The organism is Enterobacter cloacae complex sp. IR5401 (genome assembly GCF_049238425.1).
In the GTDB taxonomy this organism is placed as follows: Bacteria; Pseudomonadota; Gammaproteobacteria; order Enterobacterales; family Enterobacteriaceae; genus Enterobacter; species Enterobacter hormaechei_C.
The window spans coordinates 284,018-339,697 of the sequence record NZ_JBMKHN010000004.1; the positions used below are offsets into that span (position 1 = coordinate 284,018).

Consider the following 55,680-nt stretch of genomic DNA (forward strand, 5'->3'; position numbering starts at 1 on the left):
TAACGCGGCTTTATAGGCCGAAACGGACTGCGGTCCAAAGAACACATCCGCCCTGCCGGACTGAATATAAAGATTGCCTGAGGCGTCGTCGGTCAGGTAAACCGGCAACGCAGGCTTGCGCCCGGCCTTTTTATTCTCTTCGTTCCAGCCCAGCAGAATACGCTCCTGATTGGTGCCAGACCCGACAATCACCTTTTTCCCGGCCAGATCTTTCGCACTGGTGATCGACTGTACGTTGCTGGTGGATTTCACCGAGAAGGCCAGGGAATCGACGCGATAGGTCGCAAAATCGAACTTCTCCTTACGTTGCTCGGTGACGGCGATATTCACCAACGCCACGTCATAGCGCCCGGAAGTGATCCCCAGCGGCCAGTCTTCCCACGCCGTTGGCACCAGCTTCAGCTTCAGCCCCAGACTGCCCGCCAGCAACCGGGCGATATCCGGGTCGCTGCCAATACGGGTGCGGTTATCACTGGCCAGCAGCGCAAGCGGCGGAGAATTCAGGGCTGAAATCGCCACCGTGAGGGTACCCGGCTCAACAAATTTATAGTTCGCCGGGATTTTCGCCACTGCCTGTTGATCAACCGTCACCGGCAGCGGCTGTTCGTTGGCCTTTAAATCAATGCTGGCGTGGCTCGCCGTCGTGAAGACCAGCCCCGCCAGGAGTCCATATTTCATCTGCGCTCCTTACAGCACTTTTGAGAGGAACTGGCGCGTTCGCGGATGAGACGGTCGGTTTAAAACGTCATCGCTGCTGCCCTGCTCCACAATTTTACCGTCGACCATAAATACCACCTGGTCCGCCACTTCCCGGGCAAAGCCGATCTCATGGGTGACCACCACCAGCGTAGTGCCGGAACGGGCGAGTTTTTTAATCACGTCCAGCACTTCGCCAACCAGTTCCGGATCCAGCGCCGAGGTTGGTTCATCAAACAGCATCACGCGCGGGCGCAGCGCCAGCGCGCGGGCAATGGCGATACGCTGCTGCTGGCCGCCGGAGAGGTGACGCGACCAGGCATCGGCTTTATCGCGCAGTCCTACCACATCCAGCAGGCTGTAGGCGTTTTCAACAGCCTCTTTTTTACTGAACTTTTTATGCGCGATGGGTGCTTCAATCAGGTTTTCCAGCACCGTGAGATGCGGAAAAAGATTGAAGTTCTGAAACACGTACCCAACGTTGACGCGCTGTTTGAGGATCTCTCTCTCTTTTAGTTCGTAGAGTTTGTCACCCTGACGGCGATAGCCGATGTAATCCCCGTCAATCTGAATAAAGCCTTCGTCTACGCGCTCCAGATGGTTAATGGCGCGCAGCAGCGTCGATTTTCCCGATCCAGAGGGGCCGAGGATCACCGTCACGGACCCCGGCGGGATCTCAAGCGTGACGTTATCGAGCGCTTTATGTCGGCCAAAAAACTTACTGACGCCGGTAATGGAAATGTGTCCTTCAGGAGAGGCTTGCATGAACAGGCTCCTGTGCTGGCGAAGTGGTGACCGAACGCGAGCGACTCGCCGCCCGGTTCTGGTTTACGGCGGAGCGGCGCTCGCTGCGGGCGAGTCCACGCTCAATAACATGCTGGATGGCAGACAGTACGGTGGTGATCACCAGATACCAGACGGCCCCCACCATCAACAGCGGGATCACCTCCTGGGTGCGGTTGTAGATCATCTGGATCGTGTAGAACAGTTCCGGCATCGCCAGCACGTACACCATCGCCGTCCCTTTTGCGAGGCTGATAATTTCGTTAAACCCGGACGGCAGGATGGTTCGCAGCGCCTGCGGGAGAATTATGCGCACGGTGCGACGCCACGCCGGCAGACCTAGCGCAGCGGCCGCCTCATACTGACCGTGGTCGACCCCAAGGAAGCCCCCGCGAATGATCTCCGCAGTATAGGCGCTCTGCACCAGCGTCAGCCCCACGATGGCGGTAGAAAACTGCCCGAGAACGTTGATGGTTTCAAAGCTGCCCCAGGTAATGCCGGTAAAAGGCACGCCGAGAGAGAGCGTGTCGTAGAGATAGGAGAAGTTATAGAGGATAATCAGCACCACGATCAGCGGCAGCGATCGGAACAGCCAGATGTAACCCCACGCCAGGCTGCTCAACAGCCATGATGACGAGAGCCGCGCCAGCGCCAGCATGCCGCCAATCACCACGCTCAGTACGGTGCTTATCAACGTCAGCAGCAGCGTCTGGCCGACGCCTTCGAGGATCACCGGGTCGAAGAACCAGCGGGCAAATACCGCCCACTCCCAGCGCGGATTAAAGGCCACGGACTGGATCACGACCGCCAGCACAAACAGCGCCACCACGGCGCCAGCAGCGCGCAGCGGATAACGTGCCGGGACCACTTTTATGGTTTCAACGTTGCTCATCGTCGCTCCTTATGCGGTTTTGCTGAGCGCTTCGCGGATCAGCGTCTTGGTGAAACGCAGCCGACCGTCGAACGGCGGCTGGCTGTACTCTTCCGGGTCGCGGTTGAGATCGAACTGCGGCTGATACCCCTGGCTGAGATAGAGCCGCACCGCCTCCGGCTGACGAAACCCCGTGGTCAGGTAGATGTGGCTGTAGCCCGCCAGCACCGCCCGGCGCTCCAGCTCCTGTACCACGCGAGCGGCCAGCCCCTGCTGGCGCAGCGTTTTATTCGTCCAGATACGTTTGATCTCTGCGGTATGTTCGTCGAAGGGCTTATACGCCCCGGTGGCGATGATCTCGCCATCGCGCTCCAGAACGATAAACAGCCCCTGCGGCGCCAGGTACCACTCTGTCAGCTCGACTTCCGCATCCTTTGAAAAGTAGTCGCCGTAACGAGCAGCGTATTCACCAAAAAGCCCCTCGATAATGGGCTGAAGATCGGCATCTTCCGGCGAAACGTCACGAAATTGTTCGCGCATAGCGCCTCCTTAATCGCCCAGACCCGCCGGGTTAACTTCGGAACTGGGGATACGCTCCACGCCTTCCCCCCAGCGGTTCAGCACCTTGTCGTAATCTCCGTTCTTGATCGCGCCATTCAGCGCGGTTTGAACCGGTTCGACCAGGCCGCTGCCTTTTTTCAGCGTCACCGCGATATGCGCCGCCTTCGGCCAGCCGCCGTCGACGCTGCCGACCAGTTTGGTTTTACCGTTAAGCGCCGCTTTCCAGGCGCCGATCACGTTCGGACCAAAGTAGGCGTCCGCGCGTCCGGACTGAAGCGCCAGCGTTTGGGCCGCGTCGTCTTTGGTGTAGATCGGCGTAAAGGGTTTAAGCCCTTTTTTGAGATTCTCTTCGTTCCATGCCAGCAGGATGGCCTCCTGGTTGGTGCCGGAACCCACGATGATGCGCAGCCCGGCGATATCCTCGGCCTTCACAAGCGAGTTGATCGGACTGGTGGATTTCACGTAGAAGCCAAGTGAATCCTTGCGGTAGGTGGCGAAGTCGAACTTCTCTTTGCGCGCTTTAGTGACGGTGATGTTGCTGATAGCCGCGTCGTATTTCCCGGAGGCAACCCCCAACGGCCAGTCCTCCCAGGAGGTGGGCACCACGTTCAGCTCCAGTCCGAGGCTGTCCGCTACCAGACGCGCGATGTCGACCTCACTTCCCAGCAGAGTTTTGTTGTCGTCGGAAAAGACCGTCAGCGGCGGTTGATTCAGTCCCGCCACCGCCACGGTAAATTTCCCCGGCACGGCAAAACGATAGTCTTTCGGCAGTTGCGCGATCGCATCGCTGTTTTTGGCGGTATTGATCGGCGTTTTATTGGCCTCAATGCTCACGCCGGTGCCGTTAATATTGACGTTCTCTGCCCAGACGGCAGGGGTAAAGGCCAGCGCAAGCGCCAGAATAAGCGATGATTTCTGCATAGCGTTTTTCTCTTTTATTGTTGTGTGAACTGATTTTTGGGCTCGTCTAAGCCCAGACTTTCGCGCAGCGTGGTGCCGGAATAGTCGGTGCGGAACAGGCCGCGCGCCTGTAAAACGGGCACCACCTGGTCGACAAAGCGCGGGAAGGTGTCCGGCGTGCCGCCCTGAATGATGAAGCCATCCGCCGCCTTCTCTTCGAACCAGGCCTGTAAACCATCGGCCACCTGCTCCGGTGTGCCGGAAAAACGCGGGCGCGGCGATGCGGCTTCCAGCGCGACCTGACGCAGAGTTAAGTTGCGCTCACGGGCGTTACGCTTGATTTCATCGGTGGTGCTGCGAAAGCTGTTTTTGCCCAAATCGCCAATATCCGGGAACGGCGCGTCGAGGGGATACTGGCTGAAGTCGTGATGCTCGAAATATCGTCCGAGGTAATTCAGCGCATCATTAATGGAGACCAGTGCCGCCGTAGTTTGATACTGGTTTTCTACGTCATCGGCGTCGTTTCCAACAATCACGCTGACGCCCTGGAATATATGTAAATCCTCTGCGCGACGGCCGTGACTTTCCAGCTGCTGTTTAACATCGCGGTAAAAAGCCTGGGCTTCTTCCCGCGTGTCATGGTGGGTAAAGATGGCGTCAGCGTGTTTTGCCGCCAGCTTTTTACCGTCGTCGGACGCACCAGCCTGAAAGACAATCGGACGTCCCTGCGGCGTGCGGCCAATATTCAGCGGGCCGGAAACCTGGAAGAAATCACCGTGGTGATCAAGAGTATGCAGTTTCGACGCATCAAAGAACTGTCCGCTCTCTTTATTGCGGATAAAGGCATCCCCTTCCCAGGAATCCCACAGCCCCTTCACCACGTCGAGATACTCATCGGCAATGCGGTAGCGCAGCGCATGCTCCGGGTGTTTTTCACGTGAGAAGTTCTTCGCTGACCCTTCCAGCGGTGACGTCACCACGTTCCAGCCCGCGCGTCCGTTGCTCAGGTGATCGAGGCTGGCGAACTGGCGTGCAACGGTGAAAGGCTCGCTGTACGAGGTGGATAACGTGCCGACCAGCCCCAGGCGCGAGGTGATACTCGCCAGCGCGGACAACACCGTCAGCGGCTCAAAGCGGTTTAAAAAATGCGGAATGGATTTCTCGTTAATATAAAGGCCGTCGGCCACAAATATAAAGTCGAGCTTGCCCTCTTCTGCTTTTAAAGCCGTTTCTTTAACGAAATCAAAATTAATGCTGGCATCCGCGACCGCCGCGGGATGGCGCCAGGCAGACATATTACCGGATGCACCATGCAAAATGGTCCCCAGCCGCAATTGACGATGTGCAGTCATATTCACCTCAAATTAATTAAACGTGTTGCAGGGCTTTTTCCGCGAGCTGAGCAAAATAGCGGGCAGCGGGTTCGATTAATGCTTCGTCCGGGTTAAATGCCGGGTGATGTAACCCAAACGGACTGTTGCTGCCAATGCTGACAAACGCGCCGGGTATGTTTTGCAGATAGACCGCGAAATCCTCCCCGCCCATGTGCAGTTCCGCATGCCGGGTTTCATATCCCGCTTCGCGCGCGACCGAGGTGGCAAACCCGGCCCAGTGCTCATCGTTCACCAGCGCGGTGGGCCCGGCGTACCAGGTGATGTTGATCTGCGCGCTAAAGGCGCTGGCAAATCCAGCGGCGATTTCACCGACGCGCGCTTTCACGTTCTGCTGCACTTCCGTGCGGTGCGTGCGCAGCGTGCCCTCCAGCTCAACGCTTTCCGGCAGCACATTCCAGGTATTCCCCCCGGCGATGCGCGTCACGCTCAGAACAACCGAATCCAGCGTGTTGACGTTACGGCTGGCTACGCTTTGCAGCGCTGTTACCAGCTGGCTTGCCAGCACGATGGCGTCGTTGCCTTCATGGGGACGTGCGGCATGCGCGCCTTTGCCGGTCACGTGAATAACGAAGCGATCAACGTTGGCATAGAACGGGCCGCCGCGCGTGGCAAACTCGCCGACCGGCAGTGACGGCTCGTTATGCATCCCGAAAATCGCGCGTACGTCGCGTAACGCCCCGGCACGCACCATGCTTTTCGCTCCGCCGAAATTTTCTTCCGCAGGCTGGAACAGGATCCGCACGCGACCGTTGAGCGAGGCTTCCCGCTCTTTCAGCTTTAGCGCGGCGCCGAGGATCACGCTGGTGTGAATGTCGTGTCCGCAGGCATGCATCACCCCGGCACGCCGGGAGCTAAACGGCACCCCGCTGCGCTCGTCGATGGGTAACGCGTCGATATCGGCGCGCAGCGCAACCAGTGCGTTGCCCGTGCCGATCTCCGCAACCAGCCCGGTCTGGAGATCGTAAGGCAGCGGTGCAATCCCGGCTGCCGTCAGCCACTCGCGCAGGCGGGCCGTTGTTTCGACCTCCTGACCGGAGAGTTCAGGGTTCTGGTGCAGCTCACGGCGCCAGGCAATCAGTTGTTCGCTAAAGCTCATACGGTAACCTCCCTGTTAAGACGCGCCTCGGCCAGCAGTCGCAGGGACTGCACGCGCGTTGCGCCATCAGCGACCGGCGTGTCGATGATAAATTCGTCAATCCCCCACTGCTGATGCAGCGCGTTGAGCTGTTCAAGCACCGACGCCGCCGTTCCGGCCAGCAGAGACTGCGCCCGACGCGCAATGCGCACCGGTTCACTCCCCGCCTGCCGCGCAAAGGCGTAGGCCTGTTCTTCGCTGGCGACGGTGACGCGCTGTCCGTTTGCCAGCTCCACACCCCACACTTCAACCTTCTGCGCCAGCGCATCGGCCTCAGCCTGGGTTGGGGCAACAATGGCCTGCACGGCCACAATCACCTCCCGGACGCTGTGTTGACGCCAGGCTGTGACGACCTCGCGCAGCAGCTCAGGATCACCATTCAGATGGGCGGCAAAGACAAAATGCCAGTCGAGGGAGGCCGCCAGCAGCGCGCTTTCGGTACTGGCGCCCAGCAGGAATCCCCGGGCAGGCGCCGGTGGCAGCGGCGTGGCGCGAACGTCCTCCTCCGCTGACTGATTTTCAGGGCGGATCCAGCGATCAAGCTGCGTCAGTTGGTCCGCAAAGCTGCCTTTCTCCTGCGGATTTAGGCCGTACTGCAAGGCGCGGGTAGAGAGCGGCAGACCGCCGGGCGCTTTGCCAACGCCCAGATCAACCCGGCCCGGCGCAATGGCGGCCAGTACGTTAAAATTTTCGGCGACTTTGTAGGGGCTGTAATGTTGCAGCATGACGCCGCCTGAACCCACGCGAATACGCTTTGTTTGCCCGAGGATCCAGGCAATCAGCAGCTCCGGCGAGGGGCTGGCAAGCTGCGGGGTATTGTGGTGTTCGGCAATCCAGAAGCGGTGATAACCCAGCGTTTCTGCCTGCTGCGCCAGTGCTAAGGTTCGCGCCAGCGCATCGGCGGCTGTTTCGTGTTCTGCGACGGGGCTTTTATCCAGAATGCTGATTCGCCATGACATGTTGCGTTCTCGTTTGACTTAACATGTCGTCATTATTAAAGGCGGATTTCACCTCTGAGAAACAATTAATTTACATTTGGATTGCCGGAAAACGGCAATAGAGAGTCTGTCATCGGCGTGATTTAAGCGAGGCAATGAGTCTTTCGGCATCCTGCCGTCGGGTAATGCGGAGAAAGCGAATGTGTTTGTACTGCGGGTTTTGCATATCCGCTTGATAGCGTTTGCGGTTGCTGCGCCAGGTTTTGATCGTCCAGATGATAATAGAGTCCTTGGTAAGGAACGACCGACGAAAGCTTTCGCGGTTCCCCGTGCCGGGCCAGAGCTCCTGTTTGTGCCAGGCGCGTCTGGAGGCCCGCGTCACCGCTTGCCAGAGCGTGCGGATAAACCCACGATCTATCCACACCACCAGATCGACGTCGCGCCACTTAACGTCGCGTGTGCGGTTGTAATTCCCGTCCAGGACCCAGTCAGGCGAGGCGGCGAGCGCTTTTTCCAGGGTTGCAAGAAACTCATCGTCCGGTGTTCCCTGCCAGTTCGCTCGCCAGTAAAGCCTGTCCATCTCAATGTAAGGGATAGCCAGCGCCTCCGCGATTCGCCTGCCAAACGTGCTTTTCCCACTTCCGCTGGTACCTATGATATTGATTTTCACCGTTCCGCCTGCAAATGCTGAAGAAAACGGATCGAATCATAACGTTAATAATTTGTTTACGAAACGCCAGACTACTCGTTCGGATACTGCTCGTCGGTGACCTTCTCCAGCCATGCCACCGGGCTCCCGTCGACCGCTTCTGCGATGGCGATATGGGTCATCGCCGTCTGCGCGCTTGCGCCGTGCCAGTGCTTCACGCCGGGTGGGATCCAGGCGATATCCCCCTGATTCAGCGGTTCCGCCTCTTTCCCCCACTCCTGTAACCAGCCGCGCCCCTGCGTCACGATCAGCGTTTGTCCAAGAGGATGCGTATGCCAGGCGGTACGTGCGCCGGGTTCAAAGGTGACGGTCGCGCCACCGACTTTTGCCGGTTCAGTCGCCTGGAAAGGCGCGTCAATGCGCACGCTGCCGGTAAACCAGGCCTCTGGACCCTGAACGGAAGGTAACGAACCGCTACGGATAATTTTCATGATTTACTCCTCGTTTGCTGTTGCGTTAACAGTAGCGTAAAGCCATGGGGAGCATTAGAGTGCATAATCAGAAAGGAACCATGAGTTCAATTCATAAATCGAGTAAGCCGCCATGTTAAAAGACCGGTACGTATTGCGCCGGACATGCGCATGGCGGTTGTCGGGTCAGCAGAGTATTTGCAACGTTTCGGCATACCGAAAACGCCGGAGCAGCTCGATCAGCACCGCTGCATTAATATGCGCCTGCCCACACGCGGCGGATTATATGCCTGGGAATTTGAACGGGACGGACGTGAGCTGCGCGTGCGGGTTGACGGCCAGCTGATCCTCAACAGCCTGCCGCAGCGCATCGATGCCGCCGAAAACGGTCTGGGGCTGGCGTATGTTCCGCAAGATGCGGTTCAGGACGCCCTTGCTAAGGGCCGGTTAGTGGGTGTGCTTGAAGCCTGGTGTCCGGCTTTTACGGGATACCATCTGTATTATCCGAGCCGCCGCCAGCACACTACCGCCTTTGCATTACTCATTGCAGCCCTGCGGCATACATAGTCTCTACCTATAAGTAACTATTAAGTAAACCTGATGATTAAATCAGCATTCGCAGACCTTTTTGCCTAAAAAAACGCCACGATTCAGCGCGTTGTGATCCCCGTCTGCTCTGACCACACGATTTCCTTCGACGTGCATCACTTTCGGCACGGTTATATTTTGCGTCGCTTATCAATTGCGGGTAGGATGCCTCGCCATGTTTTGCCTTATCCATACACAGAATGACTGGAAAGGCAGCATGTGTCTGCGCAGAAGCAATCGTTTGTTTCGGCATCTGCCAGGCAGGACTATCACGTTAATGGTTCAGACAGGCAAACAGGTAACTCAATGAAAACAAGCAATAAAAGCGCAGCCGATCATCATGCTGCGAAACGTCGCTGGTTGAACTCTCATGAAGAGGGCTATCACAAGGCGATGGGCAACCGTCAGGTGCAGATGATCGCCATCGGCGGCGCTATCGGTACAGGTCTGTTTTTAGGTGCAGGCGCACGTCTGCAAATGGCTGGCCCCGCTCTCGCCCTGGTCTATCTGGTGTGCGGGATCTTCTCTTTCTTCATCCTTCGTGCGCTCGGCGAACTGGTACTCCACCGCCCTTCCAGCGGCAGCTTTGTCTCTTACGCCCGCGAGTTTCTTGGTGAAAAAGCCGCGTATGTCGCGGGCTGGATGTACTTCGTTAACTGGGCAATGACCGGTATTGTCGATATCACCGCCGTTGCGCTGTATATGCACTACTGGGGCGCGTTTGGCGATGTGCCGCAGTGGGTGTTCGCCCTCGGAGCGCTGGCAATTGTCGGGACCATGAACATGATCGGCGTGAAATGGTTCGCCGAAATGGAGTTCTGGTTCGCGCTGGTTAAGGTGCTGGCCATTGTGATCTTCCTGGTGGTCGGGACCGTATTCCTCGGCACCGGTAAACCGCTGGACGGTAACGCAACCGGCTTCCACCTGATTACCGATAACGGTGGTTTCTTCCCGCACGGCCTGCTGCCAGCGCTGGTTCTGGTGCAGGGGGTGGTGTTCGCCTTTGCCTCCATCGAACTGGTCGGTACGGCGGCAGGTGAATGCAAAGATCCGCAGACGATGGTGCCAAAAGCCATCAACAGCGTGATCTGGCGTATCGGCCTGTTCTATGTGGGCTCCGTGGTGCTACTGGTTCTGCTGCTGCCGTGGAACGCATACCAGGCGGGCCAAAGCCCGTTTGTAACCTTCTTCTCTAAGCTGGGCGTGCCGTACGTGGGCAGCATCATGAACATCGTGGTACTGACCGCCGCGCTCTCCAGCCTGAACTCCGGACTCTATTCGACGGGCCGTATCCTGCGCTCCATGTCGATGGGGGGCTCTGCGCCGAAGTTTATGTCGAAGATGAGCAAGCAGCAGGTGCCTTACGCGGGTATTCTGGCCACTCTGGTGGTGTATATCTTTGGCGTGTTCCTGAACTATCTGGTGCCGTCTCAGGTGTTTGAGATTGTGCTGAACGTCGCTGCACTGGGCATTATTGCCTCCTGGGCCTTTATTGTGGTGTGTCAGATGCGTCTGCGCAAAGCGATCAAAGAAGGAAAAGCGGCTGACGTCAGCTTCAAGCTGCCGGGCGCACCGGTGACCTCCTGGCTTACCCTGCTGTTCCTGCTGAGCGTGCTGGTGCTGATGGCCTTCGACTACCCGAACGGTACCTACACCATCGCCACAATCCCGCTGCTGGCGGTGCTGTTGATTGCTGGCTGGTTTGGCGTTCGTAAACGCGTGAATGAAATCCACAGTACCGCACCGGTTCATCCTGGAGATGACAAACAGGACGGTCCACTGGTGGAAGAGACGTCGCGTTAATAAAAAAGCCGGGTGGCGGCTTCGCCTTACCCGGCCTGCATTTCATGGTTTTTTTATGCCCGGTAAGCGCACCACCACCGGGCAAATCCCACATCAGAGCGCGATACGAATCACATCGTCAGGCTGGGTCGCTTCCTGCTGACGGGTTGATTTCTGTTTCACCGTTACGTACAGCGTTTTACCGTCCGCGGACAGCGCCAGGCTGTTCGGGTAAACCGGGGTATCGTAGGTCTTGGTCACTTTGTAAGTTTTGGCGTCGATCACGCTCACCTTGCCCGCCTCGCGGTGCGTCACATAGGCTTCGTTACGCGCCGGGTTAAACAGTACGGCCAGCGATTCTGGCGCGGCGATTTTCTGCATCACGCTGCCATCTTTCAGATTCACCACCAGCACTTCTGGCTGTTTTGAATCCGTCACGAACGCACGGTGGCCGGCAGTGTCCAGGCTCAGGTTCAGGTAGAAGTGCTCTTTTCCGTCATCCTGCACTTTTTTACGGCTGAGGATTTTGTTGGTTGCCGTATCAATGGTCACCAGCTCGCCGTCCGCATTGGTGGTATACAGGCGTTTTGCCTTCGCATCCAGCGCCAGTCCGGTGCTGAACGTGCCGGTGTTCGTGATAGTGTCCTTCAGCTTCAGCGTTGCGCCATCAACAACCCAGATCACACTCTCCTTGCCGATGCCGGTAATGTACACCGTATTGGTCGTGTCATCGGCCACCAGCTGGCGCGGCTGAAGCGGCTTCACCGTGTCGCTACGCTTGCGATCGTCCAGCACCAGGCGCCCTTTCACCTCGCTCGTTTTGGCGTCAATCGCCGTCACGGCGCTGTTGACGGTGTTACCGAACCACAGCGTCTGGGTGGCGTTATCGATCGTGGCGCCAAACGGCTTGAGATCGTTATGAATCACCTGCGTCACTTCCAGCGTGACCGGATCCAGACGATAAACCACGCCGCCCTTATCGGTTTTGCGGCTTTGTGACGTCGCAACCCACAGCGCGTTTTCCTGCTGGCTGACGGCCATTTCATACGCGCCCTTGCCGACCGCTTTGCGCAACATCTCTTCAGCGGCATGAACCTGGAACGTACCGGCAAACAGTAAAGAGCCCAACAACAGAGACCCACGCAGGCGCGGCGAGCACAGATGACGTAAAGACATAACAATTCCTTTTTAAATGAGGAGATTTACCGCTGACATCACTTCCGGTGGGCAAAGTCATCGCTTTGCCGTTATTTTAATGAGAATAGTAATCATTAATCAATTGAATGTGGAGTATTTCTTTCCTTCAAAGCCTTACATTCACGAAATGTGCGGTTATAGTTTTCATAACATTTACAAAGGATTTAACATATATACACAGGTTCCAGTTGATTTGGTTCGAATTTTTCTTAACCGGTTTACTCCATGAAAATTATTACTGCCCGCAAGGCATCACTACCCCTGCTGTTCGCTCCCGTCATTTTTGGCCCGCTGAGTGCGATGGCCGCGGATGAACAGACCCTGATCGTCAGCGCCACGCCGCAAACTGTCTCCGAACTGGACACCCCGGCCGCAGTCAGCGTGGTGAGCGGCGAGGATATGCGACATGCCACACCGCGCATCAACCTTTCTGAATCCCTTGGGAGCGTGCCTGGCCTGCAAATCCAGAACCGCCAGAACTATGCTCAGGATCTGCAACTTTCCGTTCGCGGATTCGGCGCGCGTTCAACCTTCGGCGTACGCGGGATCCGCATGTACGTGGACGGCATTCCGGCAACCATGCCCGACGGCCAGGGGCAGACGTCAAACATAGACCTCAACAGCATTGAGAGCGTCGACGTGCTGCGCGGCCCCTTCTCTGCCCTGTACGGCAATGCCTCCGGCGGCGTAATCAACATCAACACCCAGACCGGACAACAGCCAGCCACAATTGAAGCCAGCAGCTATTACGGCAGTTACGGCACCTGGCGTTACGGCATGAAGGCCACCGGTGCGGTGGGCGACGGGACTCAGGCGGGGGATGTGGACTATGCGGTATCCACAACCCGCTTCACCACCCATGGCTATCGCGACCACAGCGGCGCACGGAAAAACCTCGCCAATGCGAAACTGGGCGTACGCATTGATGATGTCAGCAAGCTAACGCTGATTTTTAACAGCGTGGACATGAAAGCCAACGATCCGGGCGGACTGAGTTATCAGGAGTGGCAGAACAACCCACGCCAGTCACCCCGTGGCGATCAGTACAACACGCGTAAAACCATTAAGCAGACCCAGGCCGGGATCCGCTACGACCGTCAGTTGAGCGAACAGGACGACCTCAGCGTGATGATGTACGCCGGTGAGCGTGAAATGACCCAGTACCAGTCCATTCCGGATACCGCGCAGACTGAAAATCCTGCGCATTCGGGTGGCGTAATTGATATGCAGCGCCACTATCAGGGTATTGATACCCGCTGGACCCACCGCGGTGAGCTGCTGGTGCCGGTAACGTTTACCACCGGCCTGAACTACGAAAATATGAGTGAAAATCGCCGCGGGTATGAAAACTTCGTGATGAACAACGGCGTGCCGGATTTTGGCGTGAAGGGTAACAAACGCCGTGACGAACGTAACCTGATGTGGAACCTTGATCCCTACCTGCAAACCCAATGGCAGCTCACGCAAAAGCTGTCCGTTGAGGCGGGCGTGCGTTACAGCTCCGTCTGGTTTGACTCCAACGATCATTACATTACCCCTCAAAACGGCGATGACAGCGGTGACGCCAGCTACCATAAATGGCTCCCGGCTGGTGCGGTGAAATACGCCGTGACCGACGCCTGGAACCTGTATGCCGCGGCGGGACGGGGATTTGAGACCCCTACCATCAACGAACTCTCATACCGTTCTGATGGCAAAGGCGGCCTCAATATCAACCTGCAACCGTCAACCAACAACACCTATGAGATTGGCAGCAAAACCCGCATCGGCAATGGCATCCTGACGGCGGCGCTGTTCCGCACGGATACCGACAACGAGATCGTAGTGGACGAAAACAAAGATGGTCGCACTACCTACAAAAATGCGGGGAAAACGCGCCGTCAGGGTGTGGAAATTGCGCTCGACCAGCAGTTTGCCGAAAACTGGAAGCTGAAAATGGCTTGGACCTATCTCGATGCGACCTACCGTACCAACGTCTGCGATAAAGCAGATTGTAGCGGCAACCGAATGCCGGGGATTGCCCGTAATATGGGGTATGCGTCGTTTGGCTGGGAGCCTGAGGAAGGCTGGTACGCGGGGGCAGATGCCCGCTACATGAGCGACGTGATGGCAAACGACACCAATACCGCCAAAGCGCCCTCTTATACCGTGGTCGGTCTGAATACCGGGTATAAACTCAATTACGGCAAATGGGGAATGGACATCTTTGGTCGCGTCGATAACCTGTTCGATAAAGAGTACGTCGGTTCAGAGATTGTAAACGCCGGCTACAATCGCTATTACGAACCCGCCCCTGGCCGTAACTATGGCGTGGGCCTGTCGGTCTCTTATCGCTTTGAGTAAAACATTTTCCGGCAGCGCACGTTGCCGGTAAAAAAATAACATCATTCCCGGTAGCCTTAAGCGCCGGGAATATACTCAGGGAACTTTAAAACGAATAAAAAAATAAGTGCGCCTGTGCGATCCTTAACTGTAGTATTGCCGTTGCAGGAGGATATTGGCTTCATCAATGGCTCGGTCGATCGCTTCCCGACTGGCCGTCACGTCCCTTTGCTCAAGCGCAGAAAGCAGATCGGCATAATGGTAAGTTGTGGCAGGGATATCTTTCATCTCTTCGTGCAGGTAGTTGATACACGGACCAATCCGTACCCATAGCTGCTCAATCAGCGAGTTCAGGGTCGGCATTTCGGCATACTGATAGAGCGTAAACCGGAACACGCGGTTGGCATGGATCGCCTTCTGCACGTCGCCCTGATGCATGGCGGTGCTGAAGTTATCTGACAGCGCGCGTAATGCATCCAGTTTGGTCTCGGTCATATTCTGACACGCCGCCGCAACGGCCATTGGCTCAAGCTGTTTTCGGATGGCGTTAATTTCGTTATAACGCTCCAGCGTAACCTCTGGCACCAAAAACGCCTGAGCAGGCGTGGCCTGTAATGCGCCTGCCGACACCAGGCGCAGCAGGGCTTCGCGCACTGGTGTGATGCTGGTGCCTAATTTATCGGCAATCTCTTTCGTGATGAGACGAGCCCCAGGTTTTAATGAGCCCGTAATTAATGCTCCCTTTAAACTGTTCTCAACTTGCATCGTCAGACTGATTCTTTGTGCTTTTTCCAGATTTTCCAAATCAAGCATGTTTAATTCCCGTAGCCAAAACAAAATGCCATTTTCAGCGACTGTTTAAAAAAACATCGCCGGTTTGATATATCCTGTATCGTCATGCCTGGTATGAAGGGCGCGCGTTAAAATAAAAATTGTTCAATTACTATTACGTTTACCACTTCTGGCTCAGCTGGGCCGATGGCGCGCAATGCTTATGGATTAATTAAAGACAATATATCGTATCTTCACAAATAATTATGGCGGACTTTGCCCGCCATAACTGATGCTCTGTTTAGTCTGCCGCCACGCGGATCACGACCTTGCCGAAGTTTTTCCCTTCCAGCAGCCCAATCAGCGCCTCTGGCGCCGCGTCCAGCCCTTCGGTGACCTGCTCGCGATAGTGAATTTTGCCTTCCTGCACCCAGCGTCCCATTTCCTGCTGGAACTCGTCGATACGATGACCATAGTCCTGAGCGATGATAAAGCCCTGCATGCGGATGCGTTTTTTGAGGATGGTCCCCATCAGCAGCGGCAAGCGATCCGGCCCCTCCGGCAGGTTGGTCGCGTTGTAGCCGCTGACCAGTCCGCAAACCGGTACGCGCGCGGAGGTATTCAGGAGCGGCAGCACGGCGTCAAAGACTTTACCGCCGACGTTTTCATAATACACGTCAATGCCCTGCGGGCAGGCTTTCGCCAGCTGTTCAGAAAAATCTTCCGCATGGTGATCCAGACAGGCGTCGAAACCGAGCACGTCGACCGCATGACGGCATTTCTCCTCCCCGCCAGCCACGCCGATGACCCGGCACCCTTTGATTTTTCCGATCTGTCCCACCGTTGCGCCAACCGGCCCCGTGGCCGCCGCCACGACGAGGTTTTCCCCTGCCTGAGGCTGGCCGATATCGAGCAGCCCCATATACGCGGTGAAGCCCGGCATCCCGAGCACGCCGAGTGCCCATGAAGGATGCGACGGTTTTTCACCCAGCTTCACCAGCCCCTGCCCGTCGGACAGTTCATACTCCTGCCAGCCGCTGTAACCCAGCACCCATTCACCCTCTTTATAATCCGGATGGCGGGAGGTCTCGACGCGGCTTACCGTGCCGCCCACCATCACCGCGCCAATCTCTACAGGAGGTGAATAGGATGGCGCATCGCTCATACGGCCCCGCATGTACGGATCAAGCGAGAGCCATACGGTGCGTAATAACACCTGTCCCTCTGCGGGCGTGGGGATCGGCTGCTCTTCCAGGCGGAAATTTTCGGCAACCGGCGCGCCGTGTGGACGGGAAGCCAGTACCCAGCGACGGTTTTGCGTAGTTGATTGATTCATTCTTCGCTCCTTACTGCTGAAAATGTCATTCAAGTCTGGCACGTTATCCTGCGGATCGCCTTTGCATTATGAGCCGGACTGATTAAGCCGCACGACCAGATAGAGGCACGATTCATCCGTTTCGTTGATAAACCGGCAGTCGTTCGGCGGCCCGAGTTCCAGACAATCTCCGGCCTTCATTTCATGGCGGGTATCCCCCTCCAGAAAGACCAGTTCACCTGCCTGCAACCAAATCAGCTGTCGCGCCAGCGCGTAAGAGGAAGCGGGCATCGGCACATCGCTGCCTGCGGGTAGCTCCACCTGGACGAGGTCGATAGGCATATCGGTGCGCGGCGACACATGGCGACGCAAATAGTGGGTTTGCGGATCGCGCCAGACGGGCTGGTTCGCCAGACGTAACAGTTTGCCCTCCTGCATTTCCGCGCGCGCAATGAGCGTAGACATGCTAATACCGAAGGCACCGGATAACCGCGCAAGCAGCGTCGCCGTTGGGCTACTGTCACCCCGTTCAATCTTATGGATCATGGCGCGTGAGATACCTGCCCGTTCGCCTAGTTCGCTTAATGACCAGCCACGCGACTCGCGTTCAAGGCGTATGCGGGCGCTAATGCGTTGATTCATATTGTCTGTCATTGTATTCATGACGTCATACTATAGTGTACGGATGGTTTTTCGGGGGAGTTTTGTGACAAAAAAACAGGGATTTTGTCGTAGCGATGGAATACATGAACTGTGTAATATTGTGAGATAATCATACTACTATAGTGAACAACACAGCCAGAGGTTAACCATGATTGTTCGTCATGCCTGCAAAGAAGATTGTGCCGCTATCGGTGAAATTTATAACCATGCGGTGCTGCACACCGCCGCAATATGGAACGATACAACTGTCGATACCGATAACCGTATTGCATGGTTTGAGGCGCGCACGCTGTTGGGTTATCCGGTGCTGGTCAGTGAAGAAGAAGGTGTAGTGACGGGATACGCCTCATTTGGCGACTGGCGAGCGTTCGACGGTTTTCGCCATACGGTGGAGCACTCGGTTTACGTTCATCCCGATCATCAGGGCAAAGGCATTGGTCGACTGCTAATGACGGAATTAATTAAGGAAGCCCGCCAGATAGGTAAACATGTGATGGTTGCCGGTATTGAGGCGCAGAACCAGGCGTCGATTCATCTGCATGAAACCCTGGGCTTTATTACCACCGGAAATATGCCGCAGGTAGGAACCAAATTCGGTCGCTGGCTGGATTTAACCTTTATGCAACTCCAGCTCGATGAGCGCAGCGATCCGGATGCTCTGCCATGAATCAATCGTTGACGTTAGCATTTCTGGTGGCCGCCGGGATTGGGCTGGTGGTACAAAACACCCTTATGGTGCGCATTACGCAATCCTCTTCCACCATTCTTATCGCCATGCTGCTGAACTCGCTGGTGGGGATTGTGTTGTTTGTCAGCATGTTGCTGGTGAAAAATGGCCTGGCGGGGTTTAACGAACTGGCGTCAACGGTGCGCTGGTGGACGTTGATCCCCGGCCTGCTGGGGTCTTTTTTTGTCTTTGCCAGTATTAGCGGATATCAGAATGTGGGCGCGGCAACGACCATTGCCGTACTGGTGGCAAGCCAGCTGATTGGCGGTCTGGTGATGGACATCCTCAAGAGCAACGGCGTTCCCCTGCGCGCGCTGGTTGGCCCGGTCTGCGGCGCAGTGATGCTGGTGGTTGGCGCCTGGCTGGTGGCACGGCGCCAGTTTTAACCCTTACAGGATAGTCCCACCCTGCGTGAGGTGGGCATGGCGTGCCTCCGCCTCTTCTTTATGTTGCTTGCCATGATGCGCAATCGCGGTACGCAGGCGCTGCTGCTGGATATAACGATCTTCACGGCTGAGCTCTGCATCATCGCTTAATTCGATCAGCAGTTCGTTCATGTGGGTAATCACGCTCTCTTCGATGGTGGCATCGACGCGGGCGATAACTTTGTTTAAATGTGACATTGTCACTCCTTATCACATGCCGGGTGCTAACTGTAGGCCGGGTAAGGCATAGCCGCTACCCGGCAAGAATACGATCAGTTCAGCTTCGCTTTCGAGAAGTCACTGCCCATCAGACTCACGCTGTACCCGGTCACGTTGCTGCGGGTCGCGTAGAACGTTTTGCCGTTAGCTAACGCAATCCACGGTGCCTGCTGATAGAAAATCTCCTGTGCCTGTCCATACAGCTTCGCACGTTCGTCCGGGTTGCTGGTCAGTTTGGCCTTTTGCACCAGCTCATCATACCCCTTATCACACCAGCGCGCGGCGTTAGATCCGGTTTTGATGCTGTTACAACCCAGCAGCACATCGGCGAAGTTGTCCGGATCGCCGTTATCAGACATCCAGCCGAACAGCGCGGAATCATGCTCGCCTTTACGCATGCCGGAAAGGTACTCACCCCACTCGTAAGAGACGATTTTCGCCTTCACACCCACTTTCGCCCAGTCAGCCTGGATCATCTCCGCAATGCGTCGCGAGTTCGGGTTGTACGGACGCTGAACCGGCATGGACCAGAGGGTCACTTCCGCGCCCTTTTCCAGACCCGCCTGCTTCAGCAGCGCTTTCGCTTTTTCCGGATCGTAGCCGTAATCCTTCAGGTCTTTATTAAAGCCGAGCATGTTCGGCGGGATCGGCGATTTAGCGACCGTACCAGACCCCATAAAGACCGCGTTCACAATGGCCTTTTTGTCCGTCGCGTAATTCAGAGCCTGGCGCACCAGCACGTTATCAAACGGTTTTTTCTCCGTGTTGAACGCCAGGTACCCCACGTTCAGCGCATCCACCGAGTGCAGGGTCAGGTCTTTGTTTTTCTTGATCGCTTCAAACTGCACCGGCGACGGCGCAGGAATGATCTGACACTCGTTCGTTTGCAGCTTCGCCAGACGCGTCTCAACGTTTGGCGTGATGGAGAAGATCAGGTGTTTGGTCGGCACCTCACCGTCCCAGTAGTTCGGATTGGCGACGTAGCGGATCAGCGAATCCACCTTGTACTGCTGAAGCACATACGGGCCGGTGCCGATTGGCCAGGTGTCCACATTTTCAGGTGTCCCCTTTTTCAGCATCGCGTCCGCGTACTCGGCAGAGAGGATCGAGGCGAAGTCCATTCCCCAGTCGGCCAGGAACGCCGCGTTGGGTTCGCTCAGCGTGAACTGGACGTGATAATCGTCGATCTTTTTCACATCCTGAATGAGCTTGTCGAGGCCCACGTCATTAAAGTATTCGTAATTACCCTGGGAAACATTGTGATAGGGATGCTTAGGGTCTTTCTGACGCATAACGGAGAAAATAACGTCATCAGCGTTAAAATCACGGGTAGGTTTGAAGTATTTATTGCTGTTGAATTTTACCCCTTTACGCAGGGTAAACGTGTATGTTTTGCCGTCTGGCGAAATGGTCCACGACTCGGCCAGAGAAGGCACCGGCGTGTTTTTTACCGGGTCGAAGTTAATCAGACGGTTATACAGCGTTTGCGAGCTGGCGACAAACGAAGGTCCAGAGCTGGCGATCTGCGGGTTAAACGACTCCGGCGACGCCTCGGAGCAGTAGATAATGGTGTCTTTATTTGCCGCCCATGCGGCGCTTGCCGGTAGCAGCGCGCTCAGCGCGAGGGCGAGCACGGTTTTCCCTGTAGACATGGTTATTACCCTTTCGGTTTTATTATAGTGAACAGTAATAACAGCACAGACGTATTGGCCTGACAAATAACGAATCACTATCAGGTTATTCTAAAGCCGTACATTTCGCTGGTTTTAGCATCACCCCGCAGAAACCGATTTGCCTTAAGGTTCATTATTCGTCAAGCACAACCATCACGATCAATGCCGCAAGAAATCGTCCCTTTTATCGTCTCCTCCGCCGTTTGCTTGCTTAGCTGTTTCGTTAAAGTAATGGCGTGAAGAAGTCTACAGGACCAAATCGTGGCAAAAACACTTTTACGCAGCGGTAATCTGGATGATTTTCAGGCCGTTGGTGGCGGCGGACAGGCCGTTTTTGAATCAGCGCTGCAAATCCGCGAAGCGCTTCGGTTGCGCAAACAACAGGCTATCGTCGATTGTCTGGCCATCCCCCAGGTCTACGACGGCGGCGATCGCGTTGACTGGTACTCCCCGGTTGAGGGAACCGTCTCCAGCTGGAAGGCGGCGGATGAAGATGATCGTCATCGCGCCCTACGCTATCTGGAAAACACGCTCGCCAGCGTGGAGTCGCTGAGTAAAAAATGCCTTCAGTCACCGAAAACGGCGCAGCAACTGTTTGGCTCTCTGCTCTCAAAAGCCTTTCAGTTTCCCGGTGAAAACTTTGTTTTCCTGGTGGATGGCAAACCGGTGATCTGCTTCTGGGGTTTCGTCAATCTTAACGAGAACGCGCGCGACGACGTGCTGGACTGCCTGCGCGGATCGTTGGTCTCTGAACCTGAGCCAGTGGTGATTAACGAGCCTGAACCTGAACAGGAGCAAGAACCGGCCCCGGTAGTGACCTTTGAGCAGGCCGACGCGCCGCTTATCACGCCTGTGGCTTCCGTCCGTATCACCGAAGATGAACTGTATACGCCAGAGCCGGTGCGCATGAACGCCGCGCCGCCAGAGCCCGCACCGGCGGCCATGCAGAAAAAACGTCGCTCCCCCCTGTGGTTGCTGCCGGTTGCCGCCGTCATTATTGCGGCCATTGCCACCCCGCTGCTTTGGCCAAAACAGGCCCCGACCGCAGCGCCTGTTGCCACACCAGCGCCAGTGCCTGTCGCCATTGCTCCGGCCCCCGTAAAGACGGTCGAGCCGCTTGAGCTGAAACTCCCGCTGCACCAGGCCGAAGTGGTAGAGCCGAAGGTGAAAACGCCTGCACCGGCAGCCGAACCAGTGGTCATTACCGCGATACCGAAAGATGCGATGGTGATGGAGGCAAACCAGGTCAAAGCGGGGTTAACGCGCTTCCTGAATGGCACCTGGCGCGCGTTTCTCGATGTGCAGGATCCGCTCACCGGCAAACCGCCGTCGCTGCGCTACCAGATTCAGAACAATAAAGGTTTCGCCCGGGTTGTGCATGGCGACAACATTGTCTGCCGGGTAGACGTCTTTTCCGGATTACACAGCAACGGCGAGCTGTTGATCAAAACGCGCGGAAACGCTCGTTGCACCGACGGTTCACGCTATCCGATGCCGGAAGTGACCTGTAAGGCAGGTGCCAGCGACGTGGCGGAATGCACCGCACGTTACGATGCCAACACCATCGTTCCTCTGACGTTCAAGAAAGCAGGTGTCTGATCCTATGCTGGTTAATCTTTGCGACTATAAACAGAGCGTGACGCTGATTGCTAACAGCGGCGTGCAGTTTCTCGATTTTGGCCTGACTCCGCAGGACACCGCCAGCAACGGGCGTTTCGTGCGTAAAACGGCAAATGGCCCGCTGTTGCGCCTGGATTTTGATCTGGTTAACGGCCGGTACACGCTGCCTGCCACCGATGGCGGGCAGCCGGAAGTGGTCAAGCCTGAAAGCACCATTCCACTGCATAACTCCCTGAACGTGCTGGACGGCGTCTGGCTGCCGCTCCCTTTCCTGCGCTTTAACCCGCCGCGGACGTTTGTTGATGGTCCGGATAACTGGGCGCGCGTCCAGGTACGAAAGCTTTCCATTCCCGACGCGGCTGGCAATACGCACCGGGTCACCGTCGCGCTCGACAGCCAGATTGCAGAGCATGCAACGTCTGCCCTGTCGCCGGTTGAAAACGATATCCTTAACGGCACGCGTTTCGCGCTCGCCTGGCGCGACAGTGAGGTTGAGAGTTTCCTTGACCAGACCTGGATTGACGGCTGGCTGCGCGAAGCCTTTACGCAGTTTGCCGACGGGGTTGAAAAACGCTCCGAGCGGGAGCTGCATCAGGCCATGCGCAGCTTTGAATATCAGGCACACTGGCTCAACCTGCTCTCCATGCTCGGGGAACAACTCACCGTGCCGGAAGTGAAGTTTGTCACCCATACCCTGAGCACCCCTGCTATTCCTGTCGATCTGATCCTTGACGTAGGCAACACCCACACCTGCGGCGTGATTATTGAAGATCATGGTGATGCCAACGACGGCCTGCGCCAGACGGCTGAACTTCAGGTACGATCTCTGAGTGAGCCACAGTTCCTGAATGAGCCGCTGTTTACCAGCCGTCTTGAATTTTCCGAAGCGCGTTTTGGCAAGCAGCACTTCTCGGTGGAAAGCGGCCGGGAGGATGCATTCGTCTGGCCGTCCATTGTCCGCGTGGGTGATGAAGCGCGTAAGCTGGCAATGCAGCGTCTCGGCACGGAAGGCAACAGTGGAATTTCCAGCCCGCGTCGCTATCTGTGGGACGAGACGCCGGTGGTGCAGGACTGGCGCTTTAGCCAGATGAACAGCAAAACCCAGCGCGAACCGCTGGCAACTGCGTTTCCGCTGATGAACCTGATGAACGACGACGGGGAACCACTCTTTACGCTGCCGCAGGATGAGCGTCTGCCGGTGTTCTCTCCGCAGTACAGCCGCAGCACCCTGATGACGCACATGCTCTGCGAGCTGCTGGCTCAGGCGCTTGGCCAGATTAACAGCGTGGCCACCCGCTTGCGGCTCGGCTTCCCGGCCTCTCCCCGCCAGCTGCGGACGCTGATCCTCACCCTGCCTTCGGCAATGCCGAAACAGGAGCGCGAGATTTTCCGTCGCCGCATGTTCGAAGCCATCGCCATCGTCTGGAAAGCGATGGGCTGGCACCCGCAGGATGAAGATTTTGCCAGCCGCAAGCAGCAGGAAAAAAGCGTGGTGCCGGTCCCTGAGATCCAGATGGAGTGGGACGAGGCCAGCTGCGGCCAGCTGGTGTGGCTGTATAACGAAGCCATTTCCCATTTCGGTGGTCAGACCGAGGCCTTTTTCGCCTCCCTCGCCCGACCGGATCGCGCGCCTGAGCCTGGCGTCCAGCCGGGGCGTGCGCTGCGCGTGGCCTCGATTGATATCGGCGGCGGCACGACGGATATGGCTATCACGCACTATCAGTTAGATGATGGTTCCGGAAATAACGTCAAAATCACCCCGCAGCTGCTGTTCCGCGAAGGGTTCAAGGTCGCTGGCGATGATACGCTGCTGGACGTGATCCAGCGCTACGTTCTGCCCGCGCTGCAAACCCAGCTTCAGAAATCCGGCATAGCCGATGCCTCCCAACTGATGGCATCCCTGTTCGGTGATTCCGGGCGGATCGATACCCAGGCGGTCCTGCGCCAGCAGACGGCGCTTCAGCTTTTTATGCCGATAGGTCACGCGATCCTGGCGGCGTGGGAATCGAGCGATGTTGACGATCCGCTGGCCGGGCTGCATGCCACCTTTGGCGACCTGCTTACGCAAAAACCGACGCGCAACGTGATGAATTATCTCCAGCAGGCGATTGACCATGCGTTGCCTGCCGGCTCAGAACACTTCGATCTGTTCAGCGTACCGCTGCACGTCAGCTTTCGGGAGATGCGGGACGCCATGCTGGCGGGTCAGTTCACGCTTGCCGCCCCGCTTCATGCGGTATGTGAGGCGATCTCTCACTACAGCTGCGATATCCTGCTGATCACGGGACGGCCGGGCTGTCTGCCGGGCGTTCAGGCCCTGATTCGCCACCTGCAACCGGTGCCCGTCAACCGCATCGTCTGGCTGGATAAATATCAGGTTCATGAATGGTATCCGTTCAGCCAGCAGGGACGGATCGGCAACCCGAAATCCACCGCTGCGGTGGGAGCGATGCTCTGTAGCCTGGCGCTGGATCTTCGTCTGCCGCGCTTTAACTTTAAAGCAGCGGATATCGGCGCGTACTCTACGGTGCGCTATCTGGGCGTGCTGGATAACACGATCAATACCCTGCGGGACGAGAACGTCTGGTATCACGATATCGACCTCGATAAACCCGGCGCGAAACTGGACGCCCGTCTGCACTTCCCGCTGCGCGGCAACGTTACGCTCGGCTTCCGGCAGCTGGCCAATGCCCGCTGGCCCGCGACGCCGCTCTATACCCTGAGCATCAACTCTGCCGAGCTGGCGAAAGCCATTGCGGGCGACGGCGTACTGAACGTGCGCCTGAAGCTGCGTGGCGGCACTAAACAGGAAGGTCCGGAATCTTTCGAGCTGAGTGATGCCTGGCTACAGGACGGCACGCCAGTGCCGCCGGATGCCCTGACCTTTAAACTTAATACTCTGGCCGATCGCCGACACAGCGGCAGCCACTACTGGATCGACAGCGGGAGCGTATACCTCAAATGACTGCGACGACTGCCACCACTCAGGCCTTAATCGGGTGGATCAACGAGACGCGACAGCACGCCCCGATGCTGGATAACGAAGCCGACGCCCTGCTTGCCCGCCTTAACGCACTAAGCGCGCGTGAAGAGGCGCTCGATCGCGCCCTTGTCAGCCAGGGCAGTATCGGCCTATATGGCCATTCGCAGGCCGCGAAAGCGCACCTGCTGGCTGCCCTGTGCGGCAGCGGGGACGAACGGCTGAACGTAACGCCGGGTCAACGCACGTTTGATTACTTCTCGCATATTAACCCCGGGCATGCACCGACCAACATGGCCGTGCGTTTCAGCAGAGCGTCCCGCGAGGTCGCAGACGACGCGTTTCCCCTGCGCCTGCGCCTGGTAACGGAGGCCGAGCTGGTGCAGCTGTTTATCGCGCGCACCACGCTGGATCCGCAGATCCGCGCGGTGGATAAATCGGTGATTGAAGCCCGGCTTGAGAAGTGGCGGGCGCTGCGTCAACCGCAGAGCGTGCCGGGAATGACGGCGCGGGAAGTCGCGACCATTGCCCGGTTCTGGCAAAGCGTAGTACCCGGCGCTAAGCAGCATATTGATGATGCCCTGTGGCACCAGTTTGCTCTGCTGGTTCCGTCGCTTGATCTCAGCACCCGCGCCAGCGTCTGGTCTCTGCTGTGGGGTGAGCAGCAGGAGTTAACCCAGCAGTGGCTTAAATTCGCCCAGGTGCTGCATCAAACCAGCCATGCCAGCGCGCTTGCGGCGCCGTTGAGTCTGCTGGTGGACAGCTTTGGTCTACCCTGCGAAGGCTTTCTTACTCACGGGGCGTTTACCGTGCCGGAAGCACAGGAAACACTGCTTCATCCGATAAAAAACGGCGAGCTGCTTAACGCCATTAGCCTGCCCGTTGATGTACTGGCATCTCTGACCCGCGAAGTGGTGCTGCCCGTTGAGAACTGCGTGCTGGATACCGTTGACGTCATTGATATTCCGGCCATTCCTGAGGAAAACACGCCGCTGATGATGCAGGCAAAATGCCTGTGGTTGCTGGAGCATTATCGACAGCACATTCAGCCGGATGTCCTGGTTATCTGCAATGCAACGGCGCACCACCAGCAGACCGCGAAAACGGCAAGGCTCCTGCAAAACTGGGTCAAAGAGACGCAGCCGGTTGAAGAATCCGCGTTGCCGGGGCTGGTCTGGGCCATTACCCCTCATGATGCGCGGTTTACCACAAAGCAGAATCTGGACGAAGCGGTGCAGCAATTGCTGGGCCAGCCGGGTCTGCGCTGGGGCACGCTTCAGGCGCTCGATAGCCACAGCATGCAGCGAGTGATTGAGTGGCTGTCGCAGGCTACCCTGCCGGCACAGCGCCAGAAGCGTCTCCGCGCGCTGAAAAAGCTGTTACAAGAGTCGCTGTCGACGCTGATGCGGCCATATGTCGCGCCTCTCACTCAGGAGCCAGGCGCAGGGCGGGCAATGGCCGAAAAAATGGTCCGAACGCTACAAGGCAGTGCCGCTCGTCATGGTGAACTGCTTGAGGGGCTTCTGCCGCCGTTAAACGCGTTTGAGACGCTGCTGACCGTCCACCAGCCTCGTGAGGAACAGGTCAACGGCCTGTTTAACGATGTTATCGATCTGTTTGCGGAAGAGACGCAGGAAAATCCAGGCGCGTTGCAGACCAAAGACAAAGCGCGGCTGGCCCATAACGTGTGGGTTAACCATCTTCGTCAGTGGAGTCGCAACGACGCGGCGGCTGCCCGTCTGGGCCTGGACGCAGAGGTATTACAGCAGATTGCGGATGTGCTGATCGTTACCAGCTATCGGCTGGATCTGCCGCTGCAACTGCAACGCATTGCAGAAAAAGATAAAAGCAGCGCCGCGCAGCTGCATGCCGCGACAGGCAATTTCATTAGCTGGCTTGGCTATGAACTGACACCCGTCTCTGAACGGCCTGCAAGCCGGATCCGCAAAGGTGAGCCAATTTTTGTGACGCCCGTTGTGAGCAGCGCCTCACCCCGTCTTACCCGACTTGGCGAGCAGCCTGTCCATGCGGCGACAGCCTATGTTTATGACTGGTTGGTTGCGCTCTACACCCGCGCGATTGAGAACGTGGATTATCAGTGTCCGTATGACGTTCAGCCTGCGGCACGGAAAGCCTTGTCTGCCTTGCTGTCTTAATCATTCCAGCCCGCAACAATGCGGGCTGCCCATTCATGAGCCGTTTATGAAGCCAGACAAAGCCTGAGCCAACGCTGACGGGTTTTCCCAGGACATTGAATGGCCCGCATCAGGGATAATTTTTACAGCAACGCCGTTTTGTTGCAGACGATTAAAATCGTCATCAGGCAGGGATCGCTCACCAAAAACTAACATTACCGGGCAGCGCAATGACAAGAACAGGTGTTCCCAGTCAGGTTTAACGCCCTCGACCAGGCTTGTTGCGCCGCGCCAGACGGCCCAGGGGGCATTACTTTGAAGGCTTCCAGCCCACGGCGACGTTTCCGCCCGCAGCATGTCATCATAGCCCTGAGCCAGAAAATGTTGTTCCGTTTGGGCCGCAATTGCCCGGCTGAACATCCCGCCACCCGCATGAAAATTGGGTTCAGACACTATCAGGCCCTTAACGCGCGACGTTAACAGCGTTGCCGTTTCGATCGCGATACTCCCCCCCATGCTATGACCATAGAGCCATAGACTATCCAGGCCGAGATGGTTTAACAGTTCAACCACCACCTGCGCCTGTTCGCTCGTGCGATAACGGTAGTTGTCAGGTTTGTCACTGTAACCGCTACCGGGAAGATCGATCAGAATGGCTCTGCGCCCCCCGAAACGGGTATCACAGACAATACGAGGATATTCATACGACGATGCACAGCCCAACCCGTGGATAAACACAACCGGGTCACCGAAACCGGGAAGATCCTGCCAGCGCACAGTGCAGCCTGCTTGCTGCGAATAGAAACTGTTCATAAGCACTCCATGTATGACAAACTGTATATTTATACAGCCTCAATGTATGGAATGCTATGTCTGGATGCCGATTCTGGAAGCGTGCTTCAGAAAAGAGAGATCAACAGGGCAACAGGAAAGCTCATCGGCCAGGTGGAACCCACCAGGAATGCGCTCAACAGGCGAATACGTTTACGATCTTTAGACAGGAACCAGGTGATTAATGCGCAGATGGAGGCCATGATTGCGTAGAACACCAACATCTTTTGATACAACGTCATTCTGTTTACCTGAGCCGAAAAATAACCGCACGCAATATGCGTCATATGTTGACACAGATCAAGTTTTTTCGTTACATCATAACCACTTAAATACTATGGATAATAACAACTGAGTACCTTGTGTAACAACGCCGGGTAAAGCAAAACGGTTATTATTGATAACATGCAAATTAAATGCACTTTTTGATAAATCCATCCCCGCAGAAAGCAGTTTAATAACAGCAGGCTTTTAAGGGAGGAAACATGCTACGCATTCCGCAGAGTTGCATTCACACCCGTTCCACGCCTTTCTGGAACAAAGAAACGGCCCCAGCTGGCATTTTTAAACGTCACCTTGATACGGGCACGCGTCCGGGCGTTTACCCTCGCCTTTCGGTGATGCGTGGCGCAGTGCGTTATCTGGGCTATGCTGATGAATTTACACCTGAGCCTGACAGCGAGCTCGTCATTGAAGCGGGTCGTTTCGGCGTTTTCCCGCCAGAGAGATGGCACCACATTGAGGTGATGACCGACGACACCCTGTTCAATATTGAATTCTTTGTTGAACCTGAGGTGCTTAAGTCCCTTTAAGCACCCGCCAACATGAAGGAAACTATGATGTTACGTATTCCTGAAAACTTTGTTCATACCCGCTCGACGCCGTTCTGGAATAAAGAGACCGCCCCAAAAGCGCTTTTTACCCATCACAACACCAAAGCCGGCGTGTACGGTCGGTTGTCCGTCATGCAGGGTGCGGTGCGTTACTTTGGCTTTGCCGATGGCGACGCCACCGAGCCCGATCTGGAAGTGGTCATTGAGGCCGGTTCTTTTGGCATCTCCCCACCGCAAAAATGGCACCGCATTGAGCTTCTGACCGACGACACCTATTTTAATATCGACTTTTTCGCGGATCCTGCCGTCACGCTCAGCGGTGCGGGCATCGGTAAAGTGGTCAACACGCATAAGGAGTAAATAATGGGTAAGGCTACCTATACTGTGACCGTCACCAACAACAGCAACGGCGTGTCAGTGGATTATGAAACAGAAGCGCCAATGGAGCTGTTGATCCCGGACGTCGCGGCAGATGTCGTGAAGGATCTGGTGAACACCGTTCGCGCCTACGATACGGAAAATGAACACGAGGTATGTGGCTGGTAAGCTGAATCGCCCGGCACTGCGCCGGGCATGAGGGTTTAGTGTTTAAACATGACATGTCGGACTACCGTGTAATCCTCAAGTCCGTAGACCGACATATCTTTTCCGTAACCGGATAACTTCATCCCGCCGTGCGGCATTTCGCTCACCAGCATAAAATGGGTATTGACCCAGGTGCAGCCATACTGCAACCGTGCGCTGAGGCGATGGGCGCGTCCGACGTCTTTTGTCCAGACGGACGAGGCCAGGCCGTATTGCGAATCGTTAGCCCAGTTCAGCACCTGCGCTTCATCCTCAAATTCTGTCACGCTGACCACCGGGCCAAACACTTCTCGCTGGACGATCGCATCTTCCTGCTTCGCCCCGGCCAGCAGCGTTGGCTGGAAGTAATATCCTGCCCCCTCTTTTTTACTGCCACCGGTGACGACGCGGATATGTCCAAGGGTTTTGGCTTCGTCCACGGCAGCACAAACGCGGGAAAGATGCGCTGCGGAGCTGAGCGGGCCCAGCTCGGTTGAAGCATCGTCCGGCGCGCCCATTTTCAGGCTGGCAACGGCTGCGCCCAGCTTTTCGACCAGCGCGGGGTAAATCCCCTTCTGGGCATAGATACGACAGGCTGCTGTACAATCCTGACCAGCATTGTAGAAACCAAACGTACGCACGCCTTCAACCACGGCATCCAAATCTGCATCGTCAAAGACAATGACCGGCGCTTTTCCGCCCAATTCCATATGGGTACGTTTAACTGAAGATGCGGTATGCCCGATAATATGTTCTCCGGTAGCAATAGAGCCGGTGAGAGAAACCATACGGACTTTTTCGTGGCCGGTCAGCGGATCTCCTACGGTTTTTCCGCGACCAAACAGCACGTTCAGCACGCCTGGAGGGAAGATATCTTTCGCCAGTTCCGCCAGCTTCAGCGCCGTCAACGGGGTGATTTCAGACGGCTTGATGACGACACAGTTTCCCGCCGCCAGCGCGGGCGCCAGCTTCCACGCCGCCATCATCAGAGGATAGTTCCAGGGCGCAATAGAGGCGACAACGCCAACCGGGTCGCGGCGGATCATCGAAGTATGTCCTTCGAGGTATTCTCCGGCAGCCAGCCCGTTCAGGCAGCGGGCGGCCCCGGCAAAGAAGCGAAACACATCGACCACGGCCGGGATCTCGTCCCCCTGGACACAGTGCAGCGGTTTCCCGCAGTTAAGGGATTCCAGATTTGCGAACGCGTCAGCGTTCGCTTCTATCACATCAGCCAGTTTCAACAGACATTCGGCGCGCGTTTTCGGCGTCGTTTGTCCCCACTCTGTAAACGCGCGATCGGCAGCCTGGACGGCAGCGTCCACCTGTGCTTCCGACGCTTCAGCAATCTCCAGCAGCACATCACCCGTGGCAGGATTATAAACCGCCTGCTTCTCACCTTCGCCGGCCACCAGTTCACCATTAATCAGCAATTGATTTTGCATAGCATCGTCCTGTTGAAATCGACATTGTTTTCGCTGTCAGCACACGTTCTGGCGGACATGTACGTGACAACGTCACGTACATGTCCGCACTCCTTTACTAAAGGTAGACCGCGCGTCATATCGCTTCAGGAATTTTCATCAAGGTGTGACTGGGTGCAGCATCATTTCGCGGATTAGCCCCGCCAGCTGGACGACCGCCTGCTCTTCCCGCTCGCCCCATCCCCATGAGGTATTGAAACGGAAAAACGGTGTCCAGATATTGGAGGTGGAAAACATCTTGCCGGGCGCAATGCTGATTTGATGGGTTAACGCCTTCTCACTCAACCGCCCCGCATCCAGCTGTTCAGGCAGTTCCAGCCATAAAAAGTAGCCGCTGTCGTTATGATGGATTTTGACGCCGGCAGGCATATGGCGCAAAAGCGATTGCCAGGCCTGCTGTTTGCGTTCAGCAAGCGTGCGTCGCAGGCGGCGAAGGTGGGCGTCGTAACGTTTGGTCGCCAGGTAATCCACCAGCGCCAGCTGCATGGGAGAACTGGTGGATAACGTACTCATCAGCTGCAACTGCTGAATACGGCGCGCATGTTTTCCCGCCGCCACCCAGCCAATACGAAAACCAGCCACCAGACACTTGGAGAATGAGGAGCAGTGCAACGTCATATCCTGCTTATCCCAGGCCTTTGCCGGAAGCGGCTTTTCGCGGCCAAAGTAGAGTTCGCTGTAAACATCGTCTTCAATCAGCGTGACGTTATGCCGGGTGAGTAAGGCCACCAGCTGAGCTTTCTTCTCTGCACTCAGCGTGAAGCCGAGCGGGTTCTGACTGTTGGTCATCAGCCAGCAGGCTTTCACCGGATAATCTTTTAACGCCTGCTCAAGGGCACTGAGATCGATGCCCTCACGCACGTCAGTGGCAACCGACAGCGCTTTCAGTTTCAGACGTTCAAGCGCCTGGAGTGCGCCATAAAAACAGGGATTTTCAACGATAACCCAGTCCCCTGGTTCAGTCACAGCCTGCAAACTGAGGTTGAGCGCCTCAAGCGCGCCCGCGGTGATCACAATTTCATCCGGGGAGATATTCATTCCCTGCTGAGCGTAGCGACGGGCAATGGCATGACGTAAGTCGACGTTACCCGGCGGCAGGTTTTCGATCACGCTCATGGCGGTAGCCGTTTTGCTGACGTTAGCCAGCGATCGGTTGAGTTGCTGAAGCGGGAAAAGGCGCGGATCGGGAAACGCCGAGGCAAAAGGGACAACGGAGGGGTCGCGGCTGGCCTGTAGCACGTCGAAGATATAGGTGTTAATGTCGACCACTTCATCGCGCATCACCTGCGCGGGCGGTGCAGGCTGGTGTGGGGTCGGGCGGGCGGCAACGTAATAGCCTGACTGCGGTCTGGCAACAATGCGCCCCTGACTTTCCAGCATCTGATACGCGTGGCCCACGGTCATAAAACTCATGCCGCTGCTTGCCACCTGCTCTCGCAGAGAAGGTAACTTATCGCCCGGCAACCATACGCCAAGCTCAATCTGCGAGATAATTTGTTGCGCCAGACGCTGGTATTTTTTCATCAGATTCTCCTTATTGCTGACAGTGTATATCAGCAGGAGAAAAAGAGAAGATTTTGCTAACTGTTATGGGAAACGCGGCAGATTACTTGCGGTACTCAGTAATGTGATTCTGAGCCGAACGCGCTGCGGCCAGGTGGTCGAGCGTGATCATTGCCGATTTGCAGAAAATGCATTTCGCGCCGAACGGATTTTTGTCAGACACATCAAAAGCTGAGGTGCGGTACTGCGAGCCATGACAGCATGGGCAGCGGAAATGGATATAAGAAGTCATAGGATTCTCCTGTAAACGTAAAAACGTAAATTACTCATGAGCCGATCAGGCAAAAAATGGTTCGATACAAAACTAATCGGAATGTAGATAAAGACCCAAGAGAGGCTGCGGAGAGGCACAACGTGATGAGAACTGCTTTATAAAACTACGTCAGATATTTATTTGGATTCAAAACCAGAAATCCATTAACGCATGTTGCTGGCGACAAAGCAAGCTGTTTAATGCGTAATAATCATAAAAAGAAATTTTTTATTCTTACTTGTTAGCTATATCAGCCAGATAAAGTTCACCTTTTCACACAACTGTTATAGGTAAATTATCAATTTCTGCTTCTGATATCTCATTCCCCCCCTCTTTATCATAACAGTACACCGTTTAACATTGAGGCAATGCATGTTTGGTCCAGATGCGTTTCATCTTGCGCGAATACAGTTCGCCTTTACCGTATCCTTTCATATTATTTTTCCGGCGATAACCATTGGCCTGGCGAGCTATCTCGCCGTGCTGGAAGGGCTGTGGCTGAGAACAAAAAATCCCGTCTGGCGATCGCTGTACCATTTCTGGTCAAAGATCTTCGCCGTCAACTTTGGGATGGGCGTGGTCTCCGGCCTGGTGATGGCTTATCAGTTTGGCACCAACTGGAGCGGGTTTTCGCAGTTCGCGGGCAGTATTACCGGCCCCCTGCTGACCTATGAAGTGCTTACCGCGTTCTTCCTTGAGGCGGGGTTCCTCGGGGTGATGTTGTTTGGCTGGAATAAGGTCGGGCCGGGGCTGCACTTCTTTTCGACCTGCATGGTCGCACTGGGGACCCTCATGTCTACGTTCTGGATCCTCTCGTCAAACAGCTGGATGCAGACACCGCAAGGGTATGAAATCATCAACGGTCAGGTCGTTCCGGTGGACTGGTTTGCCGTGGTGTTTAACCCCTCCTTCCCTTACCGCCTGCTGCACATGTCGATAGCGGCATTTCTCAGCAGCGCACTGTTTGTTGGTGCCTCCGCGGCCTGGCATTTGCTGCGCGGAAACAATACCCCCGCTATTCGCACTATGTTCTCCATGGCGTTGTGGATGACGTTAATCGTGGCCCCAGTCCAGGCGCTGGTGGGGGATATGCACGGGCTTAATACCTTAAAACACCAGCCAGCGAAAATAGCCGCCATCGAAGGTCACTGGGAGAATCCGCCGGGTGAGCCTACTCCACTGCTGCTGTTTGGCTGGCCGGATATGGAGCAGGAACGGACCCGTTTTGGCCTGGAAATTCCCGCTCTCGGCAGCCTGATCCTGACCCACAGTCTCGATAAACAGGTTCCGGCATTGAAGGAGTTCCCAAAAGAAGATCGCCCGAACGCCACCATTGTCTTCTGGTCTTTCCGCATCATGGCCGGCCTGGGGATGTTGATGCTGCTCCTGGGCGTGACGGCAATCTGGCTGCGTTACAAACAGCGCCTTTATACATCACGTTCCTTCCTGTGGTTTGCCCTGCTGATGGGACCGTCCGGGCTGATCGCGATCCTCGCCGGATGGGTAACAACGGAGGTCGGCCGCCAGCCGTGGGTCGTCTATGGACTACAGCGTACGAAGGATGCGGTTTCCGCGCATGGCGATCTGCACATGAGCATCAGTTTGCTGGCCTTCTTCGTGGTTTATACCGCGGTATTCGGCGTGGGTTACAGCTATATGGTGCGTCTGATTAAAAAAGGGCCGCAGCCCCATGAATCCTTCGCGACTGAATCCGATGGCCGCCCTGCTCGTCCGCTTTCTGCCGTCACCACTGAATTTAAGGAGTAACCGTAATGGGTATCGATCTTTCCATTATCTGGTTCGTGATTATCGTTTTCGCCACGTTGATGTATATCGTGATGGACGGTTTTGATCTGGGGATAGGCATCCTGTTTCCGGCAACGCCGAATGCGGACGACCGCGACGTGATGGTCAACAGCGTGGCTCCCGTCTGGGATGGCAACGAAACCTGGCTGGTGCTTGGCGGTGCGGCCCTGTTTGGCGCCTTTCCTCTCGCCTATGCGGTTATCATCGACGCGCTAACCATTCCACTGACAATAATGCTGATCGGGCTTATATTTCGTGGGGTCGCCTTCGAATTTCGCTTCAAGGCCACTCCGGCGCACCGCCCGTTCTGGGATAAGGCCTTTATTGGCGGGTCAATTGTGGCGACCTTCAGCCAGGGCATCACCGTCGGTGCGGTCATCCAGGGGTTCAGCGTCACCGGTCGAGCTTACAGCGGTGGTCCGTTTGACTGGTTTACCGCGTTCAATTTTTTCTGCGGAGCGGGTCTTGTGGTGGCTTACGCGCTGTTAGGATCAACGTGGCTGGTAATGAAAAGCGAAAATGCCCTGCAAAAGCGGATGCGTCAGCTATCGAAAGTGCTTCTGCCCCTGCTTCTGGTATTCATTGCGATAATCAGTATCTGGACCCCTCTCGCCCAACCAGCCATTGCTGCGCGCTGGTTTACTCTGCCGAATCTGTTTTATCTGCTGCCTGTTCCTGCGCTGGTTGCGATCCTGAGTCTGTGCCAGTGGCGCTGCCTGCACGATCCTGCGAGCCATACCCTGCCGTTTATCATGACGTTAGGCCTGGTTTTTCTTGGCTTTAGCGGGCTTGGGATCAGCATCTGGCCGCATATCATCCCGCCGGACATTACCCTCTGGCAGGCCGCTGCGCCAGCCCAAAGCCAGGGCTTTATGTTAGTGGGTGCACTGTTGATCATTCCCGTGATTCTGGTCTACACCTTCTGGAGTTATTACGTTTTTCGAGGAAAAGTACAGCATGGGGAGGGTTATCACTGATGCAACAACCTGTATGGAAACGTTTGATGTGGCTTGCCATCATCTGGGGCGGCAGCGTCCTGGCGCTGGCCTGCGTAAGTATGCTCTTTAAAATGCTGATGGCCGCAGCTGGATTTAAATCGCACTAACTCGCTGACCGGGCGCGCCGCCGCCCGGTCCCTTCCCGCACTTTCAGATAAACCCCATTAACACCCAGGAGGGTATGGTTACACTGAAAAAATATTTACAGCATTGATAGTTTGAGAAGAAAAATGAAAAAGCTCGCGGCAGTAAGTTTAATCAGCCTTGTACTGGCTGGATGCGTTAATCCTGGTAAAGCCTCCGTTCAGACCGATCAGTTAGAGAATCACCGTTTCGTTCTTGAAAATGTGGATGGCAAAGCAGTCAAAGGCGGGAAAACGCAGCCTGAAATTCGCTTCAGTGCGCAACCCAATATCAGCCTGATTAACAACATTGTCGTCTCCGGCACAATGTGCAACGGCTTCAACGGCCAGGGTAAACTGTCCGAAGGAGAGTTGACGGTCAAAACGCTAGCAATGACGCGGAAACTCTGCACCGAGCCGCAGCTAAATGAACTGGATCAGACCATCGCCGATATGCTACGCACAGGCGCACAGGTAGACCTGACCGAAGACCAGTTAACGCTGGCGACAGCCAATAAGACATTGATGTTTAAGCGAGTTGAATAACTCAGTAGCTTCCGCACGAACCAACGGCAAGCGACTGCTCACTACAGCGTTTGCCATTTGGCAACGCGCACATGCCGATGGCTGAGCCGTCGAGCTGACGGGCAACGGAGAGTGAACCGCCGATCATTGCGCAGTTGGCCTGACCTGAACTGGACATAGCCGCTCGCATACCCGGCGTAACGTGTGCCGCTGTCGCCTGCTGTACTGGTTCATTGCTGCATGCCGACAACAGTAACGCGGCACATCCGACCCAAAATGCTGTACGCATACCTTCCTCCCCATAATTAACGCGAAACCTATGCATAATAGGCATCACGCGCCGCATCGTCGAGAGCGGATGTGCGTATTTATGCGCCCTGGTAACAATTTCTCGCAATTTTTTAACGCGAATAGCCTTCGAGTCATTGATACAGCGCATACCAAGGACACAAAAGCGAAAATCGTAAAACCTGAGCTTTGCTAAAATACACAGATAATATTCAGGGTCTGTCGTCGTTTTACAGACCCCTCTTTTTGCGCAATGTAAGGGTGTTGTCCTATGCAAACTATTGACGGCAATGGTGCAGTCGCGTCTGTTGCGTTTCGTACCAGCGAAGTGATCGCCATCTACCCCATCACTCCCAGCTCCACGATGGCTGAACAGGCTGACGCCTGGGCTGGTAATGGGATAAAAAACGTCTGGGGCGATGTCCCGCGGGTTGTTGAGATGCAGTCCGAAGCCGGGGCCATTGCCACCGTGCATGGTGCGTTGCAGACCGGTGCCCTGTCGACCTCGTTTACGTCGTCTCAGGGGCTGCTGTTGATGATCCCCACGCTTTACAAGCTGGCAGGGCAATTAACGCCGTTTGTGTTGCACGTTGCCGCACGCACCGTAGCCACTCACGCTCTCTCTATTTTTGGCGACCACTCAGACGTGATGGCCGTGCGTCAGACCGGCTGCGCTATGCTCTGCGCCAGCAGCGTACAGGAAGCACAGGACTTCGCGCTGATATCGCATATCGCTACGCTGAAAAGCCGAGTGCCATTTATTCATTTCTTCGATGGTTTTCGCACGTCCCACGAGATCAACAAAATCGTTCCACTGCCGGACGACACCATTCTCAATCTGCTGCCGCAGGCTGACATCGATGCGCATCGCGCTCGCGCCCTCAATCCGGAACATCCGGTGATCCGGGGTACCTCTGCGAACCCGGATACCTATTTCCAGTCCCGCGAGGCGACAAACCCGTGGTACAACGCGGTGTATGAGCACGTTGAACAGGCGATGGACGATTTTGCCGCTGCGACGGGCCGCGAATATAAGCCGTTTGAATATTACGGTCATCCGCAGGCCGAGCGCGTGATCGTCCTGATGGGCTCTGCCATCGGCACCTGCGAAGAGGTGGTCGATGAGCTGCTGACGCGTGGTGAAAAAGTTGGCGTGCTCAAAGTTCGCCTCTACCGTCCCTTCTCAGCGAAACACCTGCTCGCAGCCCTGCCGGACAGCGCGCGTGCCGTGGCAGTACTGGACCGCACCAAAGAACCTGGCGCACAGGCTGAGCCACTTTATCTGGATGTGATGACCGCACTGGCTGAGGCGTTTAACCGCGGTGAGCGCGAAACGCTGCCGCGCGTCATTGGCGGGCGTTATGGATTGTCTTCAAAAGAGTTCGGGCCGGAGTGCGTCCTTGCGGTATTTGCTGAACTGCGCGAGGCAAAACCGAAGCCGCGCTTTACGGTCGGCATTTATGATGACGTGACTAACCTTTCTCTCCCTTTGCCGGAAAACACCCTGCCCTCGAATGCGAAACTGGAAGCGCTGTTCTACGGTCTGGGCAGCGACGGCAGCGTCTCGGCGACCAAGAACAACATCAAAATTATCGGCAACTCTACGCCGTGGTATGCGCAAGGATATTTCGTCTACGACTCCAAAAAAGCGGGCGGACTTACCGTCTCCCACCTGCGCGTCAGCGAACACCCGATCCGCTCGGCATACCTGATTTCTCAGGCGGATTTTGTTGGCTGTCACCAGCTCCAGTTCATTGATAAATATCAGATGGCCGAGCGCCTGAAGCCCGGCGGTATTTTCCTGATCAACACCCCTTACAGCGCCGACGAGGTCTGGGCACGCCTGCCCCAGGAAGTGCAGGCAGTGCTTAACCAGAAACAGGCGCGCCTGTATGTCATTAACGCCGCGAAGATCGCCCGCGAATGCGGCCTGGCGGCGCGCATCAATACGGTTATGCAGATGGCGTTCTTCCACCTGACCAATATTCTGCCGGGCGACAGCGCGCTGATGGAACTCCAGGGGGCGATCGCCAAAAGCTACAGCAGCAAAGGTCAGGAACTGGTTGAGCGCAACTGGCAGGCGCTGGCGCTGGCCCGCGAATCGCTGTTCGAGGTGCCGTTGCAGCCGGTCAATGCCAGCAGTCCGAACCGGCCGCCAGTGGTGTCTGACGCCGCCCCGGATTTCGTCAAAACCGTCACGGCGGCGATGCTTGCCGGACTGGGAGATACCCTTCCCGTCTCTGCGCTTCCGCCTGACGGCACCTGGCCGATTGGCACGACCCGCTGGGAAAAACGCAACATTGCCGAAGCGATCCCTATCTGGAAAGAAGAGCTGTGCACCCAGTGCAACCACTGCGTGGCGGCCTGCCCGCACTCGGCCATTCGCGCCAAAGTGGTGTCACCAGAAGCGTTAGATGGCGCACCGGAAAGTTTGCACTCGCTGGATGTAAAATCCCGCGATATGCGTGGTCAGAAATATGTACTTCAGGTGGCGCCGGAAGACTGTACCGGCTGTAACCTGTGCGTCGAGGTGTGCCCGGCGAAAGATCGTCAGGACCCGTCAATCAAAGCCATCAATATGATGTCGCGTCTTGAACATGTTGAAGAAGAGAAAGTGAATTATGATTTCTTCCTCGACCTGCCCGAAATCGATCGCAACAAGCTGGAACGCATTGACATTCGTACCTCGCAGCTCATCACCCCGCTCTTCGAGTACTCCGGGGCGTGCTCCGGCTGCGGCGAAACACCGTATATCAAACTGCTTACCCAGCTTTACGGCGACCGGATGCTGATTGCCAACGCGACGGGCTGCTCGTCGATCTACGGAGGTAACCTGCCGTCCACGCCGTACACTACCGACGCAAACGGTCGCGGCCCGGCGTGGGCAAACTCGCTTTTCGAGGACAACGCAGAATTTGGTCTGGGATTCCGTCTGACGGTCGATCAGCACCGCGCCCGCGTAATGCGTCTGCTGGCACAGTTTGCCGATAAGATCCCGGCAGAACTGAATGATGCCCTGCATGCGGAGGCCACACCTGACGTTCGTCGTGCGCAGGTTGCTGAACTGCGCCACGCGCTTCAGGGTGTTGAAGGGGCTGAACAACTCCTGACTGATGCTGACGCGTTGGTTGAAAAATCTATCTGGCTGATCGGCGGCGACGGGTGGGCCTACGATATTGGTTTCGGTGGTCTTGATCATGTCCTGAGCCTGACCGAAAACGTCAATATTCTGGTGCTCGATACTCAGTGTTATTCCAACACCGGCGGACAGGCCTCGAAAGCAACGCCATTGGGGGCGGTCACGAAATTTGGTGAGCACGGCAAGCGCAAGGCGCGTAAAGATTTGGGCGTCAGCATGATGATGTATGGGCACGTCTACGTCGCGCAAATTTCGCTTGGGGCGCAGCTCAACCAGACGGTGAAAGCCATTCAGGAGGCGGAAGCGTATCCAGGCCCGTCGCTGATCATCGCCTACAGTCCGTGTGAGGAGCATGGCTACGATCTGGCACTCAGCCACGACCAGATGCGTCAGCTCACCGCAACCGGCTTCTGGCCACTGTACCGCTTTGACCCGCGCCGTGCCGATGAAGGGAAATTGCCGTTGGCGCTGGATTCGCGTCCGCCGTCAGACGCCCTTGCCGAAACCTTACTTCAGGAGCAGCGTTTCCGCAGGCTGAACGCCCAGCAGCCTGAAGTAGCAGAGCAGCTATGGAAGGATGCGGCAGCGGATCTTCAGAAGCGTTATGACTTTCTGGCGCAACTGGCAGGAAAAGCCGAAAAATCGACCAGTGAATAACCTGTATGCCCGGCTTGTCCGGGCATTTTTTTGCTATAAAAAAGCCCGATGCACGTGCACCGGGCGAATCCAGAAGATCGGTGAAAATTGCCTCAATGTTCTGAACAATATTCACGTGAATTATGGATGAAATAATCTTAAAGGCATATAACGGCGTGGAGATTACCTTGTTTTCCGCGTAATTAATAATTTTTATTTTGTATTGATTATAATAATTCATTCATGACGTTTATCATTATTTCAACCGCATCATTTAGTTTAGATTTTACTTAACCCGTAACAATTATATTTTATTCATCCGCCGCCAGAGTGATTTAGCATGGGACACCTTTCCAGCCCGGAAAGTTCACTAAGCAATAAAAAAATAACTGCAAAGGAATAATCAAAATGCAAAGAAAAGTACTGGCACTGATGATCCCCGCTTTGTTAATGGCTGGAGCCGCTCACGCAGCTGAAATTTATAATAAAGACGGCAATAAACTGGATCTGTATGGCAAAGTAGATGGTCTGCATTATTTCTCTGACGACGCGTCTAAAGATGGCGATCAAACCTATATGCGTCTGGGTTTTAAAGGTGAAACCCAAATCAACGACATGATGACCGGCTTCGCCCAATGGGAATACAACATTCAGGCAAACAACACCGAAGGTTCTGACAATCAGTCCTGGACGCGTCTGGCCTTCGCGGGCGTGAAGGTGGGCGATTACGGCTCCTTCGATTACGGCCGCAACTATGGCGTCCTGTACGACGTTGAAGGCTGGACCGATATGCTGCCAGAATTTGGTGGCGACTCTTATACTTATGCCGATAACTTTATGACCGGTCGTGCAAACGGCGTGGCGACCTACCGTAACACCGACTTCTTTGGTCTGGTGCAGGGTCTGAACTTCGCGGTGCAGTATCAGGGTAATAATGAAGGCAGCAACTGTGACGAGTATGGCTGCTCTCAGGAAAGCACTAATAACCGTTCAGATAACAACATTCGTAATCAAAACGGTGATGGCTTCGGTATCTCCACCACCTATGACTTTGGCATGGGCTTCAGCGCGGGCGCGGCATATGCGTCATCTGACCGTACCAACGATCAGGTTAGTGCTGGCACTGGCGCAGCATCTCAGTATGCAGGTGGCGATAAGGCGGATGCATGGACTGCCGGCCTGAAATATGACGCTAACAATATTTACCTGGCGGCAATGTATTCCGAAACCCGCAATATGACCCCTTATGGTTCAACCGATAGCCAAGATGGCGGCGGTATTGCAAACAAAACCCAGAACTTCGAAGTCACCGCACAATATCAGTTCGATTTCGGTCTGCGTCCGGCCATTTCCTATTTACAGTCTAAAGGTAAAGACCTGGGCAATGGCCAGGACGATAAAGACCTGGTGAAATATGCTGACGTCGGTGCTACCTATTATTTCAACAAAAATATGTCCACCTATGTTGATTATAAAATCAACCTGCTGGATGAAGATGATTCATTCTACAAAAACAATGGCATCGGTACGGATGACATTGTAGCGTTAGGTCTGGTTTACCAGTTCTAATCCCGTTAGCCCGCAGCGATCTGCGGGCTAGTTTTCATCGCTGTTTCGTCTGTTCTTTACGGAAAGAGAGATAGCCAAATACCCCGCTGTCGCCATCCATAGGGTGATTTACTCCATCCATTACCGCCACTTCCGGGAAGTCGAATGGCGTGACATTTTCCAGACAGGCGACATTCACACCATATTCATTGGGATTGGAACGTCGTTGGTGGAACGTGTAAATACCGCAAATCGAACAGAAGAAATGGCGCGCCGTGCCGGTGTTGAAACGGTACTCTGTGAGCGTGTCCGCGCCCTGCGTCACCTTAATGCCCGTCAAAGGCGCTGAAACCACGACCGCCCCACGCATCCTGCAAAACGAGCAGCTACATCGACGTGCGGTATTCAGGCCGTCCGTCAGCTCAACCGTAAATTTCACCGCCCCACAATGACACTGTGCATGACGAATGTCAGCCATCGCTTATACCCCTTTTCTCACTAACTCAGCCGCTTTTAAAAAGACCTCATCTTCGACACCATCCCCCTTCTGCCTGCCGAGCCTTACCAGTTCATCGACAATACTTTCACGGTTGATGATCTTCTGGGATGAAACCAGCCCGATAACGGCGGCACCAATCGCCAGCCCAACTAATCCTGTCTGCTCGTCTTTATTTTTCATAGAAGCGCTCCCTTGTCCCCCTCAAAAGCGTAGCAGGAGAACTGTAAAACGCGCTGGTACGCGGGAATGAGATCCGTGCTTTATCTCACCCGTTCATCCGGCAAAAAAGGGATGGATTCTGAGCGGTTATCAGACGACGTTGATGAGGATAACGTGAATAGCGGTGCGCGTAGAGAGGCCGTAATGGGTGTTAAAACCGCCTTCGTAAAGGCGGTTGGTCATTACTCTGGATCTTTATCGCCTGATTCAGGCGCTGAGCCAGGATCATCTTTCGGTTTTCTTCCATCCTTTTCCGGGTTATCCGGGCTGGGATTATAATCAGGATGGTCACCATGAACGGGACGGTCAGTCATTTTCACCTCCGTTTTTTACTGCGTAAGCTGTAAGTGTAGACAACCCTTCAGTCTTAACCAAACTTCTCCTGTGGGGCTCATTTGTAAATCGTGCTGGCATTCGGCGCTGCAATCCGTACCATACACGACACACTTTCGCATGCTGGTTTTTACCGGTAGCCGCAAACCCGTCTTTTATCGCTAACCAGATGGGGCACGTAAATGCGCAGATGGTGTATGAAATCTATGCTACATGGATAGAAGAGATGAACACGAAGCTGACGCTTTGAAATCGTTTTCCTCACCCTGTGCCCCATTTGAGATCTGAGTAACGAATAGATGCAACAAAATCAAGAGATTAACAAGAAAGAACAGTACAACCTGAATAAGCTACGCTGATTTTGTTAACTCATTGCTTGCTTTCGTTTTGTCAATTTATTCAATTAGTTAAAGCATAGCAGTTTCTCCCTAAAGCTACCCAGTAATACATTTTTAATGCCCTTTTTTGCCCCTATTCCTCAGTTTTGCCCCTAAATTTGCCCCTAACTTTAGCCAGTGTCCCCTACTTTTTCTCCCTGCCATATACTTTCAGTCTGACTGACTGGAGGTTTCTATGTGTGGACGTTTTGCACAAGCACAAACCCGTGAAGAATATCTGGCTTACCTGGTTGATGAAGCCGATCGCAACATCGCATACGACCCGGAACCTATTGGCCGGTACAACGTCGCGCCTGGAACCAAGGTTCTGCTGTTGAGCGAACGCGACGAACAACTGCACCTCGATCCGGTGCTCTGGGGTTACGCGCCCGGGTGGTGGGATAAGCCGCCACCGATTAACGCGCGCGTCGAAACCGCGGCCACCAGCCGAATGTTCAAACCTCTGGCAGCATGGCCGGGCGATCTGTTGTGCTGATGGCTGGTTCGAATGGAAAAAGGAAGGAGACAAGAAACATCCCTACTTCATTCACCGCGCCGACGGCCAACCCATTTTCATGGCAGCGATCGGCAGCACGCCTTTCAAACGTGGAGATGAAGCAGAGGGATTTCTGATTGTGACGTCTGCAGCTGATAAAGGACTGGTAGACATTCACGACCGCCGCCCCTTGGTTCTGTCTGCAGAAGCGGCACGTGAGTGGATGCGTCAGGACCTAGGCGGTAAAGAAGCTGAGGAGATAGCAGCCGACGGCGCTGTGCCAGCCGACAAGTTTATCTGGCACGCCGTGACGCGTGCCATGGGGAATGTGAAAAACCAGGGTCCGGAGCTAGTCAAGGCATCAAAATAGTAAGGTCAAAAGAAATCTGTCATGTTCGAAATGAGCGAAATGCGGACATTATGACTTTATCACTCTCTACAAAAGTTGAACTTAATATTCATGACATAAGTCTCTTCAGCGAAGACTTTAAAGCATCTAGAAAGACAGTAACGCGGCATGGCAGGTAGCGCTTTGTCGGAAACAGCGCCCATATTGCCAGCATGTGGCAATCCGCATCACTAAGTGATATTTCGACGAGTTCTCCGGTTGCCAGTTCAGAGTGAATATCTGCTTTTGTTAGTTGTGCCAGGCCCGCTCCGGCCTTACACATACTTCGGACACCTTCTACATTGTTACAAATGAACCGTGGCTCAAATAAATGACTGAGTAGGTTCCCATCTTTCACAAATGTCCACTGAGACACCATTGCCGTTCTCAAACACTGATGATTGGTCAGTTCTGCCAGAGTGGTGGGAATCCCGTGCTGGGACAGATAAGCAGGTGAGGCACAGAGGACCCGGGGGTTGCTGCTGAGCCTGTGGGCAATCAGGTTCGAATCCCTGAGCGGGGCAACCCTGATGGCCACATCGTACCCCTGACCCACGATATCCACCAAGTCATCACTGAGGTTGAGATCGATTTTCATCTTTGGATTCCGTTCCATGAGGTCAGGCAGCAGGGGAAGTATGTAACGCCGGCCGATGCCGGAGGGTGCCGTGATCTTCAGCAGGCCTGACGCCCCGCCAGCGTCCTCGCTGAACATAATCCGTGCGCCCTGCTCTGCTTCCATCATGGTTCTGGCATAGGGAAGAAATTCTTCACCCTCGCTGGTCAGCGACACCGCGCGGGTCGTGCGCTGAAACAGACGCGCGCCTAAATCCTTTTCCAGCTGGGCGAGATGTCGCGACACGCTCATCGCGCTCATGCCAAGTCTGCGCCCGACCTGAGAAAGATTGCAGGTTTCCGCAAGAACGATGAACAGTTCGACGTCACGAAGATTCATTTTATCTATTTCCGTTATACAGTGATGCATTTCTTACCAGTATAACGTTACGGATAACGGCATTATAATTATTTTTATTATAATTGTTACCAAGGAGTCACCATGCGCCACGCATCATTATTCGAAGCCACATTTATTAACCGCACTCTGTTCCGCAATCGCATCATGGTTGCCCCTATGACGCGTATCTCCGCGTCTGAAACCGGCGTACCGGGTGAAAAGATGCAGGATTACTACTCCCGCTTTGCCCGGGGAGGTTTCGGCGCCATCATCACCGAGGGGATCTACATTGACCAGGCGTGGTCACAGACCTATGCGTTTCAGCCAGGCATCGTGAATGAAGAACAGATCTGCGGCTGGAAAAATATTGTCGAAAAAGCACATCAGCGCGGTGCACGGGTCATAGCCCAGCTCATTCATGCCGGCGCATTGTCTCAGAAAAATATCTACCGTCCGGACTCTGCCGGTCCTTCCGCCGTGAAACCTAAAGGGCAGCAGCTTGAGTTCTACTATGGTTCCGGGGAATACCGCACTCCCCGGACACTCAGTGAAGAGCAGATCCGCGACATCATCTCCAGCTTTGCCGACAGCGCGGAGCTCGCCGTCAGTGATGCAACATTTGACGGCGTTGAGATCCATGCGGCGAACGGGTACCTGCTTGACCAGTTCCTGACAGACTATACCAACCAGCGTATTGATGGATGGGGCGGTTCCCTGGAAAACCGGCTGGCCATTACGCTGGAAGTTATCCGTGCCGTGCGCGGTAAAATTGGCGCAGAAAAGACGCTGGGCGTCAGGATTTCGCAGGGAAAAGTAAACGATTTTCATCATAAATGGAAAGAAGGTGAGGACGGTGCCAGGAAAATCTTCGGTCTGCTCGCCGATGCCGGCGTGGACTATATCCATGTGACCGAATACAAATCCTGGCTGCCTGCATTCGAGAACAGCGACAAGAGCCTTGTTGAGCTTGCCCGTGAAGCCGCTCCGGAGACCATCATCATTGCTAACGGTGGGCTGGATGACGGTGAAACGGCAGAAAAATTACTGGATATGGGCGCTGATTTTGTTTCTATCGGCAAGGCAGCATTAGCAAATCCTGACTGGCCACGAAAGGTCCGTTGCGGTCTCCCGCTTCACGATCTGCCTGACGATATTCTTTCACCGGTTGCAGACATCAAGGAAAAAGAACGATTTTAATTGTTATTTACCATCGGCACTAATAAAGGACGTCAAAATGACTGACAAGACGAAAAAGACGATCAGGATTTTATTTCCACAGTGGCAGGGAGGCAATCAGGAGCTCTACGGATTTGGTGCCCGGCTGCTGCACTGGCTCTCTCCAGAGACGCGCGCTCCTCTGCACACCATAAGCATACCGGAATTCAATCCGGACACGCCAGAACCTGAAGAAGGTTTGCTTTATCGCCAGCAGTTACTCAGCCAGCATGATGAGGCCTTGGCTATCCTGGAAAAGGAAGAGCCAGATCATATTGTGGTGTTTGGCGGTGACTGTCTTGTTGACCAGGCTCCCTTTGCCTGGATGAACGACAGGCACAATGGTGACATGGGTGTACTGTGGATCGATTCACACCCTGATGTGAAAACACCAGTCGACTTTACCAACGGCCATACAATGGTGCTGGGAAATCTTTTGGGCGGTGGCGATCCGGAGTTCGCTTCTAAAGTGAAGACCCCGGTGAAGCCCTCTCGCGTTATGTATGCCGGTCTGATTGAAGAGGGGCTGACTGAGCAGGAGACAGCCTTTATCAACGCACTTGGTCTGCGGATAGCCCGACCGGGCGAGCTTTACGAGAACAGCGACAAGATTACTAGCTGGATAAAAGAACAGAATATCCGCAAACTTGCTGTGCATCTGGATCTGGATGTATTGAATCCGGACGTCTTCCGTTCACTGCTGTTCGCCGAACCCGAGCCTGAGTTTGACTGGCAGGCGGTGTATCCAGTAGGAAAATTAAATCTCGCCCAGACGCTTAGAATAATCCGTGATGTATCTGCTGAAACCGAAATCGTGATCATTGGTATTACTGAGCATTTGCCTTGGGATGCCTGGAATCTTAAAGAGTTTCTTAAGAAGATTCCCATCATGAACGAGTGAAGGCCAGATCTAATGTGGCCTGCACATTCGATTACATGATGTGCGGACTACTTACATAACGTATTGAAAGTACTGCAACTTTCACATTCTATTGTCCGCTTCTGGCACAGAGCGGACTAAGACATCAGTATTATTTATCGGACTCTAAGCAAATCTGAATATCTCGTGGTATATCGAGGCGACAGCATTTCTCGCTTCATTTGCCACTGCTGCTGTATTCCCTGCCCGGCAAAGTAGAGCGTGCCTTTTCCATCTTTAGCGTTCAGGTGATCGAGCACTTCCATCAACCTTTCGCTTCCGGCTGAAGTGGTTTACTGAATTTGGCCACCTGAACAGAGGAGATATGCTCATCTCAGAACAATACAGGTGTCCCAATGAAAAAAAGAAATTTCAGCGCAGAGTTTAAACGCGAATCCGCTCAACTGGTCCTTGATCAGAACTACACCGTTGCAGCTGCGGCCAGTGCTATGGACGTGGGGCTTTCTACCATGACGCGATGGGTAAAGCAGTTACGGGATGAACGACAGGGCAAAATACCTAAAGCCTCTCCTATAACCCCGGAACAGATTGAAATACGTGAGCTAAAGAAAAAGCTACAACGCATTGAAATGGAAAACGACATATTAAAAAAGGCTACCGCGCTCTTGATGTCAGACTCCCTGAACAGTTCTCGTTAATCGAGAAACTCAGAGCGCAGTATCCTGTGGTCACACTCTGCCACGTGTTCGGGGTTCATCGCAGCAGCTACAAATACTGGGTGAAAAGCCCCGAAAAGCCAGACGGCAAGCGGGCTGTATTACGTAGTCAGGTTCTGGAGCTGCATAACATTAGCCATGGCTCTGCTGGCGCGAGAAGTATCGCCATTATGGCAACCCTGAGAGGTTTCAGAATGGGACGCTGGCTTGCCGGCAGACTCATGAAAGAACTGGGACTGGTTAGTTGTCAGCAACCCACCCACTTTCTCGATTTGTTCGCCAGGAAACCGGTAGGCTGGGCAATGTCATTCTCACCGGACAGCAAGCTAACCATCAAAGCGCTGGAAATGGCGTGGGAAACCCGAGGTAAACCAGCGGGAGTAATGTTCCCCAGTGACCAGGGTAGCCACTACACAAGCAGGCAGTTCCGGCAGTTATTGTGGCGTTACCGGATCAGGCAAAGTATGAGCCGACGCGGAAACTGCTGGGATAACAGCCCGATGGAACGCTTCTTCAGAAGTCTGAAAAACGAGTGGGTGCCAGTGACAGGCTATATAAACTTTAGCGAAGCAGCTCATGCGATCACAGACTATATCGTCGGGTATTACAGTTCGGTAAGGCCGCATGACTATAACGGTGAGTCACCCCCAAACGAATCGGAAAACCGATACTGGAAAAACTCTAAAGCCGTGGCCAGTTTTAGTTGACCACTTCAATGTTCGTCCCACCAAAAACCGATGCAGGTGATCGAGTTATCACGCTACTAGAGCCAGCACTAGAGGCCTTGAAGGCACAGCGTACACTGACTTCGTTACAGCCCAAAACCGAGATTGTTTTTCATCACCGCGAATATGGTGCGATGGAATATCAAAACCTGCGATTTGTTTTCATGCCCAGGATGCGCAAGGGCAAACAGAAAGCCTACTACTCTTTATCGAGTATCGGCTCCAGATTTAACGCAGCTGTAAAACGTGCTGGTATTCGCCGCCGGAATCCGTACCATACGCGGCATACTTTTGCCTGCTGGCTTTTATCTGCCGGCGCTAATCCGTCTTTCATAGCCAGCCAGATGGGGCATGAAAACGCGCAAATGGTTTATGAAGTCTACGGTGCGTGGATTGAAGAAATGAATGGCGAACAGGTGCTGATGCTTAACGACAAGCTCGCACGCTGAAGAATTTTTGCCCCTATTATGCCCCTATTGGCTCCGAAGGTAGTAATAAATGCAAGAAAATCAAACAAATACAAAGAAAGAACAATACAACCTGAATAAACTGCAAAAGCGACTGCGCCGTAACGTGGGCGAAGCCATTGCAGACTTCAACATGATTGAAGAAGGCGATCGCATCATGGTCTGCCTGTCGGGCGGTAAAGACAGCTACACCATGCTGGAGATCCTGCGTAATCTACAGCAAAGCGCACCGGTGAACTTTTCCCTGGTCGCGGTTAACCTCGATCAGAAACAACCTGGCTTCCCGGAGCATATCCTGCCGGAGTACCTTGATAACCTGGGCGTTGAGTACAAAATCGTAGAAGAGAATACCTACGGCATTGTTAAAGAGAAGATCCCAGAGGGCAAAACGACCTGCTCGCTCTGCTCACGTTTGCGTCGCGGCATTCTGTACCGCACCGCAACCGAACTGGGTGCCACCAAGATTGCGCTTGGCCATCACCGGGACGACATTCTGCAAACGCTGTTTCTGAATATGTTCTACGGCGGCAAAATGAAGGGAATGCCACCGAAGCTGATGAGCGACGACGGCAAACACATCGTGATCCGCCCACTTGCCTACTGCCGCGAGAAAGACATTGAGCGTTTCTCTCAGGCCAAAGCCTTCCCTATCATTCCGTGCAATCTGTGCGGCTCACAGCCGAACCTGCAACGTCAGGTCATTGGCGACATGCTGCGTGACTGGGATAAACGCTATCCGGGCCGCATCGAAACCATGTTCAGCGCCATGCAGAACGTGGTGCCTTCGCACCTCGCCGACGTTGAACTGTTCGATTTCAAAGGGATTAACCACGGTTCAGAGGTGGTGAATGGCGGGGATCTGGCGTTTGATCGCGAAGAGATCCCGATGCAGCCTGCTGGCTGGCAGCCAGAGGAAGAGGATGCGCAATTCGATGAACTGCGCCTGAACGTAGTAGAAGTCAAGTAACCTGGCAGCGTCTCAGATATCGTTTCTGAGACGCGTTTTAAGCTTACTTCAGCAGTCGAACGCGGCAGGTTTTCCCTTTAATCTTCCCGCCCTGCAACTGTTTCCAGGCCTTATGCGCAACCGACTGGCGAACCGCTACGTAGACATGCGCAGGGTAGACCGTTATCTTGCCAATATCTGCCCCGTCGAGACCGATATCCCCTGTTAACGCCCCCAGAACGTCACCGGGACGCATTTTGGCCTTTTTACCGCCGTCGATGCACAGGGTGGCCATTTCCGCCGCCAGCGGAGCGATGCTGATATTACCTGGGGTATTCACCCAGTTGAGTTTCAGTTGCAGCATTTCCGAAAGAATATTAGCGCGCTGCGCCTCTTCAGGTGCGCAGAAGCTGATGGCGAGACCACTGTTACCCGCACGCGCAGTACGCCCGATGCGGTGGACATGCACTTCCGGATCCCATGCCAGTTCGAAATTCACCACCAGCTCAAGCGATTTAATATCCAGGCCACGGGCCGCCACATCCGTTGCAACCAGCACGCGAGCGCTGCCGTTAGCGAAACGCACCAGCGTCTGATCGCGATCGCGCTGTTCCAGATCACCATGCAGCGATAATGCGCTCTGCCCGGCATCATTCAGGGCATCGCACACCGCCTGACAGTCTTTTTTGGTATTACAGAACACCACGCAGGACGCTGGCTGGTGTTGGCTCAGCAATTTTTGTAGCAGTGGAATTTTGCCCTGCTGCGATGTCTCGAAGAACTGCTGCTCAATCGCCGGCAACGCATCGACAGTATCGATTTCAATGGTCAGCGGGTTCTTCTGCACGCGCCCGCTGATCGCCGCAATCGCCTCAGGCCAGGTGGCAGAAAAGAGCAGCGTCTGACGCGTGGCTGGCGCAAAGCGGATCACTTCGTCAATCGCATCGCTGAAGCCCATATCCAGCATGCGGTCAGCTTCATCCATCACCAGCGTTTGCAGTGCATCGAGTGAAACGGTGCCTTTTTGCAGGTGATCGAGCAGACGGCCCGGCGTTGCCACAATGATATGCGGCGCGTGCTGAAGGGAATCGCGCTGCGCACCAAACGGTTGCCCGCCGCAGAGCGTTAAAATTTTAGTGTTAGGCAAAAAACGCGCCAGACGACGCAGCTCACCCGCGACCTGGTCGGCCAGCTCGCGCGTCGGGCAGAGTATCAGGGACTGAGTCTGAAACAGGGTTGCATCAATGTGTTGTAACAGGCCTAGCCCGAATGCAGCCGTTTTTCCACTGCCGGTTTTCGCCTGCACGCGCACGTCACGGCCTTCAAGGATAGCCGGCAGCGCGGCGGCCTGGACAGGGGTCATAGTGAGGTAGCCCAACTCATTCAGGTTAGTCAGTTGGGCTTCAGGCAGAACGTTCAGCGTGGAAAAAGCGGTCACAATATACTCTCGTGGTAATGATTGCAGTCAGATGGCGCGTATCCTCGCAGATCTGCGCTAACGATGCGACAATTTAATCGGCTCTTCATCCGGCGGTGGATCCGGCATCGGCTGCGGACGTGGGACAGGGTCGGGTATCGGCGTCGGATCGGTGGGCACCGGATCGGACTGCCAGGTGTTCAGGCGTTGCAGGGCAAGTAGCATACTCATCTTTTCCTCCAGATTAGGGTGCTGACCCCTAAAGGGTAGACGCAGATAAACAGGAGGCAAAAAAAAGCCGACTATAAAGTCGGCGTCGTACGAATCAATTGTGCTATGCAGTAATTCAAAAAAAGGAAGTAAGACAATATGGAGCGCAACGCCCATCGCTTGACGTTGCATTCACCTGCGGGAGTAATATTGCACCTAACATGGTCGGAGTTTATTGACTTCGCTCAATTAAAATGTCGTTTTGAAGCCGACTCTGCCACAGAAAAGCGTAAATTTACAGCCATTTACTACGATGCAACCACCACGCAACACCGCCAATCAAAACCACTAACATGACGCAAAATGTCGTGAAGCCATAGTGATATTCACCGCCGGGGATCCCTCCGAGGTTTACGCCAAACAACCCCGTCAGGAAGGTACTCGGTAAAAAGACCATCGCCATCAGCGACATGGTGTACGTTCTCCTGGCTAACGACTCCTGCATTACCTGGGCTATCTCATCCGCCATGACTGCCGTTCTGGCAATACATGAGTCAATCTCGTCCAGACCACGTCCGAGCCGGTCAGCGATATCCTGCATTCTGCGGCGCTGATCGTCGTTCATCCAGCTCATGCGTTCGCTGGCCAGTCGCGCATAAACGTCGCGCTGGGGGGTCATATAGCGGCGCATCACGATGAGCTGTTTACGCAGCAACGCCAGAAAACCACGTGGGGGGATTTGCTGATCGAGCAGGTTATCTTCCAGATCGATGATTTTATCGTGAAGTTCTTCTATAAACTCGCTGGCATGATCGGTCAACGCATCACACACATCCACCAGCCAGCTTCCGCAATCCGTTGGTCCCGTGCCCTCTTTCAGATCGTTAATGACGTCATCCAGCGCCAGCACTTTTCGCTGGCGGGTGGAAACAATCAGCCGTTCATCCATATAAACACGCATGGCCACCAGCTGATCCGGACGCTCATCCGTACTGCCGTTTATACAACGCAGCGTAATTAACGTCCCCTCGCCCATCCGGCTGACGCGGGGTCTGAGACTTTCTCCCGCCAGCGCATCCCGAACGTTGTTGGGCAATAGCGGCGTGGACGCGAGCCACTCGGCGCTGTCCGGGTGCGTGTAGTTGAGGTGCAGCCAGCATGGATGTTCGTTGTCGATGTGATCCTGATCTTCAAGCGGCCTTGCGCCGCCACGTCCATCAAACACCCATGCAAAAACTGCGTCAGGTACGTTAACCTCAGACCCTTTGATGCTCTCCACTGCGCCTCCACCGTTTTATCTCTTTCGGTGTCAGTCTAGCTTTCGCCGAGGGTTAAGCAATAATTATGTGAGGCATCGTCCTGAATACGCTCAGGAATTCACCGCCCATTCGCGGCTTTTTAATGCATTATCAGCCTGGAGCTCATTTTCCAGACGGAAATTACGTGTTCGTGCCTGGAGCTCAATCACCTGATTGCGCAGCACATCTGACGATCCATTGAGTTCTTCAACCATCGACACGTTGCTCTGCGTTACGCGTTCAAGCTCAGACAATGCCTGCGTAATTTGTGAAATACCTTTTTCCTGTTCTGATGTTGAAGCGGATATTTCATCCATCAGTCTGCTCACATTGCCCGAACCGGTAACAATGTCATGCATGTTTTTTTCGGCTTCAGAGACCACGTTAACGCCCTGCGTCACGTTATGGCTGGTAACTTCAATCAATGACTTAATATTTTTTGCCGCTTCGGCGCTACGATGCGCAAGGCTTCTCACTTCGCCCGCGACCACAGAAAACCCTTTACCATGGTCGCCCGCTCTTGCCGCTTCAACGGCGGCGTTAAGCGCCAGAATATTGGTCTGAAAAGCGATACCGTCAATCAGCGAGATAATCTCTGTCATTTGCTGGGCGCAGTCGGTAATCGACTGCATATTGTTCGCGACCTGCCCCATTAACTCCCCGCCTTTACGCGCCTGCAACGTCGCGAGATTCGCCTGTTCGCTGGCTAAACGGGTATTGTCGGCATTATTTTTTGTACTTGCAGCCATCTCTTCCATGCTGGCTGCCGTTTGCACCAGCGAAGCTGACTGCTGTTCTGTTTTGACGGAAAGCTGCGCGCTGCGTGAAGAGAGTTGATCTGACAGGGTCATCGCGGTTTGCGAGGAGGCGCGGATCTCACGGACCAGCGTTGCAATGTTGCTGGAGAGACTATTAATCCCCGGGATCAGACGTCCCGCACAGTTGTTGCCAAATTCAGGTATCGACACGCCAAGTTTGCCTGACGTCACTTCTTCAATACTTTTTTTCACAGTATTGATCGGCGTCACAAGATATTTTGTCATGTACGCCCAGAGTAAAAATAAGGCGATGAATTGTACAATTATGACTGCAATAAAAAGCGAAGAATTCCGTGAATATAGCGCTATAACTCCATCACTTACCAAAAATACACATAAAAGGAAATAGACAATGAACGTTCTGACACTAATATTTCTTAGCATACGTTTTCCTGGGACATTATATTTTGGTTGGCATTAAGGGTTATAGCATTGCCATACGAATTTGTCCTCACGTTCGTCGCTGGTTTGTTGTTTTGCAGTTTGATATGTGCAGTTTTACTTAAGGCGGATAAAAAGCATGTGTTACGGTAAATATCTGGCTTGTCGTTTGGTTACTGATACTCCTTCAATAACGGTAATTATATATTTAAGGAGAGATACTGTAGAGTGCCGATGTTTAGTGGTGCTTAATAAGTTAACGTAGTTAATATATATTAACTACGTTATTGCACGCCCCTTCCGTTAGGGTGGCTGACGTTCAGGCCAGACAGTCGATAGACTGGAAAAAACAGTCCTCAGTCATGAGGATATTCTCTTTTGCACTTTGATGCCCGCGACGAATATACCAGCCTGCTTCAGGCGCCATGCTTAAATGGAATATCCTTGCCCCCGACAGACTATCGGGGACAGTAATACTCATCGTCACACACCCCTTCTCCGACCCCCTGATCACCTGTTCTGGCATAATGGTGACGCTGCGATCCCCATTTTGCAAAATGATCGTCGTAATAGCATAACGACATATACCGCTACTAAGGCTGTAGCCAACCGTACTTAAATCGGTGATATGTTTTTTAGATAAAAATATTTCAATACCAGAACCTTCAAACCATGTAATGATTTGCTGCGCAAGATCCTCCATCCGCTCACAAAACGCCCTGACTTCGGCCTCAGCCGTATTAACATAGATCGGTTTGTCCCCGATACTCTGTTGCACTTTCTTAAAAAAACGCTCTCTTGCTGACATGTCAACTCCGTGTTTTTCGCCAGTCTCATTATTCTTTTTGGTGCTTCAGCAGAGCATAGCTGGCAATCAACTGCTGAAGATGCTGTTCGGTCTGGTTTAGCTGCGCTGCTGACAGGGGTTGCCCGGCAGGTAAAATAGAAAGCAGACGAAGCTGCTCCTCAAGCGGAACGGTATGGCTGAAGGACTGCGACATGGCAAACACGGCTGATTTCAGTTCACTCACCGTCATGTACTTCCCCTTCTGTTCATCCAGCGCGTTCAGCCTGTTCGTCAACTGCTGTAACTGCGTCATCCCCTGATGCCAGCCATTCAGATCTGATTCTGCAAGTCCGGCAACGCTAATCTGCTTGTGCCACTGTTGCGCCAGGGGTTTGGCCTCTTCAGGCCACAGCGTCAGCGCCTGCTGCACCAGACGGTCGCCGTAGCTTACTGCCCAGTCTGGTTTCAGGTGTAAAAGCTGCGCTAACATCTGCTGTGTCTTACTGATCCCCGGTTCAGGTGGCGGTGACGTTTGTTGCAGCGCCTGCAACTGTGCTGTAGAGAGTCCTTCAGGTATAGGAGCCAGGGACGCGGCCAGCTGCATTTGCGCCGAATTTGGCGCATGCATCATCTGCCATCCCACTGCGACAACACTGGCAGCCACCAGCATGGACAACATACCCGCAGCAAATGGCTTCCACTGCTTCACGGATACAGGAGGCTCTTTATTCAGCAACGGCTCGGGCTGAACCACATAAACCCTTTTACAACGCTCTGTCGGTTCTGTGAGGTGGAGTTCCGCGGCCCCCACCGCGTTCCCCGGCAGACTTACGCCCGTATTTTCGCTGTTTTCCAGACGCACTGCTGCGTTCTGCATCATCGAGCGCAGGGCATCAAGCTGAGCAGCATGCTTAAGTTCGAGGCGTTGCAACATGTCACTCAGAGCGTTCAGATTCTCCTCAGCCTGATAGAGGCCGCTCTGAATAAGTTCCGGCGCGTCTTCAAAGTCCTGACGCAGATCTTCTTTCGACACATCCAGAATTTCGGTTTTCACATTCTGGCGGTAGTCGGTGCTGTCCACCAGCTGCTTCAGGCCGCGCCACAGGGACTCCACCTTCTGGAACTCCTGGTGATGCATTACGGCATCCAGCT

General features: G+C 54.6%; 49 protein-coding genes and 7 pseudogenes (1 of these 56 running past the window's edge). 24 read left to right on the plus strand and 32 right to left on the minus strand.

The features are described 5' to 3' along the window. From ACOTX1_RS08795 to ACOTX1_RS08835, 9 genes and pseudogenes are all read right to left on the minus strand, one after another. Positions 1–678, minus strand: the 5' portion of a protein-coding gene (locus ACOTX1_RS08795) for an ABC transporter substrate-binding protein (protein WP_023314196.1). 210 nt of this gene lie to the left of the window's left edge; only the first 678 of its 888 coding nucleotides appear in the window; its start codon is at positions 676–678; its stop codon lies off the left edge, out of view. A 9-nt stretch (positions 679–687) separates the two neighbouring features. Next, complete coding sequence (locus tag ACOTX1_RS08800; protein ID WP_003857007.1) at positions 688–1,461, minus strand: amino acid ABC transporter ATP-binding protein; 774 nt, start codon at positions 1,459–1,461, stop codon at positions 688–690. Beyond that, positions 1,445–2,371, minus strand: coding sequence for an amino acid ABC transporter permease (locus tag ACOTX1_RS08805; protein ID WP_003857005.1), 927 nt, complete (start codon positions 2,369–2,371; stop codon positions 1,445–1,447). Before ACOTX1_RS08805 ends, ACOTX1_RS08800 begins: the two co-directional genes overlap by 17 nt. A 9-nt stretch (positions 2,372–2,380) precedes the next feature. Further along, positions 2,381–2,890: a GNAT family N-acetyltransferase gene (locus ACOTX1_RS08810; RefSeq protein WP_003857004.1), complete on the minus strand. Its 510-nt coding sequence runs from the start codon at positions 2,888–2,890 to the stop codon at positions 2,381–2,383. A gap of 9 nt (positions 2,891–2,899) precedes the next feature. Further along, a pseudogene (locus tag ACOTX1_RS08815) lies at positions 2,900–5,163 on the minus strand (NtaA/DmoA family FMN-dependent monooxygenase). 16 nt (positions 5,164–5,179) lie between these two features. After that, positions 5,180–6,301, minus strand: coding sequence for an amidohydrolase (locus tag ACOTX1_RS08820; protein WP_017382285.1), 1,122 nt, complete (start codon positions 6,299–6,301; stop codon positions 5,180–5,182). Then, positions 6,298–7,299: an LLM class flavin-dependent oxidoreductase gene (locus ACOTX1_RS08825; protein WP_032672299.1), complete on the minus strand. Its 1,002-nt coding sequence runs from the start codon at positions 7,297–7,299 to the stop codon at positions 6,298–6,300. Before ACOTX1_RS08825 ends, ACOTX1_RS08820 begins: the two co-directional genes overlap by 4 nt. Before the next feature lie 109 nt (positions 7,300–7,408). After that, the gene (locus tag ACOTX1_RS08830; protein WP_023314199.1) at positions 7,409–7,948 is read right to left on the minus strand and encodes a shikimate kinase; all 540 of its coding nucleotides are present in this window, start codon (positions 7,946–7,948) and stop codon (positions 7,409–7,411) included. A gap of 71 nt (positions 7,949–8,019) precedes the next feature. After that, complete coding sequence (locus ACOTX1_RS08835; RefSeq protein WP_023314200.1) at positions 8,020–8,418, minus strand: (R)-mandelonitrile lyase; 399 nt, start codon at positions 8,416–8,418, stop codon at positions 8,020–8,022. Positions 8,419–8,544: 126 nt separating this feature from the next. On the opposite strand from ACOTX1_RS08835, the pseudogene ACOTX1_RS08840 reads away from it, so the two are divergent. After that, a pseudogene (locus tag ACOTX1_RS08840) lies at positions 8,545–8,964 on the plus strand (LysR substrate-binding domain-containing protein); the annotation flags it as partial. Positions 8,965–9,291: 327 nt separating this feature from the next. Next, positions 9,292–10,788, plus strand: a complete 1,497-nt coding sequence (gene ansP, locus ACOTX1_RS08845) for an L-asparagine permease (protein WP_022648235.1) — start codon at positions 9,292–9,294, stop codon at positions 10,786–10,788. Between the two features lie 93 nt (positions 10,789–10,881). On the opposite strand, the gene ACOTX1_RS08850 is transcribed toward ansP, so the two are convergent. Beyond that, positions 10,882–11,943 (minus strand): YncE family protein, encoded by a 1,062-nt coding sequence (locus ACOTX1_RS08850; protein WP_023314202.1) that lies wholly within the window; start codon positions 11,941–11,943, stop codon positions 10,882–10,884. Positions 11,944–12,189: 246 nt separating this feature from the next. On the opposite strand from ACOTX1_RS08850, the gene pqqU reads away from it, so the two are divergent. After that, the gene (gene pqqU, locus ACOTX1_RS08855) at positions 12,190–14,307 is read left to right on the plus strand and encodes a TonB-dependent receptor PqqU (RefSeq protein ID WP_023314203.1); all 2,118 of its coding nucleotides are present in this window, start codon (positions 12,190–12,192) and stop codon (positions 14,305–14,307) included. A 123-nt stretch (positions 14,308–14,430) separates the two neighbouring features. Here pqqU and ACOTX1_RS08860 read toward each other — a convergent pair whose 3' ends face one another. The 3 genes from ACOTX1_RS08860 to ACOTX1_RS08870 all read right to left on the minus strand — a co-directional run bounded on the left by ACOTX1_RS08860 (position 14,431) and on the right by ACOTX1_RS08870 (position 17,035). After that, positions 14,431–15,099 (minus strand): GntR family transcriptional regulator, encoded by a 669-nt coding sequence (locus tag ACOTX1_RS08860; RefSeq protein ID WP_003856981.1) that lies wholly within the window; start codon positions 15,097–15,099, stop codon positions 14,431–14,433. Positions 15,100–15,358: 259 nt separating this feature from the next. Continuing rightward, positions 15,359–16,393, minus strand: a complete 1,035-nt coding sequence (locus ACOTX1_RS08865) for an NADP-dependent oxidoreductase (RefSeq protein ID WP_023314205.1) — start codon at positions 16,391–16,393, stop codon at positions 15,359–15,361. Positions 16,394–16,459: 66 nt separating this feature from the next. Continuing rightward, positions 16,460–17,035: a helix-turn-helix domain-containing protein gene (locus tag ACOTX1_RS08870; protein WP_032634175.1), complete on the minus strand. Its 576-nt coding sequence runs from the start codon at positions 17,033–17,035 to the stop codon at positions 16,460–16,462. A 148-nt stretch (positions 17,036–17,183) separates the two neighbouring features. Here ACOTX1_RS08870 and ACOTX1_RS08875 point away from each other — a divergent pair, with 148 nt between their 5' ends. Further along, entirely contained in the window at positions 17,184–17,702 is a 519-nt protein-coding gene (locus tag ACOTX1_RS08875; RefSeq protein WP_003856975.1) for a GNAT family N-acetyltransferase, read from the plus strand. Further along, positions 17,699–18,148 carry a DMT family transporter gene (locus ACOTX1_RS08880; protein ID WP_023314207.1) on the plus strand — a complete coding sequence of 150 codons (450 nt, stop codon included), beginning with the start codon at positions 17,699–17,701 and terminating at the stop codon, positions 18,146–18,148. The genes ACOTX1_RS08875 and ACOTX1_RS08880 overlap by 4 nt, the downstream gene beginning before the upstream one ends. 3 nt (positions 18,149–18,151) lie before the next feature. Here ACOTX1_RS08880 and ACOTX1_RS08885 read toward each other — a convergent pair whose 3' ends face one another. Next, positions 18,152–18,385 (minus strand): YdcY family protein, encoded by a 234-nt coding sequence (locus ACOTX1_RS08885; protein ID WP_023314208.1) that lies wholly within the window; start codon positions 18,383–18,385, stop codon positions 18,152–18,154. Positions 18,386–18,459: 74 nt separating this feature from the next. Continuing rightward, complete coding sequence (locus tag ACOTX1_RS08890) at positions 18,460–20,058, minus strand: ABC transporter substrate-binding protein (RefSeq protein ID WP_003856968.1); 1,599 nt, start codon at positions 20,056–20,058, stop codon at positions 18,460–18,462. Between the two features lie 282 nt (positions 20,059–20,340). On the opposite strand from ACOTX1_RS08890, the gene ACOTX1_RS08895 reads away from it, so the two are divergent. Genes ACOTX1_RS08895 through ACOTX1_RS08905 form a run of 3 tightly spaced genes read left to right on the plus strand, consistent with a single transcriptional unit; the run spans position 20,341 to position 26,835 of the window. Further along, positions 20,341–21,678: an SrfA family protein gene (locus ACOTX1_RS08895; RefSeq protein ID WP_023314209.1), complete on the plus strand. Its 1,338-nt coding sequence runs from the start codon at positions 20,341–20,343 to the stop codon at positions 21,676–21,678. 4 nt (positions 21,679–21,682) lie between these two features. Then, positions 21,683–24,664, plus strand: a complete 2,982-nt coding sequence (locus tag ACOTX1_RS08900; protein WP_023314210.1) for a virulence factor SrfB — start codon at positions 21,683–21,685, stop codon at positions 24,662–24,664. Beyond that, positions 24,661–26,835 (plus strand): virulence factor SrfC family protein, encoded by a 2,175-nt coding sequence (locus tag ACOTX1_RS08905; RefSeq protein WP_023314211.1) that lies wholly within the window; start codon positions 24,661–24,663, stop codon positions 26,833–26,835. Before ACOTX1_RS08900 ends, ACOTX1_RS08905 begins: the two co-directional genes overlap by 4 nt. 33 nt (positions 26,836–26,868) lie before the next feature. Here the strand turns inward: ACOTX1_RS08905 and ACOTX1_RS08910 are convergent, their stop codons facing one another. Both ACOTX1_RS08910 and ACOTX1_RS08915 read right to left on the minus strand, forming a co-directional pair. Then, positions 26,869–27,627: an alpha/beta fold hydrolase gene (locus ACOTX1_RS08910; protein WP_003856961.1), complete on the minus strand. Its 759-nt coding sequence runs from the start codon at positions 27,625–27,627 to the stop codon at positions 26,869–26,871. An 86-nt stretch (positions 27,628–27,713) separates the two neighbouring features. After that, positions 27,714–27,887, minus strand: a complete 174-nt coding sequence (locus tag ACOTX1_RS08915; RefSeq protein ID WP_003856960.1) for a GhoT/OrtT family toxin — start codon at positions 27,885–27,887, stop codon at positions 27,714–27,716. 243 nt (positions 27,888–28,130) lie between these two features. Between ACOTX1_RS08915 and ACOTX1_RS08920 the strand changes: the two genes are divergently transcribed. Genes ACOTX1_RS08920 through ACOTX1_RS08930 form a run of 3 tightly spaced genes read left to right on the plus strand, consistent with a single transcriptional unit; the run spans position 28,131 to position 29,024 of the window. Next, a complete protein-coding gene (locus ACOTX1_RS08920) occupies positions 28,131–28,457 on the plus strand; it encodes a DUF1971 domain-containing protein (protein WP_015570441.1) in 327 nt (108 codons plus the stop codon). Positions 28,458–28,484: 27 nt separating this feature from the next. Then, the gene (locus ACOTX1_RS08925) at positions 28,485–28,838 is read left to right on the plus strand and encodes a DUF1971 domain-containing protein (protein WP_003856958.1); all 354 of its coding nucleotides are present in this window, start codon (positions 28,485–28,487) and stop codon (positions 28,836–28,838) included. Positions 28,839–28,841: 3 nt separating this feature from the next. Next, positions 28,842–29,024: a DUF1869 domain-containing protein gene (locus ACOTX1_RS08930; protein ID WP_003856955.1), complete on the plus strand. Its 183-nt coding sequence runs from the start codon at positions 28,842–28,844 to the stop codon at positions 29,022–29,024. 35 nt (positions 29,025–29,059) lie between these two features. Here ACOTX1_RS08930 and patD read toward each other — a convergent pair whose 3' ends face one another. The 3 genes from patD to ACOTX1_RS08945 all read right to left on the minus strand — a co-directional run bounded on the left by patD (position 29,060) and on the right by ACOTX1_RS08945 (position 32,318). Next, positions 29,060–30,484: an aminobutyraldehyde dehydrogenase gene (gene patD / locus ACOTX1_RS08935; RefSeq protein ID WP_023314212.1), complete on the minus strand. Its 1,425-nt coding sequence runs from the start codon at positions 30,482–30,484 to the stop codon at positions 29,060–29,062. A gap of 138 nt (positions 30,485–30,622) precedes the next feature. Beyond that, positions 30,623–32,047 carry a PLP-dependent aminotransferase family protein gene (locus ACOTX1_RS08940; protein WP_023314213.1) on the minus strand — a complete coding sequence of 475 codons (1,425 nt, stop codon included), beginning with the start codon at positions 32,045–32,047 and terminating at the stop codon, positions 30,623–30,625. Positions 32,048–32,129: 82 nt separating this feature from the next. Then, entirely contained in the window at positions 32,130–32,318 is a 189-nt protein-coding gene (locus ACOTX1_RS08945; RefSeq protein WP_023314214.1) for a hypothetical protein, read from the minus strand. Positions 32,319–32,711: 393 nt separating this feature from the next. Here ACOTX1_RS08945 and ACOTX1_RS08950 point away from each other — a divergent pair, with 393 nt between their 5' ends. From ACOTX1_RS08950 to hslJ, 4 genes are all read left to right on the plus strand, one after another. Continuing rightward, positions 32,712–34,106 (plus strand): cytochrome ubiquinol oxidase subunit I, encoded by a 1,395-nt coding sequence (locus ACOTX1_RS08950; RefSeq protein ID WP_003856944.1) that lies wholly within the window; start codon positions 32,712–32,714, stop codon positions 34,104–34,106. A 5-nt stretch (positions 34,107–34,111) separates the two neighbouring features. Beyond that, complete coding sequence (gene cydB / locus ACOTX1_RS08955; RefSeq protein ID WP_023314215.1) at positions 34,112–35,122, plus strand: cytochrome d ubiquinol oxidase subunit II; 1,011 nt, start codon at positions 34,112–34,114, stop codon at positions 35,120–35,122. Continuing rightward, entirely contained in the window at positions 35,122–35,250 is a 129-nt protein-coding gene (locus ACOTX1_RS08960) for a DUF2474 domain-containing protein (protein WP_017693358.1), read from the plus strand. Before cydB ends, ACOTX1_RS08960 begins: the two co-directional genes overlap by 1 nt. Positions 35,251–35,373: 123 nt before the next feature. Next, a complete protein-coding gene (gene hslJ, locus ACOTX1_RS08965; RefSeq protein WP_023314216.1) occupies positions 35,374–35,811 on the plus strand; it encodes a heat shock protein HslJ in 438 nt (145 codons plus the stop codon). Position 35,812: 1 nt separating this feature from the next. Here the strand turns inward: hslJ and ACOTX1_RS08970 are convergent, their stop codons facing one another. Next, positions 35,813–36,079 (minus strand): DUF333 domain-containing protein, encoded by a 267-nt coding sequence (locus ACOTX1_RS08970; RefSeq protein ID WP_023314217.1) that lies wholly within the window; start codon positions 36,077–36,079, stop codon positions 35,813–35,815. Positions 36,080–36,349: 270 nt separating this feature from the next. On the opposite strand from ACOTX1_RS08970, the gene nifJ reads away from it, so the two are divergent. Further along, on the plus strand, positions 36,350–39,874 hold the full coding sequence (gene nifJ, locus ACOTX1_RS08975; protein ID WP_023314218.1) for a pyruvate:ferredoxin (flavodoxin) oxidoreductase: 3,525 nt from the start codon (positions 36,350–36,352) through the stop codon (positions 39,872–39,874). Positions 39,875–40,261: 387 nt separating this feature from the next. Beyond that, complete coding sequence (gene ompC / locus ACOTX1_RS08980) at positions 40,262–41,422, plus strand: porin OmpC (protein WP_023314219.1); 1,161 nt, start codon at positions 40,262–40,264, stop codon at positions 41,420–41,422. Between the two features lie 34 nt (positions 41,423–41,456). On the opposite strand, the gene ACOTX1_RS08985 is transcribed toward ompC, so the two are convergent. From ACOTX1_RS08985 to ACOTX1_RS08995, 3 genes are all read right to left on the minus strand, one after another. Then, positions 41,457–41,879, minus strand: a complete 423-nt coding sequence (locus tag ACOTX1_RS08985) for a GFA family protein (RefSeq protein ID WP_022651250.1) — start codon at positions 41,877–41,879, stop codon at positions 41,457–41,459. A gap of 3 nt (positions 41,880–41,882) precedes the next feature. Beyond that, positions 41,883–42,080, minus strand: a complete 198-nt coding sequence (locus ACOTX1_RS08990) for a hypothetical protein (protein WP_003856931.1) — start codon at positions 42,078–42,080, stop codon at positions 41,883–41,885. 221 nt (positions 42,081–42,301) lie between these two features. Further along, positions 42,302–42,433, minus strand: a complete 132-nt coding sequence (locus tag ACOTX1_RS08995; RefSeq protein WP_255301129.1) for a hypothetical protein — start codon at positions 42,431–42,433, stop codon at positions 42,302–42,304. 71 nt (positions 42,434–42,504) lie between these two features. Between ACOTX1_RS08995 and ACOTX1_RS09000 the strand changes: the two are divergent. Then, positions 42,505–42,702 (plus strand): annotated as a pseudogene (locus tag ACOTX1_RS09000) (tyrosine-type recombinase/integrase); the annotation flags it as partial. A 323-nt stretch (positions 42,703–43,025) separates the two neighbouring features. Then, a pseudogene (locus tag ACOTX1_RS09005) lies at positions 43,026–43,695 on the plus strand (SOS response-associated peptidase). An 88-nt stretch (positions 43,696–43,783) separates the two neighbouring features. On the opposite strand, the gene ACOTX1_RS09010 reads toward ACOTX1_RS09005, so the two are convergent. After that, entirely contained in the window at positions 43,784–44,668 is an 885-nt protein-coding gene (locus tag ACOTX1_RS09010; protein WP_023314222.1) for a LysR family transcriptional regulator, read from the minus strand. A 102-nt stretch (positions 44,669–44,770) separates the two neighbouring features. Here ACOTX1_RS09010 and ACOTX1_RS09015 point away from each other — a divergent pair, with 102 nt between their 5' ends. Further along, positions 44,771–45,865 carry an NADH:flavin oxidoreductase gene (locus tag ACOTX1_RS09015; RefSeq protein WP_023314223.1) on the plus strand — a complete coding sequence of 365 codons (1,095 nt, stop codon included), beginning with the start codon at positions 44,771–44,773 and terminating at the stop codon, positions 45,863–45,865. Positions 45,866–45,902: 37 nt separating this feature from the next. Further along, positions 45,903–46,784 carry an arginase family protein gene (locus ACOTX1_RS09020; RefSeq protein ID WP_023314224.1) on the plus strand — a complete coding sequence of 294 codons (882 nt, stop codon included), beginning with the start codon at positions 45,903–45,905 and terminating at the stop codon, positions 46,782–46,784. 134 nt (positions 46,785–46,918) lie between these two features. Here ACOTX1_RS09020 and ACOTX1_RS09025 read toward each other — a convergent pair. After that, positions 46,919–47,086 (minus strand): annotated as a pseudogene (locus ACOTX1_RS09025) (DUF4113 domain-containing protein); the annotation flags it as partial. Between the two features lie 72 nt (positions 47,087–47,158). Between ACOTX1_RS09025 and ACOTX1_RS09030 the strand changes: the two are divergent. From ACOTX1_RS09030 to ttcA, 3 genes and pseudogenes are all read left to right on the plus strand, one after another. Then, positions 47,159–48,186, plus strand: a pseudogene (locus ACOTX1_RS09030) (IS3 family transposase). A gap of 8 nt (positions 48,187–48,194) precedes the next feature. Beyond that, positions 48,195–48,653, plus strand: a pseudogene (locus tag ACOTX1_RS09035) (tyrosine-type recombinase/integrase); the annotation flags it as partial. A 49-nt stretch (positions 48,654–48,702) separates the two neighbouring features. Beyond that, complete coding sequence (gene ttcA / locus ACOTX1_RS09040; RefSeq protein WP_263521938.1) at positions 48,703–49,638, plus strand: tRNA 2-thiocytidine(32) synthetase TtcA; 936 nt, start codon at positions 48,703–48,705, stop codon at positions 49,636–49,638. A 43-nt stretch (positions 49,639–49,681) separates the two neighbouring features. Here ttcA and dbpA read toward each other — a convergent pair whose 3' ends face one another. The 6 genes from dbpA to ACOTX1_RS09070 all read right to left on the minus strand — a co-directional run. After that, a complete protein-coding gene (dbpA, locus tag ACOTX1_RS09045) occupies positions 49,682–51,055 on the minus strand; it encodes an ATP-dependent RNA helicase DbpA (RefSeq protein WP_023314228.1) in 1,374 nt (457 codons plus the stop codon). Positions 51,056–51,112: 57 nt separating this feature from the next. Continuing rightward, positions 51,113–51,259 carry a hypothetical protein gene (locus ACOTX1_RS09050; protein ID WP_275427718.1) on the minus strand — a complete coding sequence of 49 codons (147 nt, stop codon included), beginning with the start codon at positions 51,257–51,259 and terminating at the stop codon, positions 51,113–51,115. A gap of 280 nt (positions 51,260–51,539) precedes the next feature. Next, on the minus strand, positions 51,540–52,523 hold the full coding sequence (zntB, locus tag ACOTX1_RS09055) for a zinc transporter ZntB (protein WP_023314230.1): 984 nt from the start codon (positions 52,521–52,523) through the stop codon (positions 51,540–51,542). A 90-nt stretch (positions 52,524–52,613) separates the two neighbouring features. Beyond that, positions 52,614–53,744 (minus strand): methyl-accepting chemotaxis protein, encoded by a 1,131-nt coding sequence (locus tag ACOTX1_RS09060; protein WP_023314231.1) that lies wholly within the window; start codon positions 53,742–53,744, stop codon positions 52,614–52,616. Between the two features lie 316 nt (positions 53,745–54,060). Then, positions 54,061–54,549: a hypothetical protein gene (locus ACOTX1_RS09065; RefSeq protein ID WP_023314232.1), complete on the minus strand. Its 489-nt coding sequence runs from the start codon at positions 54,547–54,549 to the stop codon at positions 54,061–54,063. Between the two features lie 28 nt (positions 54,550–54,577). Further along, the coding region (locus ACOTX1_RS09070) for a VasL domain-containing protein (protein WP_421637450.1) at positions 54,578–55,680 on the minus strand (1,103 nt) is incomplete at its 5' end.

Coding starts and splice junctions, on each gene's coding strand:
- ACOTX1_RS08800 (WP_003857007.1), bottom strand. CDS start 1,461: ATGCAAGCCTCTCCTGAAGGACACATTTCCATTACCGGCGTCAGTAAG.
- ACOTX1_RS08805 (WP_003857005.1), bottom strand. CDS start 2,371: ATGAGCAACGTTGAAACCATAAAAGTGGTCCCGGCACGTTATCCGCTG.
- ACOTX1_RS08810 (WP_003857004.1), bottom strand. CDS start 2,890: ATGCGCGAACAATTTCGTGACGTTTCGCCGGAAGATGCCGATCTTCAG.
- ACOTX1_RS08820 (WP_017382285.1), bottom strand. CDS start 6,301: ATGAGCTTTAGCGAACAACTGATTGCCTGGCGCCGTGAGCTGCACCAG.
- ACOTX1_RS08825 (WP_032672299.1), bottom strand. CDS start 7,299: ATGTCATGGCGAATCAGCATTCTGGATAAAAGCCCCGTCGCAGAACAC.
- ACOTX1_RS08835 (WP_023314200.1), bottom strand. CDS start 8,418: ATGAAAATTATCCGTAGCGGTTCGTTACCTTCCGTTCAGGGTCCAGAG.
- ansP (WP_022648235.1), top strand. CDS start 9,292: ATGAAAACAAGCAATAAAAGCGCAGCCGATCATCATGCTGCGAAACGT.
- ACOTX1_RS08850 (WP_023314202.1), bottom strand. CDS start 11,943: ATGTCTTTACGTCATCTGTGCTCGCCGCGCCTGCGTGGGTCTCTGTTG.
- pqqU (WP_023314203.1), top strand. CDS start 12,190: ATGAAAATTATTACTGCCCGCAAGGCATCACTACCCCTGCTGTTCGCT.
- ACOTX1_RS08860 (WP_003856981.1), bottom strand. CDS start 15,099: ATGCTTGATTTGGAAAATCTGGAAAAAGCACAAAGAATCAGTCTGACG.
- ACOTX1_RS08865 (WP_023314205.1), bottom strand. CDS start 16,393: ATGAATCAATCAACTACGCAAAACCGTCGCTGGGTACTGGCTTCCCGT.
- ACOTX1_RS08870 (WP_032634175.1), bottom strand. CDS start 17,035: ATGAATACAATGACAGACAATATGAATCAACGCATTAGCGCCCGCATA.
- ACOTX1_RS08875 (WP_003856975.1), top strand. CDS start 17,184: ATGATTGTTCGTCATGCCTGCAAAGAAGATTGTGCCGCTATCGGTGAA.
- ACOTX1_RS08880 (WP_023314207.1), top strand. CDS start 17,699: ATGAATCAATCGTTGACGTTAGCATTTCTGGTGGCCGCCGGGATTGGG.
- ACOTX1_RS08885 (WP_023314208.1), bottom strand. CDS start 18,385: ATGTCACATTTAAACAAAGTTATCGCCCGCGTCGATGCCACCATCGAA.
- ACOTX1_RS08890 (WP_003856968.1), bottom strand. CDS start 20,058: ATGTCTACAGGGAAAACCGTGCTCGCCCTCGCGCTGAGCGCGCTGCTA.
- ACOTX1_RS08900 (WP_023314210.1), top strand. CDS start 21,683: ATGCTGGTTAATCTTTGCGACTATAAACAGAGCGTGACGCTGATTGCT.
- ACOTX1_RS08905 (WP_023314211.1), top strand. CDS start 24,661: ATGACTGCGACGACTGCCACCACTCAGGCCTTAATCGGGTGGATCAAC.
- ACOTX1_RS08910 (WP_003856961.1), bottom strand. CDS start 27,627: ATGAACAGTTTCTATTCGCAGCAAGCAGGCTGCACTGTGCGCTGGCAG.
- ACOTX1_RS08915 (WP_003856960.1), bottom strand. CDS start 27,887: ATGACGTTGTATCAAAAGATGTTGGTGTTCTACGCAATCATGGCCTCC.
- ACOTX1_RS08920 (WP_015570441.1), top strand. CDS start 28,131: ATGCTACGCATTCCGCAGAGTTGCATTCACACCCGTTCCACGCCTTTC.
- ACOTX1_RS08925 (WP_003856958.1), top strand. CDS start 28,485: ATGTTACGTATTCCTGAAAACTTTGTTCATACCCGCTCGACGCCGTTC.
- ACOTX1_RS08930 (WP_003856955.1), top strand. CDS start 28,842: ATGGGTAAGGCTACCTATACTGTGACCGTCACCAACAACAGCAACGGC.
- patD (WP_023314212.1), bottom strand. CDS start 30,484: ATGCAAAATCAATTGCTGATTAATGGTGAACTGGTGGCCGGCGAAGGT.
- ACOTX1_RS08940 (WP_023314213.1), bottom strand. CDS start 32,047: ATGAAAAAATACCAGCGTCTGGCGCAACAAATTATCTCGCAGATTGAG.
- ACOTX1_RS08945 (WP_023314214.1), bottom strand. CDS start 32,318: ATGACTTCTTATATCCATTTCCGCTGCCCATGCTGTCATGGCTCGCAG.
- ACOTX1_RS08950 (WP_003856944.1), top strand. CDS start 32,712: ATGTTTGGTCCAGATGCGTTTCATCTTGCGCGAATACAGTTCGCCTTT.
- cydB (WP_023314215.1), top strand. CDS start 34,112: ATGGGTATCGATCTTTCCATTATCTGGTTCGTGATTATCGTTTTCGCC.
- ACOTX1_RS08960 (WP_017693358.1), top strand. CDS start 35,122: ATGCAACAACCTGTATGGAAACGTTTGATGTGGCTTGCCATCATCTGG.
- hslJ (WP_023314216.1), top strand. CDS start 35,374: ATGAAAAAGCTCGCGGCAGTAAGTTTAATCAGCCTTGTACTGGCTGGA.
- ACOTX1_RS08970 (WP_023314217.1), bottom strand. CDS start 36,079: ATGCGTACAGCATTTTGGGTCGGATGTGCCGCGTTACTGTTGTCGGCA.
- nifJ (WP_023314218.1), top strand. CDS start 36,350: ATGCAAACTATTGACGGCAATGGTGCAGTCGCGTCTGTTGCGTTTCGT.
- ompC (WP_023314219.1), top strand. CDS start 40,262: ATGCAAAGAAAAGTACTGGCACTGATGATCCCCGCTTTGTTAATGGCT.
- ACOTX1_RS08985 (WP_022651250.1), bottom strand. CDS start 41,879: ATGGCTGACATTCGTCATGCACAGTGTCATTGTGGGGCGGTGAAATTT.
- ACOTX1_RS08990 (WP_003856931.1), bottom strand. CDS start 42,080: ATGAAAAATAAAGACGAGCAGACAGGATTAGTTGGGCTGGCGATTGGT.
- ACOTX1_RS08995 (WP_255301129.1), bottom strand. CDS start 42,433: ATGACTGACCGTCCCGTTCATGGTGACCATCCTGATTATAATCCCAGC.
- ACOTX1_RS09010 (WP_023314222.1), bottom strand. CDS start 44,668: ATGAATCTTCGTGACGTCGAACTGTTCATCGTTCTTGCGGAAACCTGC.
- ACOTX1_RS09015 (WP_023314223.1), top strand. CDS start 44,771: ATGCGCCACGCATCATTATTCGAAGCCACATTTATTAACCGCACTCTG.
- ACOTX1_RS09020 (WP_023314224.1), top strand. CDS start 45,903: ATGACTGACAAGACGAAAAAGACGATCAGGATTTTATTTCCACAGTGG.
- ttcA (WP_263521938.1), top strand. CDS start 48,703: ATGCAAGAAAATCAAACAAATACAAAGAAAGAACAATACAACCTGAAT.
- ACOTX1_RS09050 (WP_275427718.1), bottom strand. CDS start 51,259: ATGCTACTTGCCCTGCAACGCCTGAACACCTGGCAGTCCGATCCGGTG.
- ACOTX1_RS09060 (WP_023314231.1), bottom strand. CDS start 53,744: ATGCTAAGAAATATTAGTGTCAGAACGTTCATTGTCTATTTCCTTTTA.
- ACOTX1_RS09065 (WP_023314232.1), bottom strand. CDS start 54,549: ATGTCAGCAAGAGAGCGTTTTTTTAAGAAAGTGCAACAGAGTATCGGG.